The following is a 55,369-nucleotide window of genomic DNA, read 5'->3' as shown; positions in this document are numbered from 1 at the left end:
CGCTACGCCGAGGAGGGCACATGGCGGCTCAGCTCAGCACAGTGGCCCGCGAGGCAGTCGATCACTTCTGTCCCGTGCCGCATTCCCCGAGAGCCGTCTCGGTCGTGCGCGGACGTGTCCGCACGGTGCTCACGGAGTGGGGCCTTTCCCCGGACGTCACCATGGATGCGCTCCTGGTGGTCTCGGAGTTGCTGACCAATGCGCTCGTCCACGCCCTGCCACCGGCGACGCTGCGGTTGTCGTGGGTCCACGTCGACGAACGAAGAGCCCTGCGCGTCGAAGTCACCGACGCGGGAGGCGCGCTCCCAGCCAGGCAGTCGGCAGACCCGGACGAGCACGGCCGGGGAATCGCCATAGTCACCGCCCTGTCGGCCCGCTACGGCGTACGCGTCCACGCCGGCGGGATCACTTGCTGGGCGGATCTCCTCGCAGCGTAGGAGGACAGCCCGGACAGCCCGGACGCCCAGTAACCGAACGTCGGAAACGGGCCCCGGAAACCCCAGGCGGGTGCGCAGACGCCTCGGCCGGCCGACGTCGCGGTGCCGAACCGCGTGCGTCGGAGATCGTCGACGACGCTGCCGGAATACCGCACAAGGCAGACCGGGCTATGGGTGGCCACCGGCACCGACCTGGACGTCCTGCACGCCTCCTTGCGCTCCGGGCCGCACGGGCGCACGACGTTGGTAGGTCATGGTGGCTCCGCGCACACCCGCACACAGAACTATGGTGTCCCACCACATGTGCCGGTGACCAGCGGATTTCTACGGTGTGGCGACATCAAATCGTCCCCGTCCTCCGCCCGGAAGTGGTGACCATGGCTGCCTCGGCATCCGCTCCCCCAGCGCCCGCATCGCCCAGCTCCCTCAAGCGCATCGTCGCCGCGAGCCTCATCGGCACCACCATCGAGTGGTACGACTTCTTCCTCTACGGATCGGCTGCCGCCCTGGTCTTCAACAAGCTGTTCTTCCCCGGCTCCGACCCGCTCGTCGGAACTCTTCTCTCCTTCCTCACCTACGCCGTCGGCTTCGCCGCCCGCCCCCTCGGGGCGCTGGTCTTCGGGCACTACGGCGACCGGCTCGGCCGCAAGAAGCTGCTGGTGCTGAGTCTGCTGCTGATGGGTGGGGCGACCTTCGCCATCGGGCTGCTGCCGACGCACGCCACCATCGGGAGCGCCGCGCCCGTGCTGCTCACCGTGTTGCGGCTGGTGCAGGGGTTCGCGCTCGGCGGTGAGTGGGGCGGGGCCGTGTTGCTCGTGTCGGAGCACGGGGACGCCAAGCGGCGCGGGTTCTGGGCTTCGTGGCCGCAGACCGGGGCGCCGGCCGGGCAACTGCTCGCCACCGGGGTGCTCTCCGCTCTCACCGCGTTGCTCTCGGATGCCGCCTTCACCTCATGGGGCTGGCGCATACCGTTCCTCCTCTCCGGTGTGCTCGTGATCGTCGGTTTGTGGATACGTCTCTCTGTCGATGAATCTCCGGTCTTCAAGGCGGCGCTGGCACAGGCCGAGGAGCGCAAGGCGGCCTCCGGGCAGGTCGAGAAGATGCCGCTGGTCGCCGTGCTGCGGCACCACTGGCGCGATGTGCTGGTGGCGATGGGCGCGCGGATGGCCGAGAACATCAGCTACTACGTCATCACGGCGTTCATCCTCGTCTACGCCACGACCGCGGTAGAGCTCAGCAAGCAGACCGCGCTCAATGCCGTACTCATTGCCTCCGCAGTGCACTTCGCGGTGATCCCGGCATGGGGCGCGCTGTCGGACCGGATCGGGCGCAGGCCTGTGTATCTCATCGGCGCGATCGGTGTGGGCGCCTGGATGTTCCCGTTCTTCGCGCTGATCGACAGGGGCAGCTTCGGCAGTCTGCTGCTCGCCGTCACGGTGGGGCTTGTGCTGCACGGGGCGATGTACGCACCCCAGGCGGCGTTCTTCTCCGAGATGTTCGCCACGCGCATGCGCTATTCCGGGGCCTCCATCGGTGCACAGTTCTCGTCGGTCGCGGCCGGCGCTCCGGCTCCGCTGATCGCCACCGCGCTCCTCGCCGACTACGACTCGTCGACGCCGATCGCTCTGTACGTCATCGCCGCTGCGCTGCTCACCGTCGTGGCCATCGGCTGTGCGCGCGAGACCCGGCAGCGGGATCTGAACGCAGTCGAGGCCGAGCCGGTGGAGGACGGCGGGCCGGCGCATCGGCCGGCCGATGCGCGAACTGCCTGACAGGCAGGCCGGCAGGTAAGTAGGTAGACAGACAGACGTATGGCGTATGGCGCTGCGCGGATCCCAACGGGGTCCGCGCAGCGGCGCGTTCAGTGGGCGACCGCCGCAGACATCGCATGCAGCCGCAGTGCCAGCTGGATCTCCAGCGCCCTCGCCGGTGACTGCCAGTCGGGGCCGAGCAGCCGGCCTATTCGTTCCAGTCGCTGGGCCACAGTGTTCACATGGACATGCAGGTCGTCCTTCGTACGGGCCGGGCTCATGCCGCTCGCAAAGTACGCGTCGAGCGTACGGACCAGATCGGTGCCGCGCCGACGGTCGTACTCGACGACCTCGCCCATCGTGCGCTCTACGAAGCCGTCGATGTCACCGGGGTCGGCGAGCAGCAGGCCGAGGAAACCCAAGTCCTGTGCCGCGGCGCCCTGTCCGGAGCGGCCGAGCAGGCGCAGGGCGTCGAGGCAGCGACGCGCCTGTGCGTACGCGCCGGCTATCGGGCTCGGATCGCCGGCGGGCGCGGCCACCGGTGAGGACGCGCCGACGGTGACCAACTCCCTGAGTGTGCCGCCCAGTTGCCTGGCGGTCTGGCGCGCGACGTCGGACGCACTGTCGTCGGGGCCGAGCGGCAGCAGCAGTACGGTGCCGCCGTCGCGAGCAGCCGCCAGGCCCGAGCGGGTCGCGGCCAGGTGCGAGGCGGCGGACCACAGTCGCTGACGGTCCGCGGTCTCCCGCTCGGCGGTAGCGGTGTCCCGTCCGGTCGAGTCCCGTCCGGTCGAGTCCCGGCAGGCCGCGTCCCGGTCCGCGGCGTCCGTGCCGGGGCCGTCGATGCGGGCGGCGAGCACCACATGCGGGGCGTCCAGGTCGGCCCGAAGCCGCGCAGCCCGCTCACGCAGCAGCCGCGGGTCGCGGTCGGCGGCGTCGAGGAGGTCGTCGAGCAGCTCGCCCCGTACCCGCTGTTCGGCGGCGTGGGCGGAGCGCCGGGCAAGGAGCAGCAGCGAGGTGACCATGGCGGCGCGCTCCAAGGTGCGCCGGTCGACGGGATCCAGGTCCCGCCGGCCGCGGAGCACCAGGGCGCCCAGCAGCTCGCCGCCCGCCGAGACCGCTGCCACCCAGGCGTCTCCGTGCCGTATCGCACGGCCGTCGGCGCCGGTCGCGTCGAGGTCGTCGTCCGTGAACTCGACCGAGCCGTCCAGGACTTCGGACAGGGCGGCGGCCACGTCATGAACGCCTCCGCCGCGCAGCACCACTTCGGTCAGCCGGTCGTGGACCTCCGAGGCACGCTCGATGACGCCGCTGTGATCCCGGATGATTTCGTTGGCCCGCTCCAGCTCGGCGAGCGCCGAACGGGTCTCCGCCAGCAGGTTGGCGGTGTCGATGGCGACGGCCGCATGGGCGGCGAAGGAGGCCAGCAGCGCGACCTGTTCGCGTTCGAAGACTCTCTCACGGCGGTCCGCGGCGAAGAGCACGCCGATCACCTGGCTGCCGAGCATCAGCGGCACCCCGAGGATCGCGACCAGGCCCTCGTCGCTGACGGCCGTGTCTATCGCCCTCGTGTGCTCGAAGCGGGCGTCGTCGAAGTAGCTGTCGGTGACATACGGTCGTGCGGTCTGGGCGACGAGCCCGCCGAGCCCCTCCCCCATGCCTAGCCGCAGCTGCTGGAAGCGCGCCGACACCGACCCTTCCGTGACCCGCATATAGGTGTCGCCCGCCGACGGGTCGTTGAGGCTCAGATAGGCGACCTCGGTGCCGAGCAGCGAACGGGCGCGCTGCACGATCGCCCGCAGCACGGCGTCGAGGTCGCGCAGACCCGCCAGGTCGTGCGCGGTCTCGAAGAGCGCGGACAGCTCGGCCTCGCGCCGTCGCCGCCCCTCCAGCTCGGCGCGCACCCGCAGCGCGAGCTGCTTGGCGTGCTCGATGGCGGCGAGCTCGTCCGGTGCCGCGCCGCTCGCGCGGGCGAGCAGCACGGGCCGGTCGTACGCCTCGGTGGCGGCACCGCGTGCGAGGAGCTCCAGGTAGGAGGCTTGATCGTGAGGCATGGACACAGGATTACCTGCCGTACGGGTGGTCGCACCAGCCCTGTGGACGACGAAGCCGTTGTGGACAACCGCGTCCCCCTCGGCAGGCGGCCGCGGGATGTCGCGGGAAGCCCCGGATGTCTAGTGGGCGGTCCAGCCACCGTCGATGACGAGCGAGGTGCCGGTGATGAAGGAGGCCTGCGGGCTGCACAGATACAGCACCGCTTCGGCGACCTCCTCCGGCTCGACCAGCCGCTTGATCGCGGAGTCTCTGAGCAGTACGTCGGCGAGGACGCGCTCCTCGGCCACGGAATGGGCCGCGGCCTGATCGGCGATCTGTCGCTCGACCAGTGGTGTCCGTACATAGCTGGGGTTGACACATACGGACGTCACCCCATGTGGAGCACCCTCCAGGGCCGCGGTCTTCGAAAGCCCCTCCAGACCGTGTTTGGCTGACACATAGGCGGACTTGAAGGCAGAGGCTCGCAGTCCATGTGCGGAAGAGATATTGACGATTCGGCCCCACCCTTGGGCGTACATGTGCGGAAGGGCGCCCCTGATCAGCCGGAACGGCGCTTCCAGCATCACGGTGAGCACAGTGTGGAAGACGTCCGGCGGGAACTCCTCGATGGGCCGGACCAGTTGCAGCCCCGCGTTGTTGACCAGGATGTCCGCACCGGCGGCCGCCGCCTCCGCAGCATCGAGATCGGTGAGGTCCAGGACCTGCGGTTCCACGGCGCCGGCCAGCCCCCGGGAGTCCGCGGCCAGGGCCTCAAGGCCTTCGGCATCCCGGTCGACGGCCCTGACCTTCGCACCGGCTGCCGCGAGCCGCAGAGCGCAGGCTCGGCCGATGCCGCCCGCCGCGCCGGTGACGAGTGCCGTACGGCCGCCGAGGTCGAGGTCGACCGTACGAGGATGACGAGGACGAGAGTGAGGTGCGGGACCTGGTGTGGTGGGCGCGGTCATGCTTCGCACCCTAGGCAGTGATCACCCCCCGACCGATGTGGTCACCACCCATACTTCACTGCTCGATGGTGGGTTGAAACCATGCTGGTCCCTCGGTCTGCGCCTGCTTGATCCGGAAGAGCGAGAACTCCTTCAGCTCCGGCAGCGCGTCCGCAGAGAACCACCCCACCTCCAGCGACTCGTCATCATTGACGCGAGCCTGTCCGCCCACCGCCCGGCAGCGAATGCAGATGTCCATGAACTGGCACTGATCGCCGTTGGGGTAGGTGACCGGCTTCCGCAACGCCTGCACGAGCACGACCCGCTCCGCGACACACTGCACCGCGGTCTCCTCGTACACCTCCCGCACAGCCGTCACGGCCGGCTGCTCTCCGGGCTCCGGAATCCCGCCGATGATCGACCACTTGCCGGTGTCGGCACGTCTGCCCAGCAGCACCCGCCCCTCGTCGTCGAAGACGACCGCGCTGATGCCCGGCAGGAGGAGAAGCTGATGCCCGGCAGTGGCCCGGATCTCGCGGATGAAGTCAGGGGTTGCCATGCTGTCGACCCTAACCGGCGTCGACCGGGCCCTGCTCCGACCGCTCCACCCGCTGTTCCCGCTCCACCCGCTGCTCCCGCCGAGTCCGTACGCCCCGAACGACCAGCCAGCCCAGACCGCCCAACCCGACCAGCACCAGGAAGCGCTCCGGCCAGGTCCCGAGCCGGGACGCCGGAGTCAGCGACGAGCGCAGCGGCACCTCGGCCACCAGCGCGTCCGGGGTGAACATCTTCGTCTTCTGGACGATCTTCCCGTCCGGCATGATCACCGCGCTGACACCGCTGGTGACGGGGACGACGACCGAGCGCCCGTGCTCGACCGCCCGCACCCGCGACATCGCCAGCTGCTGATACGTCATCTCGCTGCGCCCGAAAGTGGCGTTGTTGCTGGGTACGGAGATCAGCTGGGCACCGTGCGTGACGGTGTCCCTCGCCGCGTCGTCGAACGCCGCCTCGAAGCAGGTGACCATGCCGACCTTGGTGCCCGCCAGATCGAAAACGCCCACCTTGTGGCCGGGGCCGAAGTCCCGGCGTACCCGGTCGACGTCCGAGTTGACGAGCCGTACGAGGGAACGCATCGGGATGTACTCGCCGAATGGCTGCACATGGCGCTTGTCGTAGGTGTCGACGGGGCCGCGCGTGGGGTCCCATTCGATCAGGGTGTTGCGGAGCTTCCCGGTGTCGGGATTTACCACCGCGCCGACCACGGTCGGCACGCCGATCGCCCTCACCGCGTCGTCGATGACCACCCGGGCGTCGCCATTGCGGTACGGGTCGAGGTCCGAGGAGTTCTCCGGCCACAGCACGAAGTCCGGCTTGGCCACCTTGCCCGCCTTCACATCGGCGGCGAGCTGCTCGGTGCGGCGCGCGTGGTTGTCGAGGACCGCACGGCGCTGGGAATTGAAGTCGAGCCCCAGGCGCGGCACATTGCCCTGGATCGCGGCGACGGTCGCGGTGCCGTCCTCGGCGGAGTCGTCGACGAGCGGCAGGGCTGCGAGTGCCGCGGTGACGGGGACGAGCACGCTGAGGAGCGCGGCGGCCGCGGCGCTGCGCGGCAGCCCGCCGGTGCGCCGGTAGGCAAGGACCCGGCGGACGGTCTCGTACAGCCCGAATCCGCACAGTACGACGGCGAAACCGAGCAGCGGCGTCCCGCCGAGCGCCGCGAGCGGCAGGAAAAAGCCGTCCGCCTGGCCAAAGGCGATCTTGCCCCAGGGGAAGCCGCCGAACGGCACCCGGGCGCGTGCCGCCTCGCCCACGATCCACACGGCGGCCGCCCACACCGGCCACACCGGCAGCCGGGAGACCGCGGCGATGCCCAGGCAGGCGAGCGCGACGAACACCGCTTCCACCGCGGCCAGTGCCACCCACGGCACCGGGCCAACCTCCTCGCCCGTCCACATGAGGAGCGGCAGCAGAAAGCCGAGGCCGGTGAGGTACCCGAGACCGAGAGCGGGCAGCGGCCGACGTCCGTACAGCGTCCAGCCGAGCAGCGCGAAGGCGGGCAGCACCAGCCACCACAGGGGCCGCGGCGGGAAGCTCACGAAGAGCAAGGCCCCCGAAAGCGCGGCGGCACCCGGCCGTACGAACCGGCGCAGCAACGGTCGGCCGGCGGTGGCGGGCTGAGGGGTGTCGACGGTGGTGATGGTGGCGCTCACCTGGCGGAGTCTACGGCGGCAGGCTGTGCTCCCGGCAGTCCGGTCCGCGCTCTGTCGGCAGTGCGGACCGGGGCGGGCGCCGGACTGCCGAAGCCTCGGCTGCCGCAACGTTCCTGCGCAACCCATCCACAAACCCCTGTCTCTGCCGTTACCGTGTGCGCCAGTCCCTGCCACCCGACCCTGTTCGGCTGCTGCGGCAGGGCCCGTCACAGGTCGGGGGGTCGACGGGATGGCTGCACCGGACAGCCGGTCCGCGGCGCGGGAGCGCGGCGGCGCGAGCGATGTCGCCGGCGTCGTCGTCCTGAGCGGGTGCGCCGTCTGGTCGCTGATCAGCGCGGCGGGACGAGAGGCCCGGCCCGAGGGTGTGCTGCTCGCCGTGTTCGCCGTCGCCGCGGGGTACGCCTGCGGCCGCATCTGCGGCACGCTCCTGCCCGTTGCCGCCGCGTCGGCCGCGGCACTCGCGGCCCTGGGCCTGGCAATCGCCTCGCGGCAGGGAGTGCCCGGCGCGAACGTCGGAGCGGCCACCCAACCCGGGCATACGGGCGCGGCCGCCGCGCTGCTGGTCCTCGCCGCGGGCGCGGCCTGCTGCGCCGCCTCCGCGGCCCGTCCGCCCGTGCTGCGCCTTGGGCTGCGGGTGCTCGCTCTCGCCGTCGCCTGCACCGCGCTCGCACTCGGATCCATGGTCGGGTTCGCTGCCGCGCTCGGCGTACTGCTCTGCTCGCTCGCGGCCGTTCGGATGCGCCGGCGGACGGTGGCGATCGCAGGTATGGCCCTCGCCGCCGGCCTGGTCGTCGCCACGTCCTGGGGCGTGGCCGAAGACGCCCTGCCGGACGGGCTGACCGTCTCGCTGGAGGGCCAGCTGACCCAGAACCGGGTGGCGTTGTGGCGGGACGCGATCGCGCTCGCCCAGGAGGATCCGATACGGGGCGTGGGCCCCGACCGCTTCGGCAAGCTGAGCAGCACGGCTCAGCAGTCGCTGGGCTCCGACGGCAAACCGCACTCCGCCTCGCTGCAGCAGGCGGCCGAGCAGGGTGTGGTGGGGGTGGCGCTGCTGGGGGCGGCGTTCGGCTGGATGCTGTACGGCTTACTGCGCTCGCCCCGGTCCACGCCGGTGGTACTGAGCGCGGGCGCCGCGCTCACGGCGCTGGCAGTCCTGGCGAGCGTCGGCAATGCGCTGAGCTTCGCCCCGGTGACGGCGGGCGCTGGGCTCCTCGCGGGCCTGGCGACGGCGCGCGTGGCGGCCGAGGGCGCGGTGGGGGCGGGTACTCGGGTGGCGCGCCAGACGGAGGCGGACAGTCACGCGGTATAGCGGCCACCAGTCTTCAAGTGCACGGTTCAGCCGGGCCTCAGAGGCCGACGGCTACGAGCGCTACGCCCCCGCGGGCTTGGTCGTACCCGTCAGGTGGAGGCGGTCGCGGATCGCCCGCACAGCCGCTTCCGCGTCGTCCACGGTCACCGTGAAGACCCTGCCGTCGCCCAACGTGACGACCAGGCCCTCGCCGCGGCGTACGACCACGGCCGTGCCCATCTCCGGGCGCCAGCGGTACCCCCAGCCGCCCCACTGACAAGGGGTGACCTTCGCTACGAACTCCGCGTCCACCACGTGGGAGAGCGGGATCCGCCGACGTGGCAGGCCGATGTGGCCGCAGCGCACCTCGACGGCATCGCTGTCGACCTTGACCGCCACATGGACGAAGGCGAGGGTCCCGTAGAGGATCATCAGGCCCGCCGCGACGCAGCCGATCACGGACATCAGCAGTGGGACGATGTCCGTGGTCCATGCGTAGTCGACGGCCAGCTCGATGCCGAGCGCCATGCAGGCGGCACCCGCCGCGGCGAACAGCCACTGAATGCGGTTGGTCGCCCGGCCGGTCCAGATCGCGGGCGGGGGCGCTGTGGGGTGCCCCGATTCGCGGAAGTGGTCCCTCATGGCAAGCAGGGTACTCAGATTCCTGCGGCAGGGCATGGTCTCGACCGTATGGATCACAGGTGCGGAGCGACCCCGGTAGCGGCCTTAGGCCGAGCGCTGAGCTGGCCCGATCACGATCAGTGCGCGGGGCTCACTGCCTCCAGCAGGCCGCCTTCCAGGTAGCCGAGCGCCTGCTCGGGGAGGGTGGACTCGCGGCCGCTGAGCAGCACCGTGAGCCGGTTGCTCGGAGCGGCGTCGGGGGCCGGCTGCTCGCCGATACGGCGTAGTGCCTGCGCGGCGACCGCCCCGGCCGAGCCGTGCAGAGCCACGGGGTGTCCGACAGCGGAACGGATCCGGTCGGCGACCAGCTCGTAATGGGTGCAGCCCAGGACGATGGCCCTTACATCACTGGGTGTGAGGGCGGCCGCGGCTGCCACCGCCGCGTCGATGGCACTCTCGTCAGCCCACTGCACGGCGTCCGCGAGCCCAGGGCAGGGCACCTCGGTGACGGCGACCGAGTCGGCGAAATCCCGGATGAGACCACGCTGGTACGGGCTGCCCGTGGTGGCGGGCGTGGCCCATATCGCGACGGGGCCGCCGCCGGCCGAGGCCGGCTTGATCGCGGGGACCGTGCCGATCACCGGGATCCCGGGCTCCAGCTCGGCGCGCAGAGTGGGCAGGGCGTGCACCGACGCGGTGTTGCAGGCAACGATCAGCGCGTCGGGGCGGTGCAGGGCGGCCGCCCGGGCCGCGGCGAGTGCACGCCGGGTGACATCGTCGGGCGTACGCGGGCCCCAAGGCATGCCGTCGGGGTCGGAGGAGAGGACGAGATCCGCGTCCGGCCGCAGCCTGCGTACCGCGGCGGCCGCTGCAAGCAGGCCGATTCCGGAGTCCATGAGCGCGATCTTCACCCGGTCACCATAGTCGACTGCCCTTGCGGTACTGGCGCAGTGGGGCAGACTGCGGCAAATGAGCGTCGTTGCCTGGATCGCCGTGGGATCACTGGCCGCATGGGGGTGGCTGCTGCTCGGGCAGGGCTTCTTCTGGCGTACGGACCAGCGACTGCCCCGGCGTGAGGCCCACGGCCACTGGCCGGATGTCGCCGTTGTCGTGCCCGCGAGGGACGAGGCCGAGGTGCTGCCGCTCAGCCTGCCTTCCCTGCTGGCGCAGGCCTATCCCGGCCGGGCGGAGATCGTGCTGGTCGACGACGGCAGTACGGACGGCACTGGGGAACTGGCCCGCTCCCTCTCCGAGCGCCATGGCGGGCTGCCGCTGCGTGTGGTCTCCCCCGGCGAGCCGGAGCCCGGCTGGACGGGGAAGCTCTGGGCGCTCCGGCACGGCATCGCCCTGGCCCGGGCCGACAGTCCCGAATACCTGCTCCTCACCGATGCCGATATCGCGCACGAACCGGACAGTCTGCGCGAGTTGGTGGCCGCGGCCCGCACGAACGGGCTGGACCTCGTCTCCCAGATGGCGCGGCTGCGCGTCGCGAGCGAGTGGGAGCGGCTGATCGTGCCCGCCTTCGTCTACTTCTTCTCGCAGCTCTACCCCTTCCGATGGGTCAACCGCCCGGGGTCGCGGACGGCGGCCGCGGCGGGCGGCTGCGTCCTGTTGCGCACGGAGGCGGCCGAGCGGGCGGGCGTTCCGGAGTCGATCCGGCAGGCGGTGATCGACGATGTGTCGCTGGCACGGGCCGTGCAGCGCTCAGGCGGCCGGATCTGGCTGGGGCTGGCGGACGGGGTCGACAGCGTGCGGCCGTATCCGCGGCTGGCGGACCTGTGGCGGATGGTGTCGCGCAGCGCGTACGCCCAACTGCTGCACAGTCCCGTGCTGCTGGCCGGGACCGTGGTGGGGCTCGCGCTGGTGTACCTCGCGCCGCCCGTCACGCTGTGCGCCGGCGTATGGGGGCACAATGCGGCGGCCGGCTGGGCCGGGGGGCTCGCGTGGGCGGTGATGACGGGGACGTATCTCCCGATGATGCGCTACTACCGGCAGCCGCTGCTGCTCGCGCCTCTGCTGCCCTTCACCGCCCTGCTGTATCTGCTGATGACCGTCGATTCGGCGGTACAGCACCACCGCGGGCGCGGCGCGGCCTGGAAGGGGCGTACGTACGCCCGTCCCGAGGCCGCGCCGGACCGGTGACCAGCCCAACGAGCGTCACTTCCTGCCGGGCGTCCAGTTCATGCCCCAGCCGTACGCGTAGTCGATCGACCGCTGCGGGCTCACACCGCGCTCCGGGACCAGGAAGCGGGCCTCGCGCTGGACGACGAGATCCGAGCCGGTGTTGGTGATCAGTGCGAGCGCGCAGACGGTCGACGGTACGGTGCACTCGCCGAGCGAGAAGTCGATGGCGGCGCCGTGCTGCGGCTGGAGGGTGACCGTCGCGTCCAGATCGGCGAAGCTGCGCGCACCTTGGTAGATGGTCACGAAGATGACGACGCGGCGGAGCCGGTCCTTGTGGTCCAGATTGATGGTGAGGTTCTCGCCGGAGGTCCCGCCCGTGCGGTCGTCGCCGTCGAGATGGATGTACGGGGGCTGCTGGAGCGAGCCGAAGGCGTTGCCGAGGGCCTGGACGACTCCCTTGCGGCCGTCGGCGAGTTCGTAGAGCGCGCACAGGTCGAGGTCGAGGTCCGCGTGCATGGCGACGGCGCGGCCGAGTTTGGCGCCCCAGCCCTGGAACTGCTTGCGCACCTGCCAGCTGAGGTTGACGCGCATCGCGCCGGAGGTGCCGCCCTGCTTGGTCAGGGAGACGGACGGGGTCTCCTTCGTCAGCGTCACCTTGCTCAGACGTACGGGAGCGGAAGGAGCAGGCGCCGGCGGCGGAGACACTGGCTTCACGGGGGCGGGCGCGACGGGCGTGGCAGGAGCCGTCGCAGCGGCAGCCGGGGCCGCCTGCTGGGGCTCGTCGACCGAGATGCCGAAGTCCGTCGCCAGGCCCTCGAGTCCGGTGCTGTAGCCCTGCCCCACCGCGCGGAACTTCCACGCACCCTGCCGCCGGTACAGCTCGCCGAGCACAAAGGCCGTCTCGACCGTCGCGTCCTGGCTGTCGTACCGCGCGATCTCGGCGCCGGACGCCGCGTCAAGCACCTTGATGTACAGGCCGGGCACCTGCCCGAAGCTGCCGCCGTCGGCCGAGGCGGCCAGCACGATCTTCTCGATCGCGGGCTCCACGCGCGCGAGGTCGACCGACAGCAGATCCGTCACATTGTCCGGCGCGCTCTGCTTCCCCTCGTGGCGTACGGCTCCCGAGGCGTGCGACGGCTGGTTGTAGAAGACGAAGTCCGCGTCGGAGCGGACCTTTCCCGATGCGAGGAGGAGCGCCGAGGCGTCGACATCCGGTGCACCGGGACCTGTACGCCATCCCAATTCGACGCGAACGTGTTGCGCCGGCACCGGAGTATTGGCTCCTTTTAGCATGGACATGCTCGCCCCCATCGCGAGTCGGGGTGACCCAGAAAATTCATCTGCCGCCAACCTAATCCCCAGGGCGCCCGGGGCGCCCTGGCCGACCCGTGGGTAACCCGCTCTCAGCTTGCCATTTACACGATCTATGCGCTTCCCGGCGACCGTTTTTCCCGGGTTCGCTCGCATTGGGGATCCACGGTCACTCGCATCTACTGAAACAACCCTCTTATCGGGCTCCCCAACCAGCACATCGTGGGCTTAACTTATGTGCCATGACCTCCCCCCGCGCCACCTACGGCGGCGGTTACTACTCCGCTCCGTCGTTCCCCGACACCCCCATCTACGACTCCCTGGTCGCGGAGCGGGGCACACCTCAGATCGCCCCGATCCGAGTGCCTGCTGCGTACGACACCGGCAACAGCTATCTGCCGGCGCTCCCCGCGGCCCTGCCCGCCCTCCCGGCAGGCCCCTCGCAGTCCTCTCCCTCCTACGGCTCGTACGGCTACCCGCAGCAGATGCAGCAGCCCATGCCGCTGCAGCACGCGCCCGCGCCGTACATCCCTCAGCAGACCTCCGTGCCGCGCGGGTACCCGGGCCCTCAGCCCCAGGCCCAGCAGCAGCGTCCGGTGCCCACCGGTTACGAGGCGATGCGCCCTGCGGCCGCGCGTCCCGCGCCCACGCCCGCCCCCTACGACGACCCGTACAACCGTCCGTACCAGGGCCGGGGGTACTGACCGGCCGGATGTCAGTGGGGGCTGGCACTATGGCTGTATGCGCAACCCAACCATCCGCTCCATCCATGTCCACCCGGTCAAATCGGTGGCGGGGTACGCACTCGGCGAGACGGCTGTAGAGCCGTGGGGACTCGCCGGGGACCGTCGGTGGACGCTGATCGACCCCTCGGCCAAGGTGGTCACCCAACGCCAGCAGCCACGGCTGGCGTTGGCCCGTGCCGAGTCGATGCCGGACGGCGGGATCCGGCTGACCGCGCCCGGGCACGAGCCGCTGACCGTCGCCGTTCCCGAGCCAGTCGGGACTGTCGCGGTGCAACTTTTCGGGGACAAGGTCGAGACGGTGCCTGTCGAGGGGCCCGCGGACGACTGGTTCAGCGACTATCTGGGCGCCAAGGTGCGGCTCGTCCATCTCGACGACCCGGCCACTCGGCGCCCCATTGACCCTCAGTACGCGCTCCCCGGCGAGACGGTCCATCTCGGCGACGGGTATCCGCTGCTCGTCACCACCCTCGCCTCACTCGACGCTCTCAACTCCCTCATCGCACAGGGTGATCACGCCGACGAGGGGCCGCTGCCCATGACCCGGTTCCGGCCGAATGTCGTCGTCGACGGCGCGGCGCCCTGGGCCGAGGACGACTGGCAGCGGATCGCGCTGGGCGAAGTCACCTTCCGGGTGGCCAGGCCCTGCGGCCGCTGCGTCATCACCACCACCGACCAGCGCACTGCCGAGCGTGGCAAGGAGCCGCTGCGGACCCTCGCCCGGCACCGCCGCGTCGGGGACAAGGTGGTCTTCGGGCAGTACCTGGTGCCGGAGCGGACCGGCGTCATCCGGGCCGGCGACACTGTCAGCGTCCTCGCATAGGTCACCACGACCCGGGAACCCTCAAACCCGGGAACACCCCGCGGTGACAGACGCGTTGGACTGTTGGCGGGGTGAGTGGCGGGTGACATTCCTCTCTCTTCGCGCCACTCGTGCTTATGCCGTGCCGTACCGGGCTATGACGGACGCGGGAGGGGGTGCAGGACAGTGCGAGCAGCCACAGGAGTCTGGCGCTGGCGCCGCAATCCCCTGCGCCGTGCGACCGATCTCTTGGAGGCGTGGGTGGCGCTCGTCGCCGCCGTGCTTCTCGTCACCGCGGCCCCGGCCGTCGGCTGGATCACCGGGAGCCTGACCGACGAGTCGCTGCGCCAGTCGGTACGCATGCAGGGCGAGCAGCGTCACGCGGTCACCGCGACGGTGCTGAAACCGGCCCCGGCGCACAAGCCCGCCGCGTACGACCCCGAGTCCTCCGCGGCCCACGAGAGGCGTCGGCCGATCGTCGCGAAGTGGACGGCGGCGGACGGCAGTCGGCACACCGGTACGGTCTCCACCGTGCTGCGGACCGTGCGGCCCGGCGACACGTTCACCATCTGGACCGACCGCACCGGCCGGATCGTCACTCGCCCGATGGACGCGGCGACTGCCGGCGTGCACGCCGTCCTGGCGGGGACAGGCGCCGCGTTCGCCGCCGCCGGACTCGTCGAATGCGCCAGACGGCTGGTCGTCTCGCGACTTGTACGGCGCAGATACGCGCGCCTTGACCGGGCATGGGCCGCGGCCGGCCCCGACTGGGGTCGTACGGGCGCAGGCAGCTGACCGGTCACGTCTCGTCAACTCCGGCTCGTCGCGCGCGCTACGGTTGGGCAACCCCCTCGGGGGTCAGGGGGCGTCCCCCTCAGAGACGCGGCGGAGCAGGATCACGAGGTGGGGGCAGAGCAGCACCATGGCACAGGGCACGGTCCAGGTGACGCACACCGGCACATCGCGGTGGCGGCGCCGCACGGGCGAGTACCCCTCACTCGCCGCAGCCCTGGAGGCCGCAGGGGACGGTGACATCCTCACCGTCGCGCCGGGGACGTACCGCGAGAATCTCGTCGTCCAGCGGGCGGTCACCCTGCGCGGCTCCGAGGGCGCGGTCGGCTCGGTGCGCATCGCGCCCGCCGACGGAGTGCCGCTCACCGTGCGCGCTTCGGCCATCGTCCAGGACCTCCATGTGGAGGGGCAGGACGCGGCAGCGCCCGCGCTGCTGGTCGAGGACGGCACTCCCGAGCTGATCGATCTGCGAATCGTCACCCGTTCCGCTGCCGGTCTCGAGGTGCGCGGCGCGGCCCGCCCCACCGTCCGCCGCTGCACCGTCGACAACCCGGCGGGCGTCGGCATCGGCGTACTGGACGGCGCCGGCGGGGTGTTCGAGGAGTGCGAGGTGGTCTCGGCCGGCCGGTCCGGCGTCTCCGTGGGCGGCGGCGCGCATCCGAGGCTGGAGCGCTGCCGGGTGCATCACGCGTCGGGCGCGGGCCTGACCGTCACCGGCGAGGGCAGTGGCCTCGATGCGATCGGCTGCGAGGTGTACGAGATCAAGGGCACCGGCGTCCAGATCGCCTCCCGCGCGAGCGCCCATCTCACCGACTCCACCGTGCACCGCACTTCGGCCGACGGCATAACCCTCGACACGGACGCCGTACTCACGCTCTCCGACTGCGACATCCACGACATCCCGGAGAACGCGATCGATCTGCGCTCCCGGTCCGTGCTCACGCTCACGCGGTCGACGGTCCGCCGCTTCGGGCGCAACGGCCTGTCCGTCTGGGACCCGGGCACGCGAGTGGACGCCAATCAGTGCGAGATCCATGACAGTACGGGCGACTATCCGGCTGTCTGGGTCAGCGACGGCGCGACCGTCGTGCTCGACTCCTGCCGCGTGCACGACGTCCCGGACGCGATCTTCGTACTCGACCGCGGTTCACGCGCCGATGTCGTCGACAGTGATCTCTCCCAGGTCCGCAACACCGCGGTGTCGGTGAGCGACGGCGCGACCGCGCAGCTCGACGACTGCCGGATCAGGGAGGCGTCCACCGGCGCCTGGTTCCGCGACCACGGCAGCGGCGGCACGCTCAACGGCTGCACCATCGACGCCGCGCAGACCGGCGTGATCGTCACCAAGGGCGCCGATCCGGTGATCGAACGCTGCACGGTCACCTCGCCCGCCGAAGCCGGTTTCTATGTGTCGGCGGAGGGCCGTGGCACCTTCCGCGGCTGCCGGGTCACGGGCAGCGGGGGCTACGGCTTCCATGTGATGGACGGCTGCCGTACAACGCTGAGCCGCTGCCGCACCGAGCGCTGTGCGCGCGGCGGTTACGAGCTGGCGGAGGACGACGGCTCGGCCGTCGAGGACTGCACCAGCGACGAAAGCGGCGTACGGCCGGGGGCCGAGCAGACGACGGCCGTGCTGACCGCGACCCAGTCGCCGGGGCTGCTCAGCACGATCCCCGACCAGCGCGCCCCCGAGGCCGCGCCGGCCGAGCCCGTACGCACATCGGGCGCGGTCCTCGGCGAACTGGACGCGCTGGTCGGCCTGGACAGCGTCAAGCGCGAGGTCCGCACACTCACCAACATGATCGAGGTCGGCAGGCGCCGTCAGGAGGCGGGGCTGAAGGCCGCCTCCGCCCGCCGCCACCTGGTTTTCACCGGCTCCCCCGGCACCGGCAAGACGACCGTGGCACGGCTGTACGGCGAGATCCTGGCCTCGCTCGGGGTGCTGGAGCGCGGCCATCTCGTCGAGGTCTCCCGGGTGGACCTGGTCGGCGAGCACATCGGCTCCACCGCGATCCGCACCCAGGAGGCGTTCGACCGGGCGCGCGGCGGAGTGCTCTTCATCGACGAGGCGTACGCCCTGTCTCCCGAGGACTCCGGGCGGGACTTCGGCAAGGAGGCCATCGACACGCTGGTGAAGCTGATGGAGGACCACCGCGACGCCGTCGTGGTGATCGTCGCCGGGTACACCGCGGAGATGGAGCGGTTTCTGTCCGTCAACCCCGGTGTGGCGTCCCGTTTTTCACGGACCATCACCTTCAGCGACTATGTGCCCGAGGAACTGCTGCGGATCGTGGAGCAGCAGGCCGAGGAGCATGAGTACCGGCTGGGCACGGGCACCGGCGAGGCGCTGCTGAAGTACTTCACCGCACTGCCCAAGGGGCCCGCCTTCGGCAACGGCCGCACCGCCCGCCAGACCTTCGAGTCGATGGTGGAGCGGCACGCGGGCCGGGTCGCCGAGCTCGCCGAGGCGAGCACCGACGACTTGACCCTGCTCTACCCGGAGGATCTGCCCGAACTGCCTTGAGCCTGACCCTGGCCCGGGGCCTGGGCCTGGGCCTGGGCCTGGGCCTGGGCATCCGCCTGCACCTGCCGGGGCACCGCCGGGGTGAGCCGGTCGAGAAGCTCCCGGCGTTCCCTGTCGAAGGCCTTGTCGGCCTGGTACTCGGAGTGCCCGAGGATCGGTTCCGGCAGCGGATGCCGCTCCGAACGCCCGTACACCACCGGGTCTTTGAGTGCATCCCGGTCCACCGCGGGGTGTTCGCCCTCGGCAGGGACCAGCACCGGCCCGCCGATCGGGTCGGTGCGCCGCCACAGATTGCGCCAGCAGTTCACTTCGCTGCGCAGCTCGCGCAGGGCGACGGGTCCGAAGTACGCGGGGAACCAGCGGCCGTAGAGCCGCTCCAGGGGTGATCCGTACGTCAGCAGCGCCACCCGGCGACGGGTGGCGGCGGGCAGCTGCCAGACGGCCGCCGCGGCCAGCACGCTGCCTTGCGAATGGCCGGAGATGACGAGCCGTCCGCCGGTGAGTCCGGTCCAGGTGCACATCCGCCAGGTGAGGTCGGGGACGGCGCGTTCCGCGTAGCAAGGGGGTGCGAAGGGGTGTGCCGCGCGCGGCCAGAAGGTGCCGACGTCCCAGAGGATGCCGATGGTGCGCCGGGCCGAGGCGTCGCGGTAGGCGCGGCGGCCCCAGGTGACGAAGAGTATGAAGCCGAAGCCGATCAGCCAGGAGCCGATGGACTGTGCGGCCTCCGCTGCGGACTCGACGAAGCCGTCGCTGTGGCCGAAGGCCTTGCCGGGCACTTCGCCGCTGGCCCAGGCGCCGGCGACCGCGCCCGCGCCGAGGGGCAGGGTGGCACCGGAGACGATGCCGACGATCCAGGGGGCGGCGTCGGTGAGGGCGGCCCGGGCGCGGGTGCCCGCTATCCGGCGGGTGCGGACGGCGTCCGGGCGGCCGTCGTCGTAGTCCGCCTCGACCGGGCCCGCGAGCCGGCGGGCCTTCAGCCAGGTCCGTACGGCAAGGACGACGGCGGGGACGAACAGGACGATCAGCAGCACGGGGATGACCGAGGCCTGCCAGCTAAGCAGCACCGGAGGCCCGGGAATCGAGCCCTCCTCGTCCATGCCAGGCGTGCCGGGGCCGTCCAGCCAGTCGGCCACACGCTGGGCGACTCCGCCGGTCATCACCCCGCCCAGGGCGCAGGCGAGCATCGCGACGGCGGGCCCGCCGAAGCCGGACATGGCGGTACGCGGGTGGCGCGCGCGGCGGTGCAGGACACGTGCGGCCACTGCGAGGGAAACAACCAGGGCGCCCTGGACGAGGGCGATGACGCGGAAGGTGACATCGCCGGGGAGGGTGGCGCTGGAGACCCAGCCGGGGCGGGACCAGGAGGCGTACAGCAGGGACAGCACGAGCAGTACGAGGGCGGCGCCGGGCAGATAGCGGACGGCGGCGCGATCGATGCGAGCGTCGATCCGCCGCTCGCTGCGGCCCCTGCGGATGACGACCCACAGCACGCCGAGCAGCGCCACGACGAGAGCTGCCTCCAGCAGGAGGCCGCAGATTTCCAGCGCCGTACCGGCGGCTCGGCGGTCGTGGCGGGCGGCTGCCCCTGCGACCGCGGCGGAGACGGTCAGGAATCCGGCTGCGGTGTGCGCGGCGCGCAGCCGGGCGACGAGCCGGCGGCCGTACCAGAATCCGGGCCTGCCGAGCGCGGGCCGCACGGCCGGCTTCGTGCCGCACTTGTCTTCGCCCTTGTCCTCGAGCTCGTCCGCGTCCTCGTCCGGGTCTTCCTCGCCCTCCCCCACGTCATCGCCGGTCGGCGGCCGCTGGGATTCGTACGCGCTCCAGGTGCGGTTGGAGAGGTACCACAGCAGCCCCACCAGCGCGGCCGGAACCACAGCGGCGAGCGCGAGACGGCGGCCCGGTTGCGACCACCAGCCGCCCTGAGCGCTCGACAGGAAGCCGAGCCAGGACCTCTCCCGGGTGCAGTCGGCAGAGCCCGCGCACTGCCACGCCAGCAGGTCCAGCGCGACCTCGCAGGCAGCGGCCGTCAGCAGCACGGTGAGGCTGAGCGCGACGAGCCGCACCAGCACTCCGTATAACCGGGTCGTACTGGCGCGGCCCTTGGCGCGGGGCCGCATCCAGTGCGCGAGGTTGACCACCATGAAGGGGAGCAGCAGCAGCCACAGGGCCCGCGCGCCGTTGCCCGAGGTGAGGTTGGACCAGCAGTACGCCTCGGGGATGGGCCGGTCCGCGTACCGCTCGGGGTGGCGCTCCGCCTCCTCGTCGTCGGTGCGCCGGAACACTGCGGCTTTCTCGTCGCCGGAGATCCGGACCGTACGTGGGTCGCCGAGCATGTCCTGCGGGGTGGCGCCGCCGACGCCGTGGACCAGCAGTTCCAGCGCGGGCCCTCCGCTCTGCGGGACCGGAGTGGCAGGGGACACTTCTGTGACTCGCTCTCTCGATGGGAGGATCGATCAGTGCGCGGCCGCGCGGCAGTTCATGACCAGAATCCCGGATCCTGGCAGCTCACCGCACGGCTCTCACGGAATCTCCCCGAGACGGGCCGCGTCGTGCGTGCGAGGATGAGCCACCTTCGCCCCAGGCGGTGTACGACGAGCGGTGTACGACGACATGGAAGGACCGGCCCCGGCAGTGACCGACAACCAGAACCTGCTCGCGGAGCAGCGGCGCGCCCTGATCCTCGACGAGGTGCGCAGGCGCGGTGGGGTGCGGGTCAATGAGCTCACCCGCAAGCTCAATGTCTCCGACATGACGGTGCGCCGGGATCTGGACTCCCTGGCCCGGCAGGGGGTCATCGAGAAGGTCCACGGCGGCGCGGTGCCGGTGGTTGAGGCGAGCACGCACGAGCCGGGGTTCGAGGCCAAGTCGGCGCTTGAGCTGAGCGCCAAGGAGGACATCGCGCGGGCGGCCGCGCAGATGGCGGTGCCCGGCAGCGCGATCGCGCTGTCCGGCGGCACCACGACCTATGCGCTGGCGCACCATCTGCTCGAGGTGCCGGATCTGACGGTGGTCACCAACTCGGTGCGGGTCGCGGATGTGTTCCACGCGGCGCAGCGGGCGGGTGCGGCGGGCGGCCAGCGTTCCGGCGCCGCGACGGTGGTCCTCACCGGCGGTGTGCGTACGCCCTCCGACTCGCTGGTCGGGCCGGTCGCCGACCAGGCGATCCGCTCGCTCCACTTCGATGTGCTGTTCCTCGGGGTGCACGGCATCTCGGTGGAGGCCGGGCTCTCCACGCCGAATCTGGCGGAGGCCGAGACGAACCGCCGCTTCGTCCAGGCCGCGCGCCGGGTCGTGGTGGTCGCCGACCACACCAAGTGGGGGACGGTGGGCCTGAGTTCGTTCGCCCGGCTCGCGGAGGTCGACACGCTGGTGACTGATGCGGGTCTTTCGGGGGAGGCGCGCGAGGAGATCGCGGAGCATCTGCCCGGCCTGGTGGTGGCGGGCGGTCGCGAGGTCGCCGACGGGCAGGACGGCTGACGCCGGGTGACCGCCTTCCGGATCGCACGGGCCGTCACGCTGCCTGCCGATGAGGCCTGGCTGCGGGTCACCGACTGGCGGGCGCACGCCGCCCAGGTGCCGTTGACAACCGTGTCCTCTGTGACACCGTCGCCCACCCGGGTCGGCACGGTGTTCGTGGCGCGCTCGGGACTTGGCCGCTCCGGACTTGGCCGCTCGGGACTTGACCGCTCCGGACTTGACCGCTTCAGACTTGACCGCTTCGGCTTCGACGATCCGATGGAGGTCGTCCACTGGCAGCCGCCCGAGGACGGCGCGCCGGGGCTGTGCCGACTGGAGAAGCGCGGCCGCGTCATCAAGGGCTGGGCAGAGATCGAGGTGCTCCCTCAGGGGCCTGGTGCCGTGGTGGTCTGGGTGGAGGAGCTCCGTATCCGGCTGGTTCCCCGGCTGCTCGACCCGCTGGTAGTCCGGGTGGCGCGGCTGGTGTTCGGCCGCGCGCTGGACGGACTCCTCACACGACCGAGGCCGCCTGCTACGGACAACTGACGGGCCGCCAGCTATGGTGTGCGGGCCCCGCCCCACTCCTCTCCAGCCGGAGGTACGGTCCATGGCACGCCGACTCCGCCCCGTGGAACTCGACTTCGTCGAGTCAGCCCCGCTGCGCCTGGTCTTCTCGGCCGAGTTGTCGGCCTCGCCGCAGGCCGTGTACGAAGCGCTCGCCGAGGATGTCCCGGGCTGGACCTCGTGGTTCACCGCTGTCAGCTCGGCCACGCCCACCCACGGGGGCGGGGGCCGCGAGATCAGGCTCAAGGGCGGCGTCCTCTTCCTCGAGACCATCCTGGCCACGGACCCCGGCGAGCGCTACGCCTACCGCGTCGACGAGACCAACGCACCCGGCCTTCGCGCCCTGTTGGAGGAGTGGCGGATCACTCCAGCCGCGAACGGCACCCGGGTGCAGTGGACCTTCGCGGCGGACGCCCCGGCGCTGATGCTCGCCGTCCTGAAGCTGGGCCGCTCAGGGCTGGCCACGTCCTTCCGCGGCGCGGTCCGCAGTCTCGACCGCAGGCTCACCCGGTCCGCCGCGCAATGATCCGCCGCGCAATGACATGAACCGCCCCGGTCAGCGGGGCCAGACGCCGCTGTCCAGGAACTCCTCGATCGCCGCGGTGTATGGGGCGATGTCCAGGCCCTGTTCGTCCAGCCAGGCGTCGGAGTAGTACTTGTCGAGGTAGCGGTCGCCCGGGTCACAGAGCAGCGTGACCACGCTCCCCTTGCGCCCGTCGGCCAGCATCTCGCCGATGATCTTCAGCGCGCTCCACAGGCCGGTGCCGGTGGAGCCGCCCGCCTTACGGCCGATGGCCGCGTCCAGGGCACGTACGGCGGCGACGCTCGCCGCGTCCGGCACCTTCATCATCCGGTCGATGGCCCCGGGCACGAAGCTCGGCTCCATGCGCGGCCGTCCGATGCCCTCGATGCGGGAGCCGCAGTCACTGCCGGCGTGCGGATCGTGGTTCGTCCAGCCGTCGAAGAAACAGGAGTTCTCCGGGTCTGGGACGCAGATACGGGTGTCGTGCTGCATGTAGTGGACGTAGCGGGCGATGGTCGCCGAGGTGCCGCCGGTGCCGGCCGTCGCGACGATCCACGCGGGCTCGGGATAGCGCTCCAACTTCAGCTGCTGGTAGATCGATTCGGCGATGTTGTTGTTGCCGCGCCAGTCGGTGGCCCGTTCCGCGTAGGTGAACTGGTCCATGTAGTGGCCGCCGGTCCGTTGCGCGAGCGCCGCCGACTCCTCGTACATCTTCCGCGAGTCGTCGACGAAGTGGCACTGGCCGCCGTGGAATTCGATCAGCCGGATCTTCTCGGCGCTGGTGGTGCGGGGCATCACCGCGACGAAGGGGACGCCGATCAGCTTGGCGAAGTACGCCTCGGAGACTGCGGTCGAGCCGCTGGACGCCTCGATGACGGGCTTGCCAGGCCGGATCCAGCCATTGCACAGGCCGTACAGGAACAGCGACCGCGCGAGGCGGTGCTTGAGGCTGCCTGTGGGATGGGTGGACTCGTCCTTGAGGTAGAGGTCGATGCCCCACTCCTCGGGCAGCGGGAATCGCAGCAGGTGGGTGTCGGCAGAGCGGTTGGCGTCGGCCTGGACCTTGCGCACCGCCTCCTTCAGCCAGGCCCGGTACTCTGGATCGCTGCGGTCCACATCGACGGTCGGCATCGCCTCGCCCGTCACTGGCTTCTCACTCGTGCTCATGCGCGCCGTTCCTCGTCCTGTCGACTTCGGTCCCACACACCACAGTAAGCCCCTCACCTGCACAAACGTTCACTTTGGGCATCCATAGGGGTCACTTGCAGGGCTGGAGTTGCCCGGGTCCTTCCACACGTACTGGTGCATACGCCCAGAGTTGTGCAGACTGCCAACAGGAAACGGTGTGAAGGGGGCGGAGGGCCTATGGCGATGGCAGAGCCCGAATTCAGCGCTACGGGCGTACGGATCGAGCGGTGGCCGCGCTCGCTGACGAAGGCCGGACAAGTGCGGATCAAGGACGGCAGGCTGGCGCTGCTGACCAGTTACGGCCGGGTGATCGAGAGTGCTCCCGTCCGCGGGGTCAGGGCCGGCAAGCCCTGGTTCGCCGATGAGGCGAGCACGGTGGCGACGGTCAACGGCAAGAGGTACCGGCTCACGATGGGACAGCGCAGCCGCAGGCCTGAGGGCCGGGCGCTGGCCGGACGCTTCCTGGAGGCGCTGCACGGCGCGGGCGGCACCAGGAACTGAGAGTAACCACCCGGATGCTGCGAGTTGCGGGACCGTGGTCAATGGTTCACGCTGGTCTCACATCACTCAGGGTGCACCGGCGGTCACGCTGCGATCCAGCCCGCCGGACAAATCAGCAGCCAGCCAACTGCTGGATCCGATCCTTCGTCTTCTTCCGGACCTCATTCGGGGAGTCGCAGCCGTGATCAGCCAGCCAAGCAGGCACTGCACGGTGGAGCTCCAGGCCCTGCCGTCGCGGATCGGTCAGGTCCGCAGAATCATCTCGGCGCAACTGCGCTACTGGCATCTCGATCCCTTGATCGACCAGGCAGCACTCGGCGTAACCGAGTTGCTGACCAATGTCCACCAGCACGCCGAGCCGGACAAGATGTGCACCGTGGAGATCGAGCTGCTGCTCGACCGGCTCACGGTCTCGGTTCATGACCACGATCCACGTATCCCGACGGTCGAGGACTCCGACCACTTCGCCACCTCCGGCCGCGGGCTCGCGCTGATAGCGGCGGTGAGCGAGAGCTGGGGCGTACGGCCGCAGGGCGACACCGGGAAGAGCGTCTGGTTCACGCTCTCGGCGCCGTCGCCCGTGGCGCTGCCGCCGTATCCGCTGGTGTACGGGGCAACGACCGACGGCCCCTTGCGCGAACACGCCACCGTGCGGTCAACCATCGCGCGCTGACCGGGGTCTGCCGACCGAGGTCCACTGACCGGGGCTCCGCCCCAGCCCCCGCCCCTCAATCGCCGGGCGGGCTGGATTTTCAGCCGCGCTGTTCGGTGGCGATGGCGCGCAGTACGTCCAGGCGGGCGGCGCGACGCGCGGGCCGCCAGCCCGCGACCGCTCCGGCCAACAGACCGACCAGCGCGACCACCAGGAGCTGCACCGGCGGTACGGCGAAAGCGAAGGCGGTGTCGCCGGCACCCTCGGACGCCTTGACGAGCACCCAGCCGAGCAGGCTGCCGAGCGCCAGGCCGCCTGCCGTGCCGAACGCGGCGACCAGCACCGACTCGTAGCGCACCATCGAGCGCAGCTGGCTTCTGGTCTGTCCGACGGCACGCAACAGGCCCAGTTCCCTGGTGCGTTCGTGGATCGCGAGGGTGAGGGCGTTGGCGATGCCTAGCAGCGCGATCACCACGGCGAGCGCGAGCAGGGCGTAGACCAGGGTGAGCATCATGTCGATGGCTCCGGCTGCGGTCTGCGCGTACTCGTCGCGGGTCTGCACCTCGGGATTGCCGTACGCCGCCGCGGTCTTCTCGACCGCCGCAGTGCCGTCGGCGGTGGACACCCCGTCTTTGAAGCTGACGGCGATCAGGGTGTCGGAGTCCTGTCCCCGGTGCGGGGCCCAGGCCTCGCGAGTGATGACGTAGTCGCCCGCCAGCTCCGACTGCTCGAAGACCGCGCGGACCGTGAAGGTCTGCTTCTTCCCGTCGGTGAAGGCGAGTTCGGCGATGGAGCCGGGCTTCCAGCCCCGCCTGTCCGCCTCGGTGTCCGCCACGGCCATGCCGTTCGTGCCGAGCCCGTCGAGCGAGCCCCGCACCGTGCCGAGGTCGAATGCCTTGCCGAGCGCGACCGGGTCGGTGACGGTGAGCCGGCGTCCCGCGCCGTCAACCTCCGCAACACCTTTGCCGAGGCCTACCGCGGTCTGCACCCTCGGGCTGTGCGGCGATGGCCGGGGCGAGCTTCGGGCTGAGTCCGCTGCCGCCCGCGCCGAACGCCGGGACGCTGACCGCGAGCCCGGCGGCGCATGGGGTCTCCCCAGCGAAGCGAGGGGAAGCATAAGGGTCGATTTGCCGGAGCCCGAGGGCCCCATGATCGCGGTGAAGCGGCCGACGGGAAGTCGACGCTCACCCCGTCCAGGGCCCTCACTTCGGTATCGCCCTTGCCGTAGATCTTCACGGCGCCGACGACCCGGGCTGCGGTGCGGGTCCGGGTGGCGGTGGCGGTCATACCGCACTGTCCTTGCCCGTACGGCCGAACTGCTCGTCCAGGACGGACAGCCGCCGCCAGTACTCGTCCTCGTCGATCTCACCGGCGGCGAAGCGGCGGCCGAGCAGCGCGATCGGCGAGTTCTCGCCGTGCGTCGAGCCGGGCCTCTGCGTCGAGCGGGGTCCCTGCCAGGGGCCGCGGCGCCCGCGCCACACGCCGGTGCGGCGCAGAACGGTGACGACGCCGACGACGACGGCCGCCCAGATCAGCGGGAAGAAGAGAATCCACGGGCCTGGCCCGTCTGCGTACGCCAGGGTGTTCATCTCGGCTCAGCTCCTCGGTGGCGATGGTGGTGCGTGGGTTCCTTGTCGCCTTTGAGGCTCCCGCCGGGAGGGGGTCGAAGTCGTCGTACGGCCAGCGGCACTGCGCATACCACCCGGGGAGTATTCAGGGCTTTCGTGGCTGCTCCCGGCTGCCCTGGATTCTGTACCTACTAGTATGTACAGTCTGTTCATGAGCACTCCCGAGCGGCTGATCGAGGCCACCCGCGAGCTGCTGTGGGAGCGCGGCTACGTGGGCACCAGCCCCAAGGCCATCCAGCGGCAGGCCGGGGCAGGCCAGGGCAGCATGTACCACCACTTCGAAGGCAAGCCCGATCTGGCGCTGGCGGCGATCCGGCGTACGGCGGACGAGATGCGGGCCGCCGCGGAGGCGGCACTGAGCGGCGAGGGGACCGCGTACGAGCGGATCAGCGCATATCTGCTGCGGGAGCGCGATGTGCTGCGCGGCTGCCCGGTGGGACGCCTGACGATGGACCCGGACGTCATCGCGAGCGACGAGCTGCGCGCCCCGGTCGACGGGACGCTGGACTGGCTGCGCGGCCGGCTCGCCGCGATCGTCCAGGAGGGCCGGGAGCGGGGCGAGTTGAGCACCGCGCTGGTGCCCGCGGAGATCGCGGCGACGATCGTCGCGACCGTGCAGGGCGGCTATGTGCTGGCTCGCGCGTCCGGCACGACGGCCGCGTTCAAAGCGGGCGTGCGGGGGCTGCTCGCCCTGCTGCGTACGACCGGGAGCGCCTGATGCATGCCATGCAGTACGAGATCACCTTGCCCGCCGACTACGACATGGGGATCATCCGCAAGCGGGTCGCGACGAAGGGGCATCTCCTCGACGACTTTCCCGGGCTCGGCCTCAAGGCGTATCTGATGCGCGAGCGCGGCCACGACTCACCGGTGAATCAGTACGCGCCGTTCTATCTGTGGGCCGCCCCCGAGGGCATGAACCGCCTCCTCTGGGGGCCGGGATTCCAGGGCATCGTCGATGACTTCGGGCGGCCCGAGGTGCAGCACTGGACCGGGCTCGCGTACGAGGAGGGGCCTGCGGCCGCCGCCGCGCCACGCACCGCCGTGCGGCGCAAGCAGCGGATTCCGCAGCCTGCTCCGCTCGCCCCCGTGATCGAGGAGGCCGTAGGGGAGACGCGGCGCCTGGCGCGGCTGGACGGCGTGGTGTGCGCGGCGCTCGCCGTCGATCCGCGCCACTGGGAGCTGCTGTACTTCACGCTCTGGGAGTACGAAACGCCCGAGGCGACCGGCGACCTCTACGAGGTGCTCCATCTCTCGGCCCCGCAGCGGGACGGGCTCCCCCGCGGGCGGCAGTGGTGAGCGCCGTGCCGATGGCCGTCCGTAGGCCCGAGGCGCTCGCTCAGCTGTCGCGGTCGCACGGAATCCCGCCCCGCGCCCTCTGCTGGGCCTAGGGAGCGTCTTCCGGCTCGCGTCCCAGTCGGCGCCCCACGCTTCCTTCGTGGATGAGGCGTCCCACGAGCGCTCCTCCGTAGACGACCACGCCGACACCGACGAGCCAGGACTGGATGACCAGCACGGTCCCGAACGGGCCGTAGGTGACGGCGGTCGACGCGATCAGCGGTGAGAAGACGAGTTGCGAGAAGACCCGCAGGCCGAGCAGGCCCACGGCCGTCGCCACCGACCCCGGCAGCAGGGCCCGCCAGCGGACCCGGCCGCCGAGCAGCACACGCTGGGACAGCAAGAAGAAGATGCAGGTGCCGATCAGATCTGCCAGGGCGCCCAGGATCGTCTCCCAGACAGCGTCGGTGGGCACGGGCGTGCTGGCGAAGACCACCAGGGAGAAGACGAGCAGGGCCAGCCAGACGACATGCCGCCACATGGTGTGCCAGCGGGCCGTCGGCAGGTCCCAGACCTTCTCGTAGCCGGTCTGCACCGCCGAACCGAAGGTCAGACCGAAGACGGTGAGCGCGGCGAGACCGAACGCGGTCGTGCGCTGCAGCGCCTGCCCAGGCAGGCCGAACAGCCGCTCGACCTCGTCCTGGGAGGCCTCCGAGACCCCCAGCGCCTGGCCCAGCCAGCGGGCGAAGCCCTGTCCGCTCGCCGGGTCGGCCGCCGCGACGACGATCAGGAGCGGGACAAGCGTCAGAAAGCCGAGTGCGGCGAAGCCCATCGCGCGGTGCATCAGCTCCACCTCGCGGCCGCGGTTCCAGGCGAGCCCGAGGGGTGACGCGAGAGTCCTGCTGTGCAGGTTCCGGAGCGGGTGCGCATGGTGCTCCGCGCCGGAAGGCTTCTGGGTCATAGGTCGTCGCCTACCCGAAAGTGCGCCCCCAAGCGTCCATCGTGCCCCCGGACGGGTGTCGTCGCCCGTCAGCCGAGCGCGCCCAGCGGGTCGTCCAGGACCGGCTGCCACGCCAACTCCGCCGCTCCCACCAGACTGTTGTGGTCCAGCGTGCAGGCCAGGATCGGCACTCCGCCACTGCGGCCCCACAGACTGCGGTCGGCGACCACGGCGCGCAGTCGCTCGGGGTCGGCGTCGAGGAGCTCGCGGTGCAGCCCGCCGAGGATGATCCGGTCGGGGTTGAGGATGTTGACCAGGCCGGCGAGCCCGAGGCCGAGGCGGTCGATGAGCTCCTCGCCCGCGTTCCGTACGGCCGGGTCGTCGTACTCCGTACGCAGCAGCTGCCGGGACTGCTGCAGCAGCGAGACCTCGGGGCCCGGGTCGCGGCCCGCGGCGGTGAGGAAGGCGAGCGGGTCGGCCTCGACGTCGAGGCAGCCGCGGCTGCCGCAGTGGCAGGGGCGGCCCTCGGGGTTGACGGTGAGATGGCCGACCTCGAGGGCGAGGCCCGAACTGCCGGTGTGCAGACGGCCGTCGAGGACGAGCGCGCCGCCGACGCCCCGGTGACCGGTGGCGACACAGAGCAGATGCTGGGCGCCGCGGCCCGCGCCGTGCCGGTGCTCGGCGAGCGCCGCGAGGTTGACATCGTTGCCGGTGAAGGCGGGGCCCTGGATGCCCGCCGCGCGTACGCGCTCGGCGAAGATGTCCCGGACGGGGGCGCCTGCCGGCCAGGCGAGGTGCAGCGGGTTGAGGGCGGTGCCGTCCGGCTCGGCGACCGCGGAGGGCACGGCGAGGCCCGCGCCAACGCACCGTCGCCCGCTCTCGTGCAGCAGGGCCGCGCCCGCGTCGACGACCTCGCCGAGCACCTGGGCGGGGTCGGCGGAGACGGTGACGCAGCCGGGGGCGGTGGCGACGGTGCGGCCGCCGAGTCCGACCAGCGCGGCCCGGAATCCGTCGGCGTGCACCTGGGCGGCGAGTACGACGGGGCCCGTGTCGTCGACGGAGAGCCGGTGCGAGGGGCGGCCCTGGGAGCCGGCGGCGGCGCCGGGCCGGGAGTCGACGCGGATGAGACCGAGCGCTTCGAGTTCCGCGGCCACCGCCCCGGCGGTGGCGCGGGTGACGCCGAGTTCGGCGGTGAGCACGGCGCGGGTGGGCGCACGGCCCGTATGAACCAGTTCCAGCGCGGGGCCGAGCGCGCTGCGGCCCCTCTCCAGCCTTGCTTTGGTGGTCGTCGCCTTGCCGTTCATGAAGGCGAGTCTCCCATGATCGGGGTGCTGAGCAGCCGCCTTGTACGGATCGGTGCCAGGCCCCTATGCTGAGTTTGTGCCGCACCTAAACAAACTACGGACGGCCGTTCCGGGGGGACCCGGCGGAAACCCCGCCCCACCCTCCCTGTTCCGCCTCCGTACCGCGCTGACCGTGTTCTTCGCCCTCGACGGCTTTCTCTTCGCCGGCTGGGTGGTCCGCATCCCCGCGATCAAGCAGCAGACCGGCTCGTCGGCGAGCGATCTGGGGCTGGCGCTGCTCGGGGTCTCGGCGGGCGCGGTGGTGACAATGACGCTGACCGGACGGCTCTGCCGCCGGATCGGCAGCCATCCGGTGACCGTCGTCAGCGCCGTACTGCTGTCGCTGAGCATCGCGCTCCCGCCGCTCACGCACTCGGCGCTCGCCCTCGGTCTTGTGCTGCTGGTCTTCGGTGCGGCGTACGGCGGAATCAATGTCGCGATGAACAGCGCGGCGGTCGATCTGGTCGCGGCCATGCGGCGGCCGGTGATGCCGAGCTTCCACGCGGCGTTCAGCCTCGGCGGCATGATCGGCGCGGGGCTCGGCGGTCTGGTCGCGGGCGGCCTCTCCCCCACCGCGCATCTGCTCACCCTCACCGCCGTCGGCCTGCTGGTCACCGCCGTCGCGGGACCCGTCCTGCTGCGCCACCCGGCGCCGACAGCCGGGCCCGCGGCCAAGGAGCCGGTACCACGCCGACTGAAGGGGCGTACGCGCCAACTCGTCGTCCTCTTCGGCGTGATCGCGCTCTGCACGGCGTACGGAGAAGGCGCGATGGCCGACTGGGGCGCGCTCCACCTCGAAGAGGATCTGCACGCACACCCCGGCATCGCCGCCGCCGGGTACTCCCTCTTCGCGCTGGCCATGACGGCCGGCCGGCTCTCCGGCACGGCCATGCTGGAGCGGCTCGGCCAGACCCGCACCCTTGTCGCGGGCGGCACGACGGCCGCGACCGGCATGCTGCTCGGCGCGCTCGCGCCCAGCGTGTGGCTCGCGCTGCTGGGCTTCGCCGTCACCGGCCTGGGCCTCGCGAACATCTTCCCGGTCGCGGTGGCCAGGGCGGGCGCGCTGGCCGGCCCCGGCGGGGTCGCGGCCGCGTCCACGCTCGGCTACGGCGGGATGCTGCTCGGGCCGCCCGCGATCGGCTTCCTCGCCGACTGGTTCTCGCTGCCCGTGGCGCTGACGACGGTGGCCGCCCTCGCGGGTGGCGCGGCACTGATTGGGTACACGGCCCGCAATGCGTCTGCGCCGCGGGACAACTGAGTAGGCGTACTCAGGCAGAACCGCCGCCCCGGACGCACCATGGGAGCAATGACGTCCAGGTGGGGAGAAGGCCATGAAGTCTGAACGGCTAGGCACGCTGACGCGACTCGCCTTCGGCAATCGCGCCTCACAGGCGTATCTGGCGCTGGTCGCCGTGGCGACGGTGTACGTCACGATCGACACCGTCTTCGTCCATCACGAGGACGCCTCGTTCGCCGGCATATGGCTGTTCCTGCTGGCCGCTCCGACCGTGTTCGGCTTCTTCGTCGTCGGCTCGATGTTCGGCGACGCGGTCTCCTCGGCCGCGTGGTTCATGTACACCGCCCTGGTGCTGTCGGTGCTCATCCAGTCGGTCGCCCTCGGTTTCTTCGTACGGCTGCTGCGTGGACGCCCGCACTCTGCGCACCCCCAGGGAGCTTGAGCTCGGTGGCACAATCTCCCGCATGGAGACCGCCGAGCTGATCAAATCCCTCGTCCGGGAGGGCCAGTTGCTGGCCGCGGCCGCCGTCGAAGCGGGCCCCGGCGCGAGAGTGCCGACGTGCCCCGGCTGGCAGGTACGGGACGTGCTCAGGCACACGGGCATGGTCCACCGCTGGGCGACGGCCTTCATCACCGAGGGATACGTCCGCTTCCACCCCGCCGATGAGCTGTCCGAGCTCGACGGTGACGAGCTGGTGGAGTGGTTCAGGGACGGTCACGGTCTGCTGGTGGCGGCGCTGAACGAGGCGCCCGCGGACGTGGAGTGCTGGACCTTCCTGCCCGCGCCGTCGCCGCTCGCGTTCTGGGCCCGGCGGCAGGCGCACGAGACCGCGATCCACCGCGCCGACGTCGAGTCAGCCCTGGGCGGCAAGCCCAGTCCGATCGCCGCGGAGTTCGCGGCCGACGGCATCGCCGAGCTGCTGACCGGCTTCCACGCCCGCTCCCGGAGCCGGGTGCGCTCCGAGGCGCCGCGCTCACTGCGCGTGCGGCCGATCGACACCGATGACGTGTGGACCGTGTGGGTATCGACGGACGCGCCCCGCACGGAGCCCAGCGAAGAGGGTCCCGCGGACTGCGAGTTGAGCGGCAGGGCCGAGCAGCTCTATCTGACGCTCTGGAACCGACTGCCGCAGACCGCCGTGTCCGTCACGGGCGACGCGGAGCTCGCGAAGCTGTGGCGCGAGCAGTCCGCCGTCACCTGGTCATAGACGATCACACGGACTTACGCGGACGGGCCCGGGCTTACGTGGACGGGCCCGGCTTACGCGGACGGGCCCGGCAGCATCCGGGACAGCACCGCGCGCTGGAGCGGCTGCACCTCGGCATGGCGTGCCCGGCCCGCTTCGGTCAGCGAGACCTGCACACCACGCCGGTCCACGGGGCACATCCCCCGCCTGACAAGTCCGTCCTTCTCCAGCCGCGCGATCAGCCGCGACAGGGCGCTCTGGCTGAGATGGACCCGGGACGCCAGCTCCTGCACGCGGAAGGAACACCCGCCGTCCTCCGCCTGCTCTTCGGCGAGCACATCGAGGACCTCGAAGTCACTGGCGCCGAGCCCGTGCTGATGCAGCTCGCGGTCGAGCTCGCAGATCGTGCGGGCATGCAGCGCGAGGACGTCCCGCCACTCATCCGCGAGCGCTCGCTCGGACTTCTTCGCCGCCATGACCGCACGTTAGCAGAAAAGACCCATTTTGTTGCACCGGAATTAAATGCACTTGCATTCAATGCATGTGCATGTACTGTCCTCTCCATGACCTCTCCGCTCACCGACCCCGCAGTGCAGGAACGCTGGAGCCCGCGACTGTGGGGCACCCTGCTCGTGCTCTGCGCCGCGATGTTCCTCGACGCCCTCGACGTCTCGATGGTCGGCGTCGCCCTGCCCTCGATCGCCACCGATCTCGACCTGTCCACCTCGGCCCTGCAGTGGATCGTCAGCGGCTACATCCTCGGATACGGCGGCCTCCTGCTGCTCGGCGGCCGCGCCGCCGACCTCCTCGGCCGGCGCCGGGTGTTCCTGATCGCGCTCGCCGTCTTCGCGCTGGCCTCGCTGCTCGGGGGACTCGTCGACTCCGGACCGCTGCTGATCGCCAGCCGCTTCATCAAGGGGCTGAGCGCCGCGTTCACCGCGCCCGCCGGGCTCTCCATCATCACCACGACCTTCAAGGAAGGTCCCCAGCGCAACCGCGCGCTGGCCATCTACACCACCTGCGCCGCCACCGGCTTCTCCATGGGCCTGGTGCTGTCCGGGCTGCTCACCGAGGTGAGCTGGCGCCTGACGATGCTGCTTCCCGCGCCCATCGCCCTGATCGCGCTCGTGGCCGGCATCAAGCTGATCCCGCAGAGCAGCCGTGAAGACTCCGGCAAGGGGTACGACGTGCCGGGCGCCGTCACCGGCACGGCCTCGATGCTGCTGCTGGTCTTCACCGTCGTACAGGCTCCCGAAGCAGGCTGGGCCTCGGCCCGCACGCTGCTGTCCTTCCTGGCCGTCGCCGCGCTGCTCACCGCGTTCGTCACCATCGAACGGCGCAGCTCGCATCCGCTGATCCGGCTGGGTGTACTGCGCGCGGGCAGCCAGATCCGGGCCAATCTCGGCGCGGCCTTCTTCTTCGGCTCGTACGTCGGTTTCCAGTTCCTCGTCACGCAGTACATGCAGTCCCTGCTCGGCTGGTCGGCGCTGCAGACGGCGCTGGCCTTCCTTCCGGCGGGCGCGCTGGTGGCGCTCTCCTCGACGAAGATCGGCTCAGTCGTCGACCGGTTCGGCACGCCACGTGTGATCGCGGTCGGCTTCTCGCTGCTGGTGGTCGCGTACGCGCTCTTCCTCCAGGTCGACCTCTCACCGAGCTACGCCGCTGCGATCCTGCCGTCGATGCTGCTGCTCGGCGCGGCCTGCGCGCTGGTCTTCCCCTCGCTCAACATCCAGGCCACCAACGGGGTGGAGGACCACGAACAGGGCATGGTCTCCGGCCTGCTGAACACCTCGATCCAGGTCGGCGGGGCCATCTTCCTGGCCGTGGTCACCGCGGTGATCACCGCGGACGGCAGCGACGGCGGCTCCCCGCAGGAGGTGCTGGACAGCTTCCGGCCCGGTCTGGTGGTGGTGACGGCGGTCGCGGCGGCCGGACTGCTCATCACGCTGACGGGACTGCGCACCCGGCGTGGGCGCCAGGAAACCGTCCTGGTCGCGAAGTCCGTACCGGATTCCGAGCCCGAGCGGGTGACGGTCGGCGACTGACCGGAACCGTGCTCAAGGGGGCGGCGGCCGACGGGAGTTCTTGCCCGTCGGCCGCCGCCCTGTGACACTTCGGGCATGGGGCGACGTACACAGGCGGAACGGGACGCGATCACGGTCGAGACCGGCTACGCACTCGTCAGCGGGTTCCTGGTCGCGGGGCTGACGTTCTTGGCGATCGCTGCACCGATGATGGTGATCCCCATGCACGCCGCCGAGCGCGGGCTGCTCATCGGCGCCACCGTGGCTGCCCTGGTCGTCTTCGTGCTGCGCGTCGTTACCGTGCTGTGGCGCTTTCCCGGGCACGGTCAGCCGATCAAGCCCGGTCAGCCCAGCCAGCCGGGCCGCACCAGCCCCGACTCGTAGGCCAGCACGACCAGTTGGGCCCGGTCGCGGGCTCCGAGCTTCACCATGGTGCGGCTCACATGGGTCTTGGCGGTGAGTGGGCTGACGACCAGTCGGCGGGCGATCTCCTCGTTGGACAGGCCGATTCCGACCAGGGCCATCACCTCGCGCTCCCGTTCGGTGAGCTCGCCGAGGCGCTCGGCGTCCGCGGGCGGCTTGGAGCGGGCCGCGAACTCCGCGATCAGCCGGCGCGTCACGCCCGGCGACAGCAACGCGTCCCCCTCCACCACCGCCCTTACCGCACGCAGCAGTTCCTCCGGTTCGGTGTCCTTCACCAGGAAGCCCGACGCGCCGGAGCGGATCGCCTCGAAGACGTACTCATCGAGCTCGAAGGTGGTGAGCATGACCACCTTCACACCGTCCAGCCGCTCGTCCCCGGTGATCCGGCGGGTGGCGGCGAGACCGTCCAGCCGGGGCATCCGGATGTCCATCAGCACGACGTCCGGGCGCAGTTCACCCACCAGCCGCACCGCCTCCTCGCCGTCGGCGGCCTCGCCCGCCACCTCGATGTCCTGCTGGGCATCGAGCAGCGCCCTGAACCCTGCCCTTACCAGCAGCTGATCGTCGGCGAGCAATACCCGGATCACATCGTCTCCTTAGGCTGCACCGGGAGGTCGGCCCACACCCGGAAGCCGCCGTCCGGCCGTGTACCGGCCTCGATCGTGCCACCGAGGGCGGCGGCCCGCTCCCGCATTCCGACAAGGCCGTTGCCGCTGCCGCCCGCGTCCGATCCGGTGGCCGGGCCTTCGTCGTCGATCCGCAGACCGAGCCGGCCGGGCGCGTACGTGATCCGCACCCGCGCGGTGCGCGATCCCGAGTGCCGTACGACGTTCGTCAGGGCCTCCTGGACGATCCGGAAGGCGGCGAGGTCGGTGCCGGGCGGCAGCGCCGCACCCTCGCCCTCCGTTACGACCTCGACGCTCAGTCCGGCGCTCGCGGCCTGTTCGACGAGCTCGGGCAGCCGATCGAGACCGGGCGCGGGCGCGCGGGGGGCGTCTCCGGGCGTACGCAGCGTGTCGAGCACCTGGCGCACCTCGCCCAGCGCCTCCTTGCTCGCCGCCTTGATGGTGGTGAGCGCGGTCCGGGCCTGCTCGGGGTTCGTGTCGAGGAGCGCGAGGCCGACACCCGCCTGGACGTTGATGACCGAGATGGAGTGCGCGAGGACGTCGTGCAGTTCACGCGCGATCCGCAGCCGCTCCTCGTCGGCCCGGCGCTTCTCGGCGGCGGCCCGCTCCTCGCGCTCACGGGCCCAGACCTCACGTCGTACGCGTACGAGCTCGGAGGCCGCGAGGATCGCCACCGCCCAGGCGGCGATGAACAGGTCCTGCCCCCAGGGCGTGGCGTCGTCCTTCGCAGGCGGCAGATATTGGTAGAGCCAGTGCCCGATCAGCACATGCCCCACCCAGAAACCGCCAATCGCCCACCAGGCAGCGCGCCGGTGCCCGGAGACGACGGCCGCGAAAGCGGCCACGGCGAGGATGAAGAAGACCGGTCCGTAGGGATAGCCCGCACCGAAGTAGATGAGCGCCACCGCCGAGACGCCGAAGACGGAGATGACCGGCCATCGGTTGCGCAGCAGAAGCAGGGCGGGGCCCGCCAGCAGCAGCACCCGCGCGAAGGCGTCCAGCGGCTCACGGTCCGGCTGGCCGTGCGCCGCGAACCCCGACCCCACCATGACGAACACGGCCACCGCGAGAGTCGACGGCCAGGGCAGTCTCGCGGCGTTCCGCCGTGCCTCCCAATGACGCAAGCCCGGTGGTCCGCCCCGTGCCCACGGCGGACCACCGCACATGCCGGTGCGCTGCTCTTCCATAACGGCCACGCTAGACCGGGCCCGGGCGCGCGGGCGTCAGCCAGGCGTGGCGATCACGCGTACTCCCTGTGCAGTACGGCATCGGGGTCGCGGCCCGCACGAACGGGTGCTGCGGTGGGCGTCGCGAACAGTGGAGATCAAGGCGAAGCCGACGTCGATCCGGTGCAGACTGCTCTTGACGGAGAGCACTGCTCGCGCGCACCAGCTGACGCAGGGAGATCGCCATGTCGCAGGCGCATTACATCAAGCCCGGCCGGTTCGACAACATCCTCAACGGCGCCATCGGCTGGCTCGCCCGCCGCGGTATCAGCCTGATGGGCACAGCTGAGCTCTCCGTACGCGGCCGCACCAGCGGCGAGTGGCGGCGCATCCCGGTCAACCCGCTCCCCTACGAGGGCGGCCCGTACCTGATCTCGGCGCGCGGCCACTCCCAGTGGGTGCGCAATCTGCGCGCCGCGGGCGGCGGAAAGCTCCAAGTCGGCCGCAAGACGAGGCAGTTCACCGCGGTGGAGCTGCCCGACGAGGAGAAGCCCGTCCTGCTGCGCACCTACCTCGAGCGCTGGGGCTGGGAGGTCGGCCGGTTCTTCGGGGAGATCAACGCCAAGTCCACGGACGAGGAGCTGCTGGCCGCGGCGCACAAGCACCCCGTCTTCCGGATCACCGTGACCAAGTGAGCCGAGCAGCCCAGTGCCGCGCCCCGCGCGCTAGGCGCGCCGGTCCATCGCTTCCAGCGCCCGCCGCGCCACCGCATGCGTACGCACAATCCCGGCCAGCGTCGTCGATCCGCGCGTGATGTCCGCGAACGCCTTCCATGCGGGCCTGAAGCCGGTGATCGCCGCGTGCAGCAGCCCCGGGCGGCGCTCGAAGAGGGCGAGCATCCGCCGCCCGACCCCCATCTCCACACCCAGCCCCGCCTTGATTGCGAACGCGTAGTTCAGCGCCTGCCGGCGGGCGTCCACGGCATCGTGGGCCTCCGAGATCCGTACCGCCCACTCCCCCGCGAGCCGCCCAGACCGCAGCGCGAAGGAGATACCCTCCCGGGTCCACGGCTCAAGGAGGCCGGCCGCGTCACCGCAGACCAGCACCCGCCCCCGCGACAGCGGCGAGTCGTCGCTGCGGCACCGGGTCAGATGCCCCGAGGAGATCGCCGGCTCGAATCCGGCGAGCCCCAGCCGCGCGATGAAGTCCTCCAGATACCGCTTGGTCGCCGCGCCCTCGCCGCGGGCCGAGATCACCCCGACGGTGAGCGTCTGTCCCTTGGGGAACACCCAGCCGTAGCTCCCGGGCATCGGTCCCCAGTCGATGAGCACCCGCCCCGCCCAGTCCTCGGCCACCGTCGCCGGCACCGGAATCTCCGCCTCCAGACCGAGGTCCACCTGGTCGAGCTTCACCCCGACATGTGCCCCTATCCGGCTGGCACTGCCGTCCGCGCCGACGACCGCGCGCGCGAGCACCGTCTCGCCGTCCGCCAGCACCACGGCGACCGTGCGCCGGTCCGGCACCGCGGGTCCGTGCTGCTCGACCCGGGAGACCGTCACGCCCGTACGCAGCACGGCGCCGGCCTTCTGTGCCTGCTCGACCAGGCCGGCGTCGAACTCTGGGCGGTTGATGAGGCCGAAGAGCATCCGCTTGGAGCGGCGCGTACGCGTCAGCCTGCCGTTCAGCGAGAAGGTGACGGCGTGCACCCTGTCCCGCAGCGGCAGCTCGAAGCCGGGCGGCAGGCTGTCGCGCGAGGGGCCGATGATCCCTCCGCCGCAGGTTTTGTAGCGGGGCAGCTCGGCCTTCTCCAGCAGGAGCACCTGACGGCCGGCGACTGCCGCCGCATAGGCCGCCGAGGCCCCGGCGGGCCCTGCGCCGACCACGACGACATCCCACACCGGCTCGCCGTGCTCTCCTACGGCGTCTGCGTTCTCGCTGCTCACGATCTGCTTCTGCTCCCGATCCGATGCGTGACCATGGTCTCGACGGCATCCTACGGCGCGGTCACTTCCTGCCCGTGCGAGGATCAACCACACCGTCGCCTTACACACATCGCACAACGTCGCACCCACAAGGAGCGTGCCCATGACCGCGAATCCGATCGCCGAGACCATCGCCTCACTGATGCCCCGCGCCAAGGCGGAGCTGACCGAGCTGGTGGCCTTCCAATCGGTGGCGGACGAGGCCGTGGCGCCGCGGAGTGAGTGCGAGGCCGCCGCGAACTGGGTGGCCGGTGCGCTGCGCTCCGAGGGATTCCAGGACGTCGCGCTGCTCGACACCCCCGACGGTTCGCAGTCGGTGTACGGGCTGCTGCCCGGCCCTGAGGGTGCGCCGACGGTGCTGCTGTACGCGCACTACGACGTGCAGCCGAAGCTGGACGAGTCCGCGTGGGTGACCCCGCCGTTCGAGCTGACCGAGCGGGACGGCCGCTGGTACGGGCGTGGTGCCGCCGACTGCAAGGGCGGCTTCATCATGCATCTGCTCGCGCTGCGCGCCCTCAAGACGAACGGCGGCATACCGGTCACCGTGAAGGTGATCGTGGAGGGCTCGGAGGAGCAGGGCACGGGCGGTCTGGAGCAGTACGCCGAGGCGCACCCGGAGCTGCTGACGGCCGATGCCATCGTGATCGGCGACACCGGGAACTTCCGGGTGGGTCTGCCCACTGTGACGGCGACGCTGCGCGGCATGACGATGATCCGCGTCCAGATCGACACCCTTGAGGGCAATCTGCACTCGGGCCAGTTCGGTGGCGCCGCGCCCGACGCGCTGGCCGCGCTCATCCGCGTACTGGACTCGCTTCGTGCAGAGGACGGCTCGACGGTGATCGACGGACTGCCGGCGCAGGCGCAGTGGGAGGGACTGCAGTACCCCGAGGGCGAGTTCCGCAAGGACGCCAAGGTTCTCGACGGTGTCGGCCTGACCGGCAACGGCACGGTCGCCGACCGTATCTGGGCGCGTCCCGCCGTCACCGTGATCGGCATCGACTGCCACCCGGTGGCCGGCGCGACCCCCTCCATCCCGGCGAGCGCCCGGGCGCAGATCAGCCTGCGGGTGCCGCCCGGCCAGGACGCCGCCGAGGCGACCGAGCTGCTGTTCGCGCACATCGAGAAGCACACGCCGTGGAACGCCCGGGTGTCGATGGAGCAGGTGGGTCAGGGCCAGGCGTTCCAGGCGGACGTCACCAGCCCCGCCTACACCTCGATGGCCGAGGCGATGCGCGTCGCCTACCCGGAAGAGGAGATGCAGGCCTCCGGCATGGGCGGCTCGATTCCGCTCTGCAATACGCTCGCCGCGCTCTACCCCGACGCGGAGATCCTGCTTATCGGCCTGAGCGAGCCGGAGGCACAGATCCACGCGGTGAACGAGTCCGTCTCGCCCGAGGAGCTGGAGCGGCTCTCCGTCGCGGAGGCGCTCTTCCTGGTCAACTACTCCGAGTCCAAGAAGGCTTGAGCGAGCGGGCTTAAGCGCTCAGCGTAGATCGCCGCAAGCGTAGATCCGTACGGCGGGCGTACGACGATGCGTACGTTCGCCATATGGACTTCATCGAGGTACTGCCTCAACTGCACATGTTCCGATTCCCTGTCGGCCAGGCCTACCTGTGGCGCGACGGCGACGAGCTGACCCTGATCGACGCGGGGAATGTGCACGCCGCTGCGGACATCGAGAAGGCGATACGGAGCGCGGGCCATAGCCCCCGCTCCATCCGCCGCATCGTGCTCACCCACTGCCACCGGGACCATGTGGGCGCGGCCGAGGAGCTGGCGGACCGGTACGGCGCCGAGGTGCTGGCCCACCGCCTCGACGCCCCCGTCGTCCGCGGCGAGCGGCCCGTCCCCGAGCCGGTCCTGCTCGACTGGGAGGTTCCGCTGTACGAGCACGGGCTCACGGTGCCGCCCGCCCCGCCCACCCGCGTCGACCACGAGCTCGAGGACGGCGACGAGATCGGCTTCGGCGACGGGGCCGTGGTGGTCCATGCCCCCGGCCACACCGACGGCTCCATCGGCATCCATCTCCCCCGCCACGGCGTGCTGTTCACGGGCGACTGCGTCGCGGCCGTGGGTCAGGTGATGCTGGGCGTCTTCAATGTGGACCGCGCGCGGGCCGAGGTGTCGATGCGCCGCCTTGCCTCGCTCGCGCCGTCCACCGTCTGCTTCGGTCACGGCGATCCCCTCACCGAGGATGCCGCGGCGGTGCTGCGCGCCTCAGCCGACAAGGACCCCAGCCTCTAGGTTGAGCACGGTCCCGCGCTCGCGCGCCCGCAGCGCCCAGCGGAGCCGCTCGTAGCGCGTCGGCGGCAGCAGTTGCGCCGCCTCCTGCTCGCATACGAAGCGCCAGCCGCGCAGCTCCGATCCGGGCAGCAGCACCCGTCCGGCCTCGACGCTGTGCAGCCGGCCGCCGTCGAAGAGCAGCCGCAGCCCGCCGAACCCGGGCGGCCGCGGCGCCTCCCAGTCGACCACCAACAGCCTTGGCACCTCGGCGAGTTCGATGCCGAGCTCTTCGGTCACCTCGCGCATTCCGGCCCGCGCGGGCGCCTCACCCCGTTCGACGACTCCGCCCGGGAACTCCCAGCCTGGTTTGTAGGTCGGGTCGACGAGGAGCACCCGGTCCTCCTCGTCGAAGAGCAGCACTCCGGCGGCGAGGGTTTCGGCGGTCGGCTCGGGCGTCTGCACGATCTCGCAGACCGCGGCGTCCCCGTTCCGTACCGCCTCGGCTATGTGCTCCGCAGTCTCGTGCGGGTCCAGTCGGCTGGTGTCTACGACGTGCGCGTCGGCCCCGATCCATTCGAGGGCGGCGAGGTAGGGCTCGATGTGGTCGTACGCCCACTGCCTCACGCGCTGGTCGGCGTCCGGGATGTCCGGCTCCTCGCGGGAGGCGATCCGCGCGCGCAGGATCGTTTCCTCCGGTCGAAGCAGCACATGCCGAACGGGAATCCGGCGGGATGCGAGCCCACCGAAGATCTCGTCGCGGTACTCCTGACGCAGCAGGGTCATCGGCACCACCAGCACACCGCCGAGCTCGGCCAGCAGAGCTGCCGCGGTGTCCACCACGAGCCGCCGCCAGATCGGCAGATCCTGGTAGTCGCTCACCTCGGCGAGGCGCTTCGGCGGCAGCAGGTGGCGCAAGTGGCCGCCGATGAGTTCAGGGTCGTACAGCGTGCTGTTCGGGATCAGATCGATCAGTTCGCGCGCGGTACTGGTTTTGCCCGCTCCGAACGCACCGTTGATCCAGACGATCACGGTTCCCCCTCTTTCGTAGCCCACTGTGGATTGCCCGCAACACCCTGCCACGGAAACCCGTGTCGGGAACCGGCAGGTTGATCGCGGACACAACCGCGGACACAACTGTGCCCTTGCTGTTGCCGGTTCACCACAGCCGTCCGGAACCCTGGTGCGTCTCACCATACGAACGGATGGCTTCGCCCGAGCCGTGACACCGGCATGCGAGGCGCCGTTGGAGCTGGAGAGACAAGGGGGTGCGGGATGCGCCGTACGGTGTTGGAGAGGTTTCCCGCCGGGGGCCCGCGTGGCAGCTGGCCGGCCGAGGAATTCGCCCGGGCCCGCCGGGACGAGGGTCTGGCTGCGGAGGTCGTGATGGACCTCGATTCGGATGCGTTCCTGGTGGTCCTGCCCAAGCAGACCGCGGACGCGATCACTTAGTGGCACGGCAAGGCCCCCCGTCCCGGACGCGGACGGGACGGGGGCCGCGCTTGTCAGCCCTTGGTGGAGCCGAGGGTGAGCCCGGCGATGAAGTGCCGCTGCAGCAGGAGGAAGACCAGCAGCGTCGGCAGCGCCACGATCACCGAGCCCGCGGCGAGCAGGTTGTAGTCGGTGAAGAACTGGCCGCGGAGGTTGTTCAGCGCCGAGGTGATGGGGAGCTTGTCGCCGTCGGAGATGAAGACGAGCGCCCACAGGAAGTCGTTGTACATCCAGGTGAACTGGAGCGTGCCGAGCGCCGCGAGGGCCGGGCGGCACAGCGGGAGCGTGATGCGCCAGTACTGCGTCCACACACTCGCGCCGTCCACGATCGCCGCCTCCAGGATCTCCTGCGGCAGGGTGCGCATGAAGTTGGCGAGGACGAAGACGCAGAACCCGATCTGGAAGCCGACCTGGACGGAGATGACGGCCCAGAACGAGTCGAACATCGTCATCGAGTCGGACATCCAGTACGGCAGCGGAACGCGGTTGAACAGCACGTACAGCGGAGTGACGATCACCTGCTGGGGCAGCAGATTGCCGGCGGTGAAGAGCATCAGCAGCACCATGGAGCCGCGCATCCTCAGCCGTGACACGGCGAAGGCCACGAACGAGGCGAAGAAGAGCGCCAGCAGCACTCCGGGCACAGCGATGATGAGGGTGTTGACGAAGTACTTCATCATCCCCGAGTCGCTGAAGGCCTGCTGGTAGTAGTCGAAGGAGAGCTTCTTCGGCAGTGAGAAGTACCCGTGCTCGGAGGTCTCGTCGTACGGCCTGAGTGAGGCGTAGACCGCGAGCAGCAGCGGCGCGAGGAACGCCAGCGAGACGGTCAGCAGGAAGGCGTGCAGGCCGAGCCGGCCGGGGCGGACCAGGCGCTTGCGGGGCGCCGCGGGAACTGCCGGGGTCGCGGCGGGCGCCGGTGCGGTGTCGAGCGTCATCGGTTCTTCTCCCCACGGATCTCCTGGACCAGATACGTCACGACGAATCCCATGGAGACGAGCAGCAGCACGACGGCGATGGCCGAGCCGAATCCGATCCGGCTGGCCTCGCCGATGATGTTGTCGGTGACGAGGACCGAGAGCAGCTCCAGGCCGTTTCTGCCCTTGTTGACGGCGTAGACGATGTCGAAGGCGCGCAGCGCTTCGATGACGGTGATGACGCCGACGATGACATTGACGGGCCGCAGGGTCGGGAAGACGACGCGGAAGAAGGTCTGCGTCTCACTCGCCCCGTCGATGGCGGCGGCTTCCTTCAGCGAGGGATCGACCGCTTTCAGCCCGGCCAGGTAGAGGATCATCACATAGCCGGTGTGCCGCCAGGCGGCGGCCAGCAGAATCATCCAGAGATTGAGGTCGGGGTCGCCGAGCCAGTCGGTGGGCGACTCGGTGTCGGCGAGGATCGCGTTGAGCGCGCCCTGGTCGCGGGAGAAGACCAGTTGGGCGATGAAGCCGACGACGGCGAGCGAGAGCACGACCGGCATGTACAGCGTCGACTGGTAGAAGCGGCTGAACCGTACGCCCTTGTCGATGAGGACGGCGAGCAGCAGTCCGAACGGGGTGGCGATCAGTCCGAGGAAGGCCAGCCAGAGCAGGTTGTGGCGGGCGGCCGGCCAGAACTGCGGATAGTTGGTGAAGAGGGTCTCGTAGTTCTGCGTGCCGACCCAGGAGATGTCTCCGATGCCGTCCCAGCTGGTGAAGGAGAGCACGACGGAAGCGAGGGTCGGCCCCCACACGATGGCCACGTCGAGCAGGATCGGTATGCCCAGCAGCACGCCGAGGACGGCGAGGTCGCGGCGGTTGAACCGCCGCGGCCCTCGTCGTGCGGTGCGCCGCGAGACGCTCACCTTCCTTCGCCCCCGGGTGCCCTTCGGGGCGCCCCGGGCGGCCTGCGGTTCCGGCCTGGGAGTCCCCCCGGGCCCGGAGGGCCGAGGGGGAGGGTCCAGGGGTTGTCCCCCGGGAGATTGCGTCAGCGGCACGGGTGATGACTCCAAGTCGGTTTCGGCCGGCGTCGGTCAGTCTTCGGAGGCGAAGATGGTCTTCTTCTGCCTCTCGATGCTGTTGACCAACCCGTCCACGTCCTTCGGCTTGTTGATGAAGGTCTGAATGGCCGGGATCATCACGGTCGACGAGAAGTCGGGCCTGGTGTCGCGGTCGAGGAACTGCGAGATCTGCTTGGCGCCGGAGACGAGTTCGACGGCCTTCTTCTGCAGCGGCGTGTACTTCGAGAGGTCGGCCTCGTCGCTCACGGCGATGTTGTTGGGGTCACTTGCGAGGTAGATGTCCTCCGCCTTGCCGGTGGCCAGCCACTTCAGCAGGTCCTTTGCGCTCTCCATGTTCTTCGCGTTCTTGAGGTTCTTGGACTTCTTCGCGAGCAGGAAGCCGTCGATGGGTGCCTCGACGGCGTCCTGGCCGTGCTCCGGGTTGATCACCGGGAACGGGAAGAAGTCGATGTCGGCCTGTTCGGCCTTGGGGAACTGCGCGCCGGGGTGCGGGAGTCCGAAGACCGCCATGCCCGTCTGCTTCTTCTGCAGGCTGGTGGCGGCCTCCTGCCAGGTGCGGCCGTTGGCGCCGGGCTGGCAGTACGGGAGGATGCTGCGCCAGGTGTCGAAGACGTCCTTGACGCGCTTGTCGGTCCACGCCTCCTTGCCCGCCATGAGGCTCTTGTGGAACTCGTATCCGTTGGTGCGCATGTTGATGTAGTCGAAGGTGCCCATCGCGGGCCAGCCGTCCTTGTCGCAGAACGCGATGGGGACGAGCTTGTCCTTCTGCATCTGCTTGGCGAGCGCTATGTACTCGTCGAGCGTCTTGGGTGCCTGGTAGCCGTACTGCTGGAAGACGCTTTTGCGGTGGAAGACGGCCCACGGGTAGTAGTAGTACGGCGTGAGGTACTGCTTGCCGTCCTCGCCCGTCGACTGGGCCTTGAGGGCCGGCGAGAAGCCCTGGTAGCTCTCCCAGTTGTCGCTGATGTCGTGCAGCAGCCCCTTCTTGGCGAAGAACTGCATGCGGTAGCCCGCGAACCACATGAAGACATCGTCCGGCTTGCCCTGCAGATAGCGGTTGATGTTCTCCTGGAACGTGTTGTGGTCAACGGTGTTGACCTTGACCTTCCGGCCATCCTTGGACTGCTTCGCGTACGCGGCGAAGGCGTCGGCGAACGCCTTCTTCGGCACCGGGTCGGACGAGTTGGACCCCATGGTGATGGTCTTGCCGTCCCCGCCGGGGCCACTGCCGCAGGCAGCGAGCAGCGAGGGCAGCGCGATCGCACCTGCACCCGCCGCCGCACCCCGCAGCAGATTCCGCCGGGACATCCGATGTCCTGCCACGCTCCCGGGCGCGGCAGAACCGTTGAACGATGACTGCGCCATGTCCCCTCCTCCGGGGTGCAACTCAACACAACCCAACGCGAGGATTGGATCTCACTCCCAAGAAGGGGTGTCGTCAAGGGTTCTGGCGAGACATCGAACAACCGTTACCGCATCTCTTCCAACAGACTCCAACACGGCCTACCGTAAACGCTCGCCACTGACAGACACATGCCGTCATCCCAATATGCGCGAGTACGGAGGAACGTTACGATGCGTCACCTTCCCACCCGCACTACCCGCCATAGAGTCGTCGGAGCGCTGGCCGCCGCGCTGCTCAGCGCGGCAGGACTGGGCACTCCGGCGATCGCCTCGGGCGCCCCGGCCGCGCCGGCCGAACCCGCACCGGCCGGCGCGCAGCTCGACGAAGGGCTCGCCCTGACCCCTCCGATGGGGTTCAACAACTGGAACACCACCCACTGCCGGGCGGAGTTCAACGAGGCGATGGTCAAGGGAATCGCCGACATCTTCGTCGAGAAAGGCCTCAAGGAGGCCGGGTACGAGTACGTCAATCTGGACGACTGCTGGGCACTGCCGCAGCGCGACGCGAACGGCAAGCTCGTCCCCGACCCGGTGCGCTTCCCGGGCGGCATCAAGGCCGTCGCCGACTACGTCCACGCCAAGGGGCTGAAGTTCGGCATCTACACCAGCGCCGGGACCAAGACCTGCAACACCGCCGGCTTCCCCGGCGGGCTCGGCCATGAGTACAGCGACGCGCAGCAGTTCGCCGACTGGGGCGTCGACTATCTCAAGTACGACAACTGCAACAACCAGGGCGTGGACGCCAAGCTCCGGTACACCACGATGCGCGACGCCCTGAAGGCTGCCGCTGAGACAACAGGTCGCCCCATCGTCTACAGCATCTGCGAGTGGGGCCAGAACAAGCCCTGGGAGTGGGCCGCGGACGTCGGACAGCTCTGGCGCACCACCGGGGACATCAGCGACAACTGGGGCTCCATGTTGTCGATCATGAAGAAGAATCTGCCGCTCGCGCAGTACGCGGGCCCCGGCCACTGGAACGACCCCGACATGCTGGAGGTCGGCAATGGCGGCATGACGGACACGGAGTACCGCTCCCACTTCTCCATGTGGTCGATCATGGCCGCGCCACTGCTGATCGGGTCCGATCTCCGCAAGGCGCCCTCCTCCGCCTTCGAGATCCTCGGCAACCGCGAGGTCATCGCCATCGACCAGGACCCACTGGGCAAGCAGGGCACAGTGATCAGCTCCGAGGGCGGACGCTGGGTGGTGGCCAAGGAGATGCAGGACGGCAGCCGCGCGGTCGCGCTCTTCAACGAGAGCGGCAGCCCGCAGCGGATCGCCACCACGGCGAAGGCAGTCGGACTGCCGGACGCCCCCGGCTACCGGCTGCGCGATCTGTGGCGGCACACTGAAGCCAACACCGCGGGGACGATCTCCGCGACCGTGCCCGCGCACGGCACGGTACTGGTGCGCGTCTCGACGGACCGCAAGTGGGCGCTGCTGCCGCCGGCCGTCGAAGTGAGCGCCGACGAAGGCCTGATGGCCGAGGCCGGCCAGACCGGGAAACTCACCTCGACCGTCACCGATCTGGGCCGTACGCCCGCGCTCGCCGTCTCCGTCGCACTGACCGGGCCCGAGGGCTGGCGCGTCAAGGCAATGTCCAAGGCCGCCACCGCGGTGCTCACCAGCGGAAGGAAGCTGACGACGGGCTGGGAGATCGCTGTGCCGCCGGGCGCCGCGCCCGGTTCGTACGCACTGACCCTGACGGCGAAGTACCGCTCCCCGACCGGACAGCGGCTGACCGCCGCCGTGCCCGGGAGTGTGCATGTGGTCGTGGCGCCGCCCGCCGGTCAGTCGTATCTCAGCGATCTCGGCGCGCTGAGCGCGGCGAACGGCTGGGGTCCGGTGGAGAGGGACACCAGCAACGGCGAGAGCAAGGCGGGCGACGGAAGGCCGATCACCATCGGCGGCCAGGTCTTCGCCAAGGGTCTGGGCGTGCATGCCGCGAGCGCCGTGGAGTACTACGCCGGCGGCCGGTGCACCACGGTGAGCGCGCAGGTCGGCGTGGACGACGAGAAGGGGACGCGCGGCACGGTCGCCTTCGAGATCTGGGCGGACGGAACGAAGGCCGCGTCGACGGGCGTCCTGACCAACGCCAAGCCCGCACAGCCGATTTCGGCGGACGTCAGTGGCGCGAAGGTCGTACGTCTGGTGGTCACCGACGGCGGGGACGGTATCGACTCCGACCACGCCGACTGGGCCGATCTCAGGATCGGCTGCTGACCACCGCTGCCGCCTCGTCGTGACGGCCGAGCGAGGCGGCAGCTGCCGCACCCACCAGACCCGCGTCCGTGCCCGTCAGGGCCGGAGCCACGGTCAGCCGCTGTACGAAGGAGAGCGTGGCGTAGTCGCGCAGCGAACGGCGCAGCGGGGCGAACAGCACCTCGCCCGCGTTCGCCACTCCCCCGCCGATCACCGCGATTTCGATCTCTACGAGGGTCGCGGTGGCGGCGATCCCGGCGGCGAGCGCCTGAGCCGCGCGCTCGAAGGAGGCGACGGCGACCGGGTCTTGGGCACGGGCCGCGGCGGCCACCGCGGCCGCCGAGGTGTCGCCGTCGGGGCCCGGCTGCCAGCCGCCCTCCAGCGCCCGGCGCGCGATGTTCGGGCCGCTGGCGATGCGCTCGACGCAGCCGCGCGCGCCGCACGGGCACAGATCGCCGTCGAGGTCGACGCTGATGTGGCCGATGTGCCCGGCGTTGCCGGTGGGCCCGGGGTGAAGCTTCCCGCCGAGGACGAGTCCGCCGCCGACGCCCGTGGAGACCACCATGCACAGCGCGTTGTCGTAGCCGCGGGCCGCTCCCTGCCAGTGCTCGGCCGCCGTCATCGCGACACCGTCGCCCACCAGCTCGACAGGCAGACCGCCGACGGCCCTTCGCACCCGCGCGACCAACGGAAAGGCACGCCAGCCCGGGACATTGACCGGGCTGACCGTGCCGGCGGACGCGTCCACCGGACCGGCGCTGCCGATGCCCACGGCCCGCGCGCGCGCCCAGAGCGGGGAGACGGCCAGCTCGGCGAGGACTCCCTCGACGGCCCGCATCACCGTCTCGCCGTCCTCCTGGGCAGGTGTCGGACGCTGGGCCCGCACGAGAATCCTGCCGCTGCCGTCCACCAACGCGCCGGCGATCTTGGTGCCGCCGATGTCGAGCGCGGCGACGAGGTCGGTATGCATCGGTGTCGGATCCCCCGGGGAGCTGGTCGGACCTGCGGATTCAGTAACAGTCTCCATTCCCCTGACAACGTTGTCCAGGGCCTATGCTCGACGCCACACCCTTACACACCCGGACGACGACAGGACAGCGCGCTGTGGCAGAGACCGACCATCCCCTGCCTTCGCCGGGGCGGCCCCGAGGGCCCGAGCCCCGCTACGGCAATCGGCCGACCATGAAAGACGTCGCCGCCCGCGCGGGCGTCGGCCTCAAAACGGTCTCGCGGGTGGTCAACGGGGAGCCTGGTGTCACACCCGACACCGAGCGCCGGGTGCAGGAGGCCATCGAGTCCCTCGGCTTCCGCCGCAACGACAGCGCGCGCGTGCTTCGCAAGGGCCGCACCGCCTCCGTCGGCCTCGTCCTGGAAGACCTCGCGGACCCCTTCTACGGTCCGCTGAGCCGCGCGGTCGAGGAGGTCGCCCGGGCCCATGGCGCGCTGCTCATCAACGGCTCCAGCGCCGAGGACCCGGACCGCGAGCAGGAGCTGGTGCTGGCCCTGTGCGCCCGCCGGGTCGACGGTCTGATCGTGATCCCGGCCGGCCACGACCACCGCTATCTGGAGCCGGAGATCAAGGCGGGCATCGCGACGGTGTTCGTGGACCGCCCGGCCGGGCAGATCGACGCGGACGTGGTGCTCTCCGACAGCTTCGGCGGCGCCCGCGCCGGCGTGGCCCATCTGATCGCGCACGGCCACCGCCGTATCGGCTTCATCGGCGACCAGCCGCGGATCCACACGGCCGTCGAGCGGCTGCGTGGCTACCGCGCCGCCATGGAGGACGCCGGGCTCGATGTGGACGAGTCCTGGGTCTCGCTGGGCTCCACCGCGCCGGAGCGGGTGCGGGCCGCCGTCACCGCGATGCTGGCGGGGCCCGACCCGGTCACCGCGGTCTTCGCGGGCAACAACCGGGTGACGGTCACAGCGGTACGGGTCCTGGCCGAGCACCACCGGCCGGTCGCCCTGGTCGGCTTCGACGACATCGAGCTCGCCGACCTGCTGGGCATCACGGTCATAGCCCAGGACGCGGCGGCCCTGGGGCGTACCGCGGCGGAACGGCTCTTCCGCCGCCTCGACGGCGTGGACGACGAGCCCTCGCAGGTGGCGCTGGAGACGGTGCTCATCCCGCGCGGCTCGGGCGAGATCCCGCCGTCAGCAGACGGGTAGGCCCGGCACCGGCTGGTCGTTGTCGCCGCCCTCGATGTAGACGTCGCTGACGAAGACATTGGTGTTGCCTCTGTCGTCGTCGGTCTTGGCCCACCAGACGTTCGTCCACTGGCCGGAGGTCTCGCGGCGGCCCAGATTCTGCTGGCAGTAGAAGTAGTTGGTGCCCGCGTTGAGCACCCCCTTCTCGGTGCCAGACGCGGTGTACGACTTCGCCTGCTTCCAGACCTGGCAGTTGTACTTGCCGCCGCCGATCGAGTGGCAGACGGGCGCCGGGGCCGGGTTTGAACCTCCGGTCGTCGAGCCGCCGTTGGTGGAGGTGCCGCCACCGCCCGTGGTGGTCGAGCCGCCGGTCGTGCCCGAGGACCCGCCGCTGGTCGAGCCGCCGGAGTCCGATCCTCCGGTTCCCTTGCCGGGCGCGGGCGGCCTGGCGGACTGGCTGGGCGACTTGGTGGCGCCCTGCTCGGTGGGCCTGATGCTCGGGCTCTGCTTGCCGCCGGAGGCGCTCGCGAGCGGGCTCCCTGGTGGGCTCGAACTCGCCGCAGGGCTCTCAGGCCGGCCGCCCGCGATCTCCTGACCGCCCGATCCGTCACGGTCGACGAGGGCGTACGTCACGCCTCCCCCGGCGAGCAGAACGGCGACGACTCCGGCCGTCACCAGGACCCTCGCGCGACCGCGACCGCGACCGCGAGCGCCGGACGCGGGTGGCGCGGCCGCGGGTGGCGCGGCCGCGGGTGGCGCGGCCGGGGCGGGTGCGGGTATCCGCGCGGGAACGGGCGGGGCCGGGGCCTGCGGCGCCGCGGGGCCGAAGCCGTCGGGCCGGTGCGGCGCCGCGTTGAGCACGGTCGGCACCCGGGTCGCCGGATCCGGTGCGGCCGGCGGCGCTGTCCCCAGCGACACGGTCGAGGTGCCGGTGTCCTGGCCCGCCGCCACGGCGGAGAGCAGCCGCGCCGCGGTGTCCGCGTCGGGGCGCTGCGCCGGGTCCTTGTGCATCAGCTCCCGCAGTACGGGTCCGAGCGCGCCGGCCCGCAGCGGCTCGGGCAGCGGCTCCACGACGATCGCGTTCAGCGTCGACCAGGTGGAGGTGCGGCGGAACGGGGCCGCGCCCTCCACTGCTGCGTACAGCGTGGCGCCGAGCGCCCAGATGTCGGACGCCGGACCGGGGTCCTGGCCCTGGGCGCGCTCGGGCGCCAAGTAGTCGAGCGAGCCGACCAGTTCGCCGCTGCGCGTCAGATGGGTGGTGGCGCCGTCGCCGGGGTCGTCCATCGCCGCGATGCCGAAGTCCGTGAGCACCACCCGGCCCCCGCGGTCCAGCAGCACATTGCCGGGCTTCACGTCGCGGTGCAGCACCCCGGCGCGGTGGGCGGCGCCCAGCGCCTCCATCACCCTGGCTCCGATGGCGGCCACCTCGCGCGCGTCCATGACGCCGCGCTCGCTGAGCACATCGTCCAGCGAAGGGCCGTCGATGAGCTCCATCACGATGACCGGACGGCCCTCGTGTTCGGTGACGTCGTGGACGGCGATGACCGCGGGGTGGCGTACGCGGGCTGCCGCGCGGGCCTCGCGCTGCATCCGCACTCTGAGATCAGCCAGTTCGGGGCCCGACGAGTCGCTGTAGGTGCGCAGTTCCTTGACGGCGACTTCGCGGCCGAGCACCTCGTCGACGGCGCGCCAGACGACGCCCATGCCGCCGCGGCCCAGCTGTTCGATCACCCGGTAACGGTCGGCGAGCCGCTCGTTCTCCCCCGAAGACACCGCTGCCCCGATCCTTGTTGCGACTGTGGTCGCGTACAGACTAAGGGGCAGCGGTGACAGCGGTGCTGACTGTTACTTGGCTGTGGCCGTGAGGTCCCCGCGGCGCGGTGCGGCGAAGCCGTCGAGATCAGCGCGGGTGAGTCCGGTGAGCCCAGCGACCTCCGCGGTGTCGAGGGCGCCGCAGTCGATGCCGCGCAGCAGATAGCTGCTCAGCGCCTTGGCGGTGGCGGGCTCGTCCATGACGTCGCCGCCCGCGTGATTGGCATAGGCGGACAGCCGCGCGGCGGCCTGCTCGAAGCCCTCGCGGTAGAAGGCGAATACGGCGGCGTAGCGGGTCGGCAGGTGGCGGGGGTGCATGTCCCAGCCCTGGTAGTAGGCGCGGGCCAGGGCGCGGCGGGTCAGGCCGTAGTGCAGCCGCCAGGCGTCGTGGACCTTCTCGGTGGTGCCGACCGGAAGGACGTTTGTGGAGCCGTCCGAGACGCGTACGCCGGTGCCCGCGGCCGCGACCTGCATGACGGCCTTGGCGTGGTCGGCGGCCGGGTGGTCGCTGGCCTGGTAGGCGGCGCTGACGCCGAGGCAGGCGCTGTAGTCGAAGGTGCCGTAGTGCAGTCCGGTGGCCCGGCCCTCGGCGGCGTCGATCATCCGCGCCACGGCGGCGGTGCCGTCGGCGGCGAGGATGGACTGGCTGGTCTCGATCTGGATCTCGAAGCCGATCCTGCCCGCGTCCAGACCGCGCGCCTTCTCGAACTCCTCCAGCAGCCGCACCATCGCGGTGACCTGCTCGGTGTAGGTGACCTTGGGGAGGGTCAGAACGAGACCGTCGGGCAGCCCGCCGGCCTCGATGAGGCCGGTGAGGAAGATGTCGAGGGTGCGGATGCCCCGGTCGCGTACGGCGGCCTCCATGCACTTCATACGGATGCCCATGTACGGGGCCGCGGTGCCCTGCGCGTACGCCTCGGTGATCAGCCGGGCGGCGCGGGCCGCGTGCGCATCCTCCTCGGCGTCGCCGCGGCCGCCGTAGCCGTCCTCGAAGTCGATGCGCAGGTCCTCGATGGGCTCGCGCTCCAGCTTGGCCCGTACGCGGTCGTACACCGGGGCCGCGAGCTCGTCGGAGAGGCCGAGGACGGCGGCGAGGGACGCGGCGTCCGGGGCGTGCTCGTCGAGCGCGGCGAGCGCCTGGTCGCCCCAGGAACGGATGGTGTCGGCGGCGAAGACGTCGCCGGGTACGTAGACCGTGTGGACGGGCTGGCGAGTGCCGGGGTCTCCCGGGTAGCGGCGGGCGAGCTCCGCGTCCACCGGTGCGAGGGAGGCGCTGATTTCCTCGCTGACCGCTCCGGCGAGGCTCGTTGCCACCTTCTCCTGCTGACCCATCCTGCACCCTCCTGTTTTCCGCACCACGGAATCAACAATCCGTATGGCGAAGTTAGTCGGCGGTTACGACCTGCGTCAATGGTCCCCCGTAACAGACTGGGGCCGCGCGGTGAAGATCACCGCGCGGCCCCAGGCCGTAGAGAAAGCGGAGGTCAGCCCTTGCGCGTCTGGACCTCTTCAGTCAGCTGCGGGACGACCTCGAAGAGGTCGCCGACCACGCCGTAGTCGACCAGGTCGAAGATCGGGGCCTCGGCGTCCTTGTTGATGGCCACGATGGTCTTCGATGTCTGCATGCCGGCCCGGTGCTGGATCGCGCCGGAGATGCCCGAGGCGATGTACAGCTGCGGGGAGACCGACTTGCCGGTCTGGCCGACCTGGTTGGAGTGCGGGTACCAGCCGGCGTCCACCGCGGCGCGCGAGGCACCGACAGCCGCGCCGAGCGAGTCGGCCAGCGCCTCGATGATGTGGAAGTTCTCGGCGCCGTTGACACCGCGGCCGCCGGAGACCACGATCGCGGCCTCGGTCAGCTCGGGGCGGCCGGTGGACTCGCGCGGGGTGCGGGAGACGACCTTGGTGCCGGTGGCCTTCTCGGAGAAGGAGACGGCGAGCGCCTCGACGGCGCCCGCGGCCGGCGCGGCCTCCACGGCGGCCGAGTTCGGCTTCACCGTGATGACCGGGGTGCCCTTGGAGACACGGGACTTGGTGGTGAAGGAGGCGGCGAACGCGGACTGCGTGGCCACCGGGCCCTCGTCGCCGGCCTCGAGGTCGACGGCGTCGGTGATGATGCCGGACCCGATGCGGACCGCGAGGCGGGCCGCGATCTCCTTGCCCTCGGCGGAGGACGGGACGAGCACGGCGGCCGGCGAGACGGCCTCGTACGCGGCCTGCAGCGCGTCCACCTTCGGTACGACGAGGTAGTCGGCGAACTCGGGGGCGTCGGCGGTCAGGACCTTGACCGCGCCGTGCTCGGCAAGCGCGGGGGCGGTCGCCTCGGCGCCGGAGCCGAGCGCGACGGCGACCGGCTCGCCGATGCGGCGGGCCAGGGTCAGCAGCTCGAGGGTGGGCTTGCGGACGGCGCCGTCCGCGTGGTCGACATAGACGAGAACTTCAGCCATTACTACTCCTGGGCGAGAACCCCGAACTTCGGCCGGGGGAAGACTTGTTGACTGCTACGCTCAGCCCGAGCCTGCTGGCTCCGGGCAGGGCTTGTCCGTCATGAGGCCGTCTCATCAGTCGAATGAGAAGCCCCTTCGGGGGAGGAGTCACGGGATTGCTCTCCTGCGAATGCAATCCGCGGGGCGCGGGCTGCGTTGCAACCGGCCCGCGCCGCCGACTCTCCCTAGATGAACTTCTGGCTCGCGAGGAACTCCGCGAGCTGCTTGCCGCCCTCGCCCTCGTCCTTGACGATCGTGCCGGCGGTGCGGGCCGGACGCTCGGCGGCCGAGTCCACAGCGGTCCAGGCGCCCTCGAGGCCGACCTCGTCGGCGTCGATCTCGAGGTCCTCCAGGTCCAGGGACTCCACCGGCTTCTTCTTGGCGGCCATGATGCCCTTGAAGGACGGGTAGCGAGCCTCGCCCGACTGGTCCGTCACGGACACGACGGCCGGCAGGGACGCCTCGAGCTGCTCGCTCGCGGTGTCGCCGTCACGGCGGCCCTTCACGACGCCGTCCTCGACGGAGACCTCGGAGAGCAGCGTGACCTGCGGAACGCCCAGGCGCTCGGCGAGAATCGCCGGCAGCACGCCCATGGTGCCGTCCGTCGAGGCCATACCGGCGATGACCAGGTCGTAACCGGTCTTCTCGATCGCCTTGGCGAGCACCAGCGAGGTGCCCATGACGTCGCTGCCGTGCAGGTCGTCGTCCTCGACGTGGACGGCCTTGTCGGCACCCATGGACAGAGCCTTGCGCAGCGCGTCCTTGGCGTCCTCGGGACCGACGGTCAGCACGGTGATCTCCGCGTCGTCCGCCTCGTCGGCGATCTGCAGTGCCTGCTCGACCGCGTACTCATCCAGCTCCGACAGCAGGCCGTCGACGTCGTCGCGGTCGACGGTCAGGTCATCGGCGAAGTGCCGGTCGCCGGTGGCGTCGGGCACGTACTTCACACAGACAACGATCCTCAAGCTCACGCCGGCTCTCCTACTGCATCGTCTCTTCTGGGCTGCCTTGCACGCAGCATAGGCGTCTGACGGGGCGGATCCCGGTCGGGGCGGGCCGCGCTCCGAACGAAATATTACTCGCCAGTACTCTCAGTACATCCAGTTCATCCCCAGTAAGCAAGCGCTTTGTACTGTGACCTTGCCAACGCTCCGTAACCGGCGGCTCCCAGAAAACTCTCAGTCCTTCAGCCCGTTGAAGCGTCCCTGGTGGTAGAGCAGCGGCCGGCCGCCTCCGGCGGGGTCGCCGACGACGGCCTCGGCGATCACGATGCGATGATCCCCGGCCGGGACGCGGTTGATGATCCGG

General features: G+C 70.8%; 52 protein-coding genes and 2 pseudogenes (1 of these 54 running past the window's edge). 26 read left to right on the top strand and 28 right to left on the bottom strand.

Annotated features, from left to right (window positions below; genetic code table 11):
• Positions 1–20: 20 nt before the first annotated feature.
• Positions 21–437: an ATP-binding protein gene (locus QFZ67_RS34675; RefSeq protein WP_307664991.1), complete on the top strand. Its 417-nt coding sequence runs from the start codon at positions 21–23 to the stop codon at positions 435–437.
• A gap of 377 nt (positions 438–814) precedes the next feature.
• Positions 815–2,209 (top strand): MFS transporter, encoded by a 1,395-nt coding sequence (locus QFZ67_RS34670; RefSeq protein WP_307664990.1) that lies wholly within the window; start codon positions 815–817, stop codon positions 2,207–2,209.
• 89 nt (positions 2,210–2,298) lie between these two features.
• Here QFZ67_RS34670 and QFZ67_RS34665 read toward each other — a convergent pair whose 3' ends face one another.
• The 4 genes from QFZ67_RS34665 to lnt all read right to left on the bottom strand — a co-directional run bounded on the left by QFZ67_RS34665 (position 2,299) and on the right by lnt (position 7,376).
• On the bottom strand, positions 2,299–4,239 hold the full coding sequence (locus QFZ67_RS34665) for a GAF domain-containing protein (RefSeq protein WP_307664989.1): 1,941 nt from the start codon (positions 4,237–4,239) through the stop codon (positions 2,299–2,301).
• A gap of 120 nt (positions 4,240–4,359) precedes the next feature.
• Positions 4,360–5,184, bottom strand: a complete 825-nt coding sequence (locus QFZ67_RS34660; RefSeq protein WP_307664988.1) for a 3-hydroxybutyrate dehydrogenase — start codon at positions 5,182–5,184, stop codon at positions 4,360–4,362.
• A 55-nt stretch (positions 5,185–5,239) separates the two neighbouring features.
• A complete protein-coding gene (locus tag QFZ67_RS34655; protein WP_307664987.1) occupies positions 5,240–5,722 on the bottom strand; it encodes an NUDIX domain-containing protein in 483 nt (160 codons plus the stop codon).
• A 10-nt stretch (positions 5,723–5,732) separates the two neighbouring features.
• Complete coding sequence (lnt, locus tag QFZ67_RS34650; protein WP_307664986.1) at positions 5,733–7,376, bottom strand: apolipoprotein N-acyltransferase; 1,644 nt, start codon at positions 7,374–7,376, stop codon at positions 5,733–5,735.
• 229 nt (positions 7,377–7,605) lie between these two features.
• Here lnt and QFZ67_RS34645 point away from each other — a divergent pair, with 229 nt between their 5' ends.
• Positions 7,606–8,685, top strand: coding sequence for an O-antigen ligase (locus QFZ67_RS34645; RefSeq protein ID WP_307664985.1), 1,080 nt, complete (start codon positions 7,606–7,608; stop codon positions 8,683–8,685).
• A 60-nt stretch (positions 8,686–8,745) separates the two neighbouring features.
• Here QFZ67_RS34645 and QFZ67_RS34640 read toward each other — a convergent pair whose 3' ends face one another.
• Positions 8,746–9,306 (bottom strand): hypothetical protein, encoded by a 561-nt coding sequence (locus tag QFZ67_RS34640; RefSeq protein ID WP_307664984.1) that lies wholly within the window; start codon positions 9,304–9,306, stop codon positions 8,746–8,748.
• A gap of 116 nt (positions 9,307–9,422) precedes the next feature.
• Positions 9,423–10,196, bottom strand: coding sequence for a glutamate racemase (locus QFZ67_RS34635; protein WP_373430159.1), 774 nt, complete (start codon positions 10,194–10,196; stop codon positions 9,423–9,425).
• 58 nt (positions 10,197–10,254) lie between these two features.
• Here QFZ67_RS34635 and QFZ67_RS34630 point away from each other — a divergent pair, with 58 nt between their 5' ends.
• The gene (locus QFZ67_RS34630; protein ID WP_307664983.1) at positions 10,255–11,427 is read left to right on the top strand and encodes a glycosyltransferase; all 1,173 of its coding nucleotides are present in this window, start codon (positions 10,255–10,257) and stop codon (positions 11,425–11,427) included.
• 15 nt (positions 11,428–11,442) lie between these two features.
• On the opposite strand, the gene QFZ67_RS34625 is transcribed toward QFZ67_RS34630, so the two are convergent.
• Positions 11,443–12,720, bottom strand: a complete 1,278-nt coding sequence (locus QFZ67_RS34625) for a TerD family protein (RefSeq protein ID WP_307664982.1) — start codon at positions 12,718–12,720, stop codon at positions 11,443–11,445.
• A 242-nt stretch (positions 12,721–12,962) separates the two neighbouring features.
• On the opposite strand from QFZ67_RS34625, the gene QFZ67_RS34620 reads away from it, so the two are divergent.
• From QFZ67_RS34620 to QFZ67_RS34605, 4 genes are all read left to right on the top strand, one after another.
• Entirely contained in the window at positions 12,963–13,424 is a 462-nt protein-coding gene (locus tag QFZ67_RS34620) for a DUF6643 family protein (RefSeq protein WP_307664981.1), read from the top strand.
• A gap of 37 nt (positions 13,425–13,461) precedes the next feature.
• The gene (locus QFZ67_RS34615; RefSeq protein WP_307664980.1) at positions 13,462–14,286 is read left to right on the top strand and encodes an MOSC domain-containing protein; all 825 of its coding nucleotides are present in this window, start codon (positions 13,462–13,464) and stop codon (positions 14,284–14,286) included.
• A gap of 165 nt (positions 14,287–14,451) precedes the next feature.
• The gene (locus QFZ67_RS34610; RefSeq protein ID WP_307664979.1) at positions 14,452–15,060 is read left to right on the top strand and encodes a hypothetical protein; all 609 of its coding nucleotides are present in this window, start codon (positions 14,452–14,454) and stop codon (positions 15,058–15,060) included.
• Positions 15,061–15,187: 127 nt separating this feature from the next.
• Entirely contained in the window at positions 15,188–17,581 is a 2,394-nt protein-coding gene (locus QFZ67_RS34605) for a right-handed parallel beta-helix repeat-containing protein (protein ID WP_307664978.1), read from the top strand.
• Here the strand turns inward: QFZ67_RS34605 and QFZ67_RS34600 are convergent.
• Entirely contained in the window at positions 17,551–20,001 is a 2,451-nt protein-coding gene (locus QFZ67_RS34600; protein WP_307664977.1) for a hypothetical protein, read from the bottom strand. The genes QFZ67_RS34605 and QFZ67_RS34600 overlap by 31 nt on opposite strands.
• A gap of 211 nt (positions 20,002–20,212) precedes the next feature.
• Between QFZ67_RS34600 and QFZ67_RS34595 the strand changes: the two genes are divergently transcribed.
• The 3 genes from QFZ67_RS34595 (at position 20,213) to QFZ67_RS34585 (ending at position 22,127) form a co-directional block, all read left to right on the top strand.
• A complete protein-coding gene (locus tag QFZ67_RS34595; RefSeq protein WP_307664976.1) occupies positions 20,213–21,058 on the top strand; it encodes a DeoR/GlpR family DNA-binding transcription regulator in 846 nt (281 codons plus the stop codon).
• A gap of 6 nt (positions 21,059–21,064) precedes the next feature.
• Positions 21,065–21,583 (top strand): SRPBCC family protein, encoded by a 519-nt coding sequence (locus tag QFZ67_RS34590; RefSeq protein ID WP_307664975.1) that lies wholly within the window; start codon positions 21,065–21,067, stop codon positions 21,581–21,583.
• A gap of 61 nt (positions 21,584–21,644) precedes the next feature.
• Entirely contained in the window at positions 21,645–22,127 is a 483-nt protein-coding gene (locus tag QFZ67_RS34585) for an SRPBCC family protein (RefSeq protein WP_307664974.1), read from the top strand.
• A gap of 30 nt (positions 22,128–22,157) precedes the next feature.
• On the opposite strand, the gene QFZ67_RS34580 is transcribed toward QFZ67_RS34585, so the two are convergent.
• On the bottom strand, positions 22,158–23,291 hold the full coding sequence (locus QFZ67_RS34580; protein ID WP_307664973.1) for a PLP-dependent cysteine synthase family protein: 1,134 nt from the start codon (positions 23,289–23,291) through the stop codon (positions 22,158–22,160).
• A gap of 198 nt (positions 23,292–23,489) precedes the next feature.
• Between QFZ67_RS34580 and QFZ67_RS34575 the strand changes: the two genes are divergently transcribed.
• Both QFZ67_RS34575 and QFZ67_RS34570 read left to right on the top strand, forming a co-directional pair.
• Positions 23,490–23,813, top strand: a complete 324-nt coding sequence (locus tag QFZ67_RS34575) for a hypothetical protein (protein ID WP_307664972.1) — start codon at positions 23,490–23,492, stop codon at positions 23,811–23,813.
• A 181-nt stretch (positions 23,814–23,994) separates the two neighbouring features.
• Positions 23,995–24,486 carry an ATP-binding protein gene (locus QFZ67_RS34570; protein WP_307664971.1) on the top strand — a complete coding sequence of 164 codons (492 nt, stop codon included), beginning with the start codon at positions 23,995–23,997 and terminating at the stop codon, positions 24,484–24,486.
• Between the two features lie 79 nt (positions 24,487–24,565).
• On the opposite strand, the pseudogene QFZ67_RS34565 reads toward QFZ67_RS34570, so the two are convergent.
• The 3 genes and pseudogenes from QFZ67_RS34565 to QFZ67_RS34555 form a co-directional block, all read right to left on the bottom strand.
• Positions 24,566–25,547 (bottom strand): annotated as a pseudogene (locus QFZ67_RS34565) (ABC transporter permease); the annotation flags it as partial.
• A 14-nt stretch (positions 25,548–25,561) separates the two neighbouring features.
• Positions 25,562–25,752: pseudogene (locus QFZ67_RS34560) on the bottom strand (ATP-binding cassette domain-containing protein); the annotation flags it as partial.
• A complete protein-coding gene (locus tag QFZ67_RS34555) occupies positions 25,749–26,054 on the bottom strand; it encodes an SHOCT domain-containing protein (RefSeq protein ID WP_307664970.1) in 306 nt (101 codons plus the stop codon). The gene QFZ67_RS34555 and the pseudogene QFZ67_RS34560, both read right to left, overlap by 4 nt.
• 175 nt (positions 26,055–26,229) lie before the next feature.
• On the opposite strand from QFZ67_RS34555, the gene QFZ67_RS34550 reads away from it, so the two are divergent.
• Together QFZ67_RS34550 and QFZ67_RS34545 are read left to right on the top strand one after the other, a co-directional pair.
• The gene (locus QFZ67_RS34550) at positions 26,230–26,811 is read left to right on the top strand and encodes a TetR/AcrR family transcriptional regulator (RefSeq protein ID WP_307664969.1); all 582 of its coding nucleotides are present in this window, start codon (positions 26,230–26,232) and stop codon (positions 26,809–26,811) included.
• The gene (locus QFZ67_RS34545; protein ID WP_307664968.1) at positions 26,811–27,392 is read left to right on the top strand and encodes a DUF4865 family protein; all 582 of its coding nucleotides are present in this window, start codon (positions 26,811–26,813) and stop codon (positions 27,390–27,392) included. The genes QFZ67_RS34550 and QFZ67_RS34545 overlap by 1 nt, the downstream gene beginning before the upstream one ends.
• An 88-nt stretch (positions 27,393–27,480) precedes the next feature.
• Here QFZ67_RS34545 and QFZ67_RS34540 read toward each other — a convergent pair whose 3' ends face one another.
• Together QFZ67_RS34540 and QFZ67_RS34535 are read right to left on the bottom strand one after the other, a co-directional pair.
• Positions 27,481–28,332, bottom strand: coding sequence for a YhjD/YihY/BrkB family envelope integrity protein (locus tag QFZ67_RS34540; protein ID WP_307664967.1), 852 nt, complete (start codon positions 28,330–28,332; stop codon positions 27,481–27,483).
• A 68-nt stretch (positions 28,333–28,400) separates the two neighbouring features.
• The gene (locus QFZ67_RS34535; protein WP_307664966.1) at positions 28,401–29,615 is read right to left on the bottom strand and encodes an ROK family protein; all 1,215 of its coding nucleotides are present in this window, start codon (positions 29,613–29,615) and stop codon (positions 28,401–28,403) included.
• 76 nt (positions 29,616–29,691) lie between these two features.
• Here QFZ67_RS34535 and QFZ67_RS34530 point away from each other — a divergent pair, with 76 nt between their 5' ends.
• The 3 genes from QFZ67_RS34530 (at position 29,692) to QFZ67_RS34520 (ending at position 32,099) form a co-directional block, all read left to right on the top strand.
• On the top strand, positions 29,692–30,912 hold the full coding sequence (locus QFZ67_RS34530) for an MFS transporter (RefSeq protein ID WP_307664965.1): 1,221 nt from the start codon (positions 29,692–29,694) through the stop codon (positions 30,910–30,912).
• A 73-nt stretch (positions 30,913–30,985) separates the two neighbouring features.
• Positions 30,986–31,333 carry an SCO4225 family membrane protein gene (locus QFZ67_RS34525; RefSeq protein ID WP_307664964.1) on the top strand — a complete coding sequence of 116 codons (348 nt, stop codon included), beginning with the start codon at positions 30,986–30,988 and terminating at the stop codon, positions 31,331–31,333.
• Between the two features lie 22 nt (positions 31,334–31,355).
• Positions 31,356–32,099 carry a maleylpyruvate isomerase family mycothiol-dependent enzyme gene (locus QFZ67_RS34520; protein WP_307664963.1) on the top strand — a complete coding sequence of 248 codons (744 nt, stop codon included), beginning with the start codon at positions 31,356–31,358 and terminating at the stop codon, positions 32,097–32,099.
• A 53-nt stretch (positions 32,100–32,152) separates the two neighbouring features.
• Here QFZ67_RS34520 and QFZ67_RS34515 read toward each other — a convergent pair whose 3' ends face one another.
• Positions 32,153–32,554: a MarR family winged helix-turn-helix transcriptional regulator gene (locus QFZ67_RS34515; protein WP_307664962.1), complete on the bottom strand. Its 402-nt coding sequence runs from the start codon at positions 32,552–32,554 to the stop codon at positions 32,153–32,155.
• Between the two features lie 87 nt (positions 32,555–32,641).
• Between QFZ67_RS34515 and QFZ67_RS34510 the strand changes: the two genes are divergently transcribed.
• Entirely contained in the window at positions 32,642–34,123 is a 1,482-nt protein-coding gene (locus QFZ67_RS34510; RefSeq protein ID WP_307664961.1) for an MFS transporter, read from the top strand.
• 75 nt (positions 34,124–34,198) lie between these two features.
• Positions 34,199–34,486, top strand: coding sequence for a DUF6332 family protein (locus QFZ67_RS34505; RefSeq protein WP_307664960.1), 288 nt, complete (start codon positions 34,199–34,201; stop codon positions 34,484–34,486).
• Here the strand turns inward: QFZ67_RS34505 and QFZ67_RS34500 are convergent.
• Complete coding sequence (locus QFZ67_RS34500; protein WP_307664959.1) at positions 34,447–35,112, bottom strand: response regulator transcription factor; 666 nt, start codon at positions 35,110–35,112, stop codon at positions 34,447–34,449. The genes QFZ67_RS34505 and QFZ67_RS34500 overlap by 40 nt on opposite strands.
• The gene (locus QFZ67_RS34495) at positions 35,109–36,338 is read right to left on the bottom strand and encodes a sensor histidine kinase (protein WP_307664958.1); all 1,230 of its coding nucleotides are present in this window, start codon (positions 36,336–36,338) and stop codon (positions 35,109–35,111) included. The genes QFZ67_RS34500 and QFZ67_RS34495 overlap by 4 nt, the downstream gene beginning before the upstream one ends.
• Before the next feature lie 224 nt (positions 36,339–36,562).
• On the opposite strand from QFZ67_RS34495, the gene QFZ67_RS34490 reads away from it, so the two are divergent.
• Positions 36,563–37,012 (top strand): nitroreductase family deazaflavin-dependent oxidoreductase, encoded by a 450-nt coding sequence (locus tag QFZ67_RS34490; protein WP_307664957.1) that lies wholly within the window; start codon positions 36,563–36,565, stop codon positions 37,010–37,012.
• A 30-nt stretch (positions 37,013–37,042) separates the two neighbouring features.
• On the opposite strand, the gene QFZ67_RS34485 is transcribed toward QFZ67_RS34490, so the two are convergent.
• Entirely contained in the window at positions 37,043–38,260 is a 1,218-nt protein-coding gene (locus QFZ67_RS34485) for a geranylgeranyl reductase family protein (protein WP_307664956.1), read from the bottom strand.
• 142 nt (positions 38,261–38,402) lie between these two features.
• Between QFZ67_RS34485 and QFZ67_RS34480 the strand changes: the two genes are divergently transcribed.
• A complete protein-coding gene (locus QFZ67_RS34480; RefSeq protein WP_307664955.1) occupies positions 38,403–39,767 on the top strand; it encodes a dipeptidase in 1,365 nt (454 codons plus the stop codon).
• Between the two features lie 83 nt (positions 39,768–39,850).
• Complete coding sequence (locus QFZ67_RS34475) at positions 39,851–40,546, top strand: MBL fold metallo-hydrolase (RefSeq protein ID WP_307664954.1); 696 nt, start codon at positions 39,851–39,853, stop codon at positions 40,544–40,546.
• On the opposite strand, the gene QFZ67_RS34470 is transcribed toward QFZ67_RS34475, so the two are convergent.
• Positions 40,520–41,554, bottom strand: a complete 1,035-nt coding sequence (locus tag QFZ67_RS34470; RefSeq protein WP_307664953.1) for an NUDIX hydrolase — start codon at positions 41,552–41,554, stop codon at positions 40,520–40,522. The two genes, QFZ67_RS34475 and QFZ67_RS34470, sit on opposite strands and share 27 nt — an antisense overlap.
• A gap of 243 nt (positions 41,555–41,797) precedes the next feature.
• On the opposite strand from QFZ67_RS34470, the gene QFZ67_RS34465 reads away from it, so the two are divergent.
• Complete coding sequence (locus QFZ67_RS34465) at positions 41,798–41,974, top strand: hypothetical protein (RefSeq protein WP_307664952.1); 177 nt, start codon at positions 41,798–41,800, stop codon at positions 41,972–41,974.
• A gap of 53 nt (positions 41,975–42,027) precedes the next feature.
• Here QFZ67_RS34465 and QFZ67_RS34460 read toward each other — a convergent pair whose 3' ends face one another.
• From QFZ67_RS34460 to QFZ67_RS34450, 3 genes are all read right to left on the bottom strand, one after another.
• The gene (locus QFZ67_RS34460; protein ID WP_307664951.1) at positions 42,028–42,948 is read right to left on the bottom strand and encodes a carbohydrate ABC transporter permease; all 921 of its coding nucleotides are present in this window, start codon (positions 42,946–42,948) and stop codon (positions 42,028–42,030) included.
• Entirely contained in the window at positions 42,945–43,853 is a 909-nt protein-coding gene (locus QFZ67_RS34455) for a carbohydrate ABC transporter permease (protein ID WP_307664950.1), read from the bottom strand. The genes QFZ67_RS34460 and QFZ67_RS34455 overlap by 4 nt, the downstream gene beginning before the upstream one ends.
• A 168-nt stretch (positions 43,854–44,021) precedes the next feature.
• On the bottom strand, positions 44,022–45,317 hold the full coding sequence (locus QFZ67_RS34450; protein WP_307666077.1) for an ABC transporter substrate-binding protein: 1,296 nt from the start codon (positions 45,315–45,317) through the stop codon (positions 44,022–44,024).
• Positions 45,318–45,584: 267 nt separating this feature from the next.
• On the opposite strand from QFZ67_RS34450, the gene QFZ67_RS34445 reads away from it, so the two are divergent.
• The gene (locus QFZ67_RS34445; RefSeq protein WP_307664949.1) at positions 45,585–47,636 is read left to right on the top strand and encodes an NPCBM/NEW2 domain-containing protein; all 2,052 of its coding nucleotides are present in this window, start codon (positions 45,585–45,587) and stop codon (positions 47,634–47,636) included.
• Here QFZ67_RS34445 and QFZ67_RS34440 read toward each other — a convergent pair.
• Positions 47,620–48,585: an ROK family protein gene (locus tag QFZ67_RS34440; RefSeq protein WP_307664948.1), complete on the bottom strand. Its 966-nt coding sequence runs from the start codon at positions 48,583–48,585 to the stop codon at positions 47,620–47,622. The genes QFZ67_RS34445 and QFZ67_RS34440 overlap by 17 nt on opposite strands.
• A gap of 212 nt (positions 48,586–48,797) precedes the next feature.
• Here QFZ67_RS34440 and QFZ67_RS34435 point away from each other — a divergent pair, with 212 nt between their 5' ends.
• Entirely contained in the window at positions 48,798–49,784 is a 987-nt protein-coding gene (locus QFZ67_RS34435; protein WP_307664947.1) for a LacI family DNA-binding transcriptional regulator, read from the top strand.
• Here QFZ67_RS34435 and QFZ67_RS34430 read toward each other — a convergent pair.
• The 5 genes from QFZ67_RS34430 to QFZ67_RS34410 form a co-directional block, all read right to left on the bottom strand.
• Complete coding sequence (locus QFZ67_RS34430; RefSeq protein ID WP_307664946.1) at positions 49,770–51,536, bottom strand: serine/threonine-protein kinase; 1,767 nt, start codon at positions 51,534–51,536, stop codon at positions 49,770–49,772. The two genes, QFZ67_RS34435 and QFZ67_RS34430, sit on opposite strands and share 15 nt — an antisense overlap.
• A gap of 72 nt (positions 51,537–51,608) precedes the next feature.
• Entirely contained in the window at positions 51,609–52,907 is a 1,299-nt protein-coding gene (locus QFZ67_RS34425) for an aldolase/citrate lyase family protein (protein WP_307664945.1), read from the bottom strand.
• 152 nt (positions 52,908–53,059) lie between these two features.
• Positions 53,060–54,022, bottom strand: coding sequence for an electron transfer flavoprotein subunit alpha/FixB family protein (locus tag QFZ67_RS34420; protein ID WP_307664944.1), 963 nt, complete (start codon positions 54,020–54,022; stop codon positions 53,060–53,062).
• A 224-nt stretch (positions 54,023–54,246) separates the two neighbouring features.
• Entirely contained in the window at positions 54,247–55,032 is a 786-nt protein-coding gene (locus QFZ67_RS34415; RefSeq protein ID WP_307664943.1) for an electron transfer flavoprotein subunit beta/FixA family protein, read from the bottom strand.
• Positions 55,033–55,239: 207 nt separating this feature from the next.
• Positions 55,240–55,369 carry the end of a flavin reductase family protein gene (locus tag QFZ67_RS34410; RefSeq protein WP_307664942.1) on the bottom strand. The gene runs 377 nt beyond the window's last position, so 130 of the gene's 507 nt are visible here — the last part of the coding sequence; its start codon lies off the right edge, out of view; its stop codon occupies positions 55,240–55,242.

The sequence above is a fragment of the Streptomyces sp. V1I1 genome (assembly GCF_030817355.1).
In the GTDB taxonomy this organism is placed as follows: domain Bacteria; phylum Actinomycetota; class Actinomycetes; order Streptomycetales; family Streptomycetaceae; genus Streptomyces.
Note: the sequence above shows the minus strand (reverse complement) of the source record. Positions and strands in the feature narration are given on the sequence as shown.

Excerpts from the sequence above, each read along its gene's own strand:
- QFZ67_RS34440 (WP_307664948.1), bottom strand. The coding sequence starts at position 48,585 with ATGCATACCGACCTCGTCGCCGCGCTCGACATCGGCGGCACCAAGATC.
- QFZ67_RS34625 (WP_307664982.1), bottom strand. The coding sequence starts at position 12,720 with ATGGGGGCGAGCATGTCCATGCTAAAAGGAGCCAATACTCCGGTGCCG.
- QFZ67_RS34525 (WP_307664964.1), top strand. The coding sequence starts at position 30,986 with ATGAAGTCTGAACGGCTAGGCACGCTGACGCGACTCGCCTTCGGCAAT.
- QFZ67_RS34660 (WP_307664988.1), bottom strand. The coding sequence starts at position 5,184 with ATGACCGCGCCCACCACACCAGGTCCCGCACCTCACTCTCGTCCTCGT.
- QFZ67_RS34675 (WP_307664991.1), top strand. The coding sequence starts at position 21 with ATGGCGGCTCAGCTCAGCACAGTGGCCCGCGAGGCAGTCGATCACTTC.
- QFZ67_RS34445 (WP_307664949.1), top strand. The coding sequence starts at position 45,585 with ATGCGTCACCTTCCCACCCGCACTACCCGCCATAGAGTCGTCGGAGCG.
- QFZ67_RS34425 (WP_307664945.1), bottom strand. The coding sequence starts at position 52,907 with ATGGGTCAGCAGGAGAAGGTGGCAACGAGCCTCGCCGGAGCGGTCAGC.
- QFZ67_RS34630 (WP_307664983.1), top strand. The coding sequence starts at position 10,255 with ATGAGCGTCGTTGCCTGGATCGCCGTGGGATCACTGGCCGCATGGGGG.
- QFZ67_RS34420 (WP_307664944.1), bottom strand. The coding sequence starts at position 54,022 with ATGGCTGAAGTTCTCGTCTATGTCGACCACGCGGACGGCGCCGTCCGC.
- QFZ67_RS34605 (WP_307664978.1), top strand. The coding sequence starts at position 15,188 with ATGGCACAGGGCACGGTCCAGGTGACGCACACCGGCACATCGCGGTGG.
- QFZ67_RS34545 (WP_307664968.1), top strand. The coding sequence starts at position 26,811 with ATGCATGCCATGCAGTACGAGATCACCTTGCCCGCCGACTACGACATG.
- QFZ67_RS34475 (WP_307664954.1), top strand. The coding sequence starts at position 39,851 with ATGGACTTCATCGAGGTACTGCCTCAACTGCACATGTTCCGATTCCCT.
- QFZ67_RS34535 (WP_307664966.1), bottom strand. The coding sequence starts at position 29,615 with ATGAACGGCAAGGCGACGACCACCAAAGCAAGGCTGGAGAGGGGCCGC.
- QFZ67_RS34505 (WP_307664960.1), top strand. The coding sequence starts at position 34,199 with ATGGGGCGACGTACACAGGCGGAACGGGACGCGATCACGGTCGAGACC.
- QFZ67_RS34435 (WP_307664947.1), top strand. The coding sequence starts at position 48,798 with ATGAAAGACGTCGCCGCCCGCGCGGGCGTCGGCCTCAAAACGGTCTCG.
- QFZ67_RS34510 (WP_307664961.1), top strand. The coding sequence starts at position 32,642 with ATGACCTCTCCGCTCACCGACCCCGCAGTGCAGGAACGCTGGAGCCCG.
- QFZ67_RS34495 (WP_307664958.1), bottom strand. The coding sequence starts at position 36,338 with ATGGAAGAGCAGCGCACCGGCATGTGCGGTGGTCCGCCGTGGGCACGG.
- QFZ67_RS34670 (WP_307664990.1), top strand. The coding sequence starts at position 815 with ATGGCTGCCTCGGCATCCGCTCCCCCAGCGCCCGCATCGCCCAGCTCC.
- QFZ67_RS34550 (WP_307664969.1), top strand. The coding sequence starts at position 26,230 with ATGTACAGTCTGTTCATGAGCACTCCCGAGCGGCTGATCGAGGCCACC.
- QFZ67_RS34450 (WP_307666077.1), bottom strand. The coding sequence starts at position 45,317 with ATGTCCCGGCGGAATCTGCTGCGGGGTGCGGCGGCGGGTGCAGGTGCG.
- QFZ67_RS34520 (WP_307664963.1), top strand. The coding sequence starts at position 31,356 with ATGGAGACCGCCGAGCTGATCAAATCCCTCGTCCGGGAGGGCCAGTTG.
- QFZ67_RS34460 (WP_307664951.1), bottom strand. The coding sequence starts at position 42,948 with ATGACGCTCGACACCGCACCGGCGCCCGCCGCGACCCCGGCAGTTCCC.
- QFZ67_RS34620 (WP_307664981.1), top strand. The coding sequence starts at position 12,963 with ATGACCTCCCCCCGCGCCACCTACGGCGGCGGTTACTACTCCGCTCCG.
- QFZ67_RS34585 (WP_307664974.1), top strand. The coding sequence starts at position 21,645 with ATGGCACGCCGACTCCGCCCCGTGGAACTCGACTTCGTCGAGTCAGCC.
- QFZ67_RS34640 (WP_307664984.1), bottom strand. The coding sequence starts at position 9,306 with ATGAGGGACCACTTCCGCGAATCGGGGCACCCCACAGCGCCCCCGCCC.
- QFZ67_RS34575 (WP_307664972.1), top strand. The coding sequence starts at position 23,490 with ATGGCGATGGCAGAGCCCGAATTCAGCGCTACGGGCGTACGGATCGAG.
- QFZ67_RS34555 (WP_307664970.1), bottom strand. The coding sequence starts at position 26,054 with ATGAACACCCTGGCGTACGCAGACGGGCCAGGCCCGTGGATTCTCTTC.
- QFZ67_RS34540 (WP_307664967.1), bottom strand. The coding sequence starts at position 28,332 with ATGACCCAGAAGCCTTCCGGCGCGGAGCACCATGCGCACCCGCTCCGG.
- QFZ67_RS34465 (WP_307664952.1), top strand. The coding sequence starts at position 41,798 with ATGCGCCGTACGGTGTTGGAGAGGTTTCCCGCCGGGGGCCCGCGTGGC.
- QFZ67_RS34645 (WP_307664985.1), top strand. The coding sequence starts at position 7,606 with ATGGCTGCACCGGACAGCCGGTCCGCGGCGCGGGAGCGCGGCGGCGCG.
- QFZ67_RS34615 (WP_307664980.1), top strand. The coding sequence starts at position 13,462 with ATGCGCAACCCAACCATCCGCTCCATCCATGTCCACCCGGTCAAATCG.
- QFZ67_RS34580 (WP_307664973.1), bottom strand. The coding sequence starts at position 23,291 with ATGAGCACGAGTGAGAAGCCAGTGACGGGCGAGGCGATGCCGACCGTC.
- QFZ67_RS34655 (WP_307664987.1), bottom strand. The coding sequence starts at position 5,722 with ATGGCAACCCCTGACTTCATCCGCGAGATCCGGGCCACTGCCGGGCAT.
- QFZ67_RS34665 (WP_307664989.1), bottom strand. The coding sequence starts at position 4,239 with ATGCCTCACGATCAAGCCTCCTACCTGGAGCTCCTCGCACGCGGTGCC.
- QFZ67_RS34480 (WP_307664955.1), top strand. The coding sequence starts at position 38,403 with ATGACCGCGAATCCGATCGCCGAGACCATCGCCTCACTGATGCCCCGC.
- QFZ67_RS34490 (WP_307664957.1), top strand. The coding sequence starts at position 36,563 with ATGTCGCAGGCGCATTACATCAAGCCCGGCCGGTTCGACAACATCCTC.
- QFZ67_RS34515 (WP_307664962.1), bottom strand. The coding sequence starts at position 32,554 with ATGGCGGCGAAGAAGTCCGAGCGAGCGCTCGCGGATGAGTGGCGGGAC.